Source organism: Streptomyces sp. NPDC093149, assembly GCF_044754145.1.
Classification (GTDB): domain Bacteria; phylum Actinomycetota; class Actinomycetes; order Streptomycetales; family Streptomycetaceae; genus Streptomyces.
In genome coordinates this window covers 760,071-816,605 of record NZ_JBIVON010000001.1, presented here as the reverse complement: position 1 = coordinate 816,605, position 56,535 = coordinate 760,071, and the positions used below count along the sequence as shown (strand labels likewise).

The 56,535-nt window shown below is 71.3% G+C and carries 54 protein-coding genes (2 of these 54 running past the window's edge); 32 read left to right on the top strand and 22 right to left on the bottom strand.

What is annotated here, in order from left to right; translation table 11 throughout:
* From ACIQCZ_RS03925 to ACIQCZ_RS03900, 6 genes are all read left to right on the top strand, one after another.
* A protein-coding gene (locus ACIQCZ_RS03925; protein ID WP_351080351.1) for a pyridoxal phosphate-dependent aminotransferase crosses the window boundary here: on the top strand, positions 1-427 show its 3' end. It extends 785 nt beyond the left edge of the window; only the last 427 of its 1,212 coding nucleotides appear in the window; its start codon lies off the left edge, out of view; its stop codon occupies positions 425-427.
* Between the two features lie 102 nt (positions 428-529).
* Positions 530-934: a hypothetical protein gene (locus ACIQCZ_RS03920; protein WP_402279406.1), complete on the top strand. Its 405-nt coding sequence runs from the start codon at positions 530-532 to the stop codon at positions 932-934.
* Between the two features lie 169 nt (positions 935-1,103).
* A complete protein-coding gene (locus ACIQCZ_RS03915; RefSeq protein ID WP_402279404.1) occupies positions 1,104-2,207 on the top strand; it encodes a hypothetical protein in 1,104 nt (367 codons plus the stop codon).
* Positions 2,208-2,236: 29 nt separating this feature from the next.
* Positions 2,237-3,454 (top strand): toxic anion resistance protein, encoded by a 1,218-nt coding sequence (locus ACIQCZ_RS03910; RefSeq protein WP_402279402.1) that lies wholly within the window; start codon positions 2,237-2,239, stop codon positions 3,452-3,454.
* Positions 3,451-5,082 (top strand): substrate-binding domain-containing protein, encoded by a 1,632-nt coding sequence (locus ACIQCZ_RS03905; RefSeq protein WP_402279399.1) that lies wholly within the window; start codon positions 3,451-3,453, stop codon positions 5,080-5,082. The genes ACIQCZ_RS03910 and ACIQCZ_RS03905 overlap by 4 nt, the downstream gene beginning before the upstream one ends.
* A complete protein-coding gene (locus ACIQCZ_RS03900; RefSeq protein ID WP_402279396.1) occupies positions 5,069-5,713 on the top strand; it encodes a hypothetical protein in 645 nt (214 codons plus the stop codon). The genes ACIQCZ_RS03905 and ACIQCZ_RS03900 overlap by 14 nt, the downstream gene beginning before the upstream one ends.
* A 64-nt stretch (positions 5,714-5,777) precedes the next feature.
* Here the strand turns inward: ACIQCZ_RS03900 and ACIQCZ_RS03895 are convergent, their stop codons facing one another.
* On the bottom strand, positions 5,778-6,059 hold the full coding sequence (locus tag ACIQCZ_RS03895) for a hypothetical protein (RefSeq protein WP_402279394.1): 282 nt from the start codon (positions 6,057-6,059) through the stop codon (positions 5,778-5,780).
* Between the two features lie 327 nt (positions 6,060-6,386).
* The gene (locus tag ACIQCZ_RS03890) at positions 6,387-8,222 is read right to left on the bottom strand and encodes a phosphoenolpyruvate carboxykinase (GTP) (protein WP_402279392.1); all 1,836 of its coding nucleotides are present in this window, start codon (positions 8,220-8,222) and stop codon (positions 6,387-6,389) included.
* Positions 8,223-8,434: 212 nt separating this feature from the next.
* Between ACIQCZ_RS03890 and ACIQCZ_RS03885 the strand changes: the two genes are divergently transcribed.
* The 3 genes from ACIQCZ_RS03885 to ACIQCZ_RS03875 all read left to right on the top strand — a co-directional run bounded on the left by ACIQCZ_RS03885 (position 8,435) and on the right by ACIQCZ_RS03875 (position 11,445).
* Positions 8,435-9,133 carry a hemolysin III family protein gene (locus ACIQCZ_RS03885; protein WP_402279389.1) on the top strand — a complete coding sequence of 233 codons (699 nt, stop codon included), beginning with the start codon at positions 8,435-8,437 and terminating at the stop codon, positions 9,131-9,133.
* A 150-nt stretch (positions 9,134-9,283) separates the two neighbouring features.
* Positions 9,284-10,801 (top strand): MFS transporter, encoded by a 1,518-nt coding sequence (locus ACIQCZ_RS03880; RefSeq protein ID WP_402279387.1) that lies wholly within the window; start codon positions 9,284-9,286, stop codon positions 10,799-10,801.
* An 11-nt stretch (positions 10,802-10,812) separates the two neighbouring features.
* On the top strand, positions 10,813-11,445 hold the full coding sequence (locus ACIQCZ_RS03875) for a TetR/AcrR family transcriptional regulator (protein WP_402279385.1): 633 nt from the start codon (positions 10,813-10,815) through the stop codon (positions 11,443-11,445).
* A 30-nt stretch (positions 11,446-11,475) separates the two neighbouring features.
* On the opposite strand, the gene ACIQCZ_RS03870 is transcribed toward ACIQCZ_RS03875, so the two are convergent.
* Positions 11,476-13,506 carry a thioredoxin domain-containing protein gene (locus tag ACIQCZ_RS03870; protein ID WP_402279383.1) on the bottom strand — a complete coding sequence of 677 codons (2,031 nt, stop codon included), beginning with the start codon at positions 13,504-13,506 and terminating at the stop codon, positions 11,476-11,478.
* A 125-nt stretch (positions 13,507-13,631) separates the two neighbouring features.
* On the opposite strand from ACIQCZ_RS03870, the gene ACIQCZ_RS03865 reads away from it, so the two are divergent.
* Positions 13,632-16,859 (top strand): tetratricopeptide repeat protein, encoded by a 3,228-nt coding sequence (locus ACIQCZ_RS03865; protein ID WP_402279380.1) that lies wholly within the window; start codon positions 13,632-13,634, stop codon positions 16,857-16,859.
* A gap of 122 nt (positions 16,860-16,981) precedes the next feature.
* Here ACIQCZ_RS03865 and ACIQCZ_RS03860 read toward each other — a convergent pair whose 3' ends face one another.
* Positions 16,982-17,215 (bottom strand): hypothetical protein, encoded by a 234-nt coding sequence (locus tag ACIQCZ_RS03860; RefSeq protein ID WP_402279378.1) that lies wholly within the window; start codon positions 17,213-17,215, stop codon positions 16,982-16,984.
* Position 17,216: 1 nt separating this feature from the next.
* The gene (gene mca, locus ACIQCZ_RS03855) at positions 17,217-18,098 is read right to left on the bottom strand and encodes a mycothiol conjugate amidase Mca (RefSeq protein ID WP_402279375.1); all 882 of its coding nucleotides are present in this window, start codon (positions 18,096-18,098) and stop codon (positions 17,217-17,219) included.
* Between the two features lie 151 nt (positions 18,099-18,249).
* Between mca and ACIQCZ_RS03850 the strand changes: the two genes are divergently transcribed.
* Positions 18,250-18,666: a DUF4307 domain-containing protein gene (locus tag ACIQCZ_RS03850; protein ID WP_402279373.1), complete on the top strand. Its 417-nt coding sequence runs from the start codon at positions 18,250-18,252 to the stop codon at positions 18,664-18,666.
* 205 nt (positions 18,667-18,871) lie between these two features.
* Entirely contained in the window at positions 18,872-19,369 is a 498-nt protein-coding gene (greA, locus tag ACIQCZ_RS03845; protein WP_351080379.1) for a transcription elongation factor GreA, read from the top strand.
* A gap of 153 nt (positions 19,370-19,522) precedes the next feature.
* On the opposite strand, the gene ilvA is transcribed toward greA, so the two are convergent.
* Positions 19,523-20,752 carry a threonine ammonia-lyase gene (gene ilvA / locus ACIQCZ_RS03840; protein WP_402279371.1) on the bottom strand — a complete coding sequence of 410 codons (1,230 nt, stop codon included), beginning with the start codon at positions 20,750-20,752 and terminating at the stop codon, positions 19,523-19,525.
* A gap of 156 nt (positions 20,753-20,908) precedes the next feature.
* On the opposite strand from ilvA, the gene ACIQCZ_RS03835 reads away from it, so the two are divergent.
* From ACIQCZ_RS03835 to ACIQCZ_RS03820, 4 genes are all read left to right on the top strand, one after another.
* On the top strand, positions 20,909-21,442 hold the full coding sequence (locus ACIQCZ_RS03835; RefSeq protein WP_402279369.1) for a MarR family winged helix-turn-helix transcriptional regulator: 534 nt from the start codon (positions 20,909-20,911) through the stop codon (positions 21,440-21,442).
* Positions 21,443-21,664: 222 nt separating this feature from the next.
* Positions 21,665-22,159, top strand: a complete 495-nt coding sequence (locus ACIQCZ_RS03830; RefSeq protein ID WP_402280210.1) for a sigma factor-like helix-turn-helix DNA-binding protein — start codon at positions 21,665-21,667, stop codon at positions 22,157-22,159.
* Entirely contained in the window at positions 22,156-22,404 is a 249-nt protein-coding gene (locus tag ACIQCZ_RS03825; RefSeq protein ID WP_402279367.1) for a hypothetical protein, read from the top strand. The genes ACIQCZ_RS03830 and ACIQCZ_RS03825 overlap by 4 nt, the downstream gene beginning before the upstream one ends.
* 64 nt (positions 22,405-22,468) lie before the next feature.
* Positions 22,469-22,660, top strand: a complete 192-nt coding sequence (locus tag ACIQCZ_RS03820) for a DUF1059 domain-containing protein (RefSeq protein WP_402279365.1) — start codon at positions 22,469-22,471, stop codon at positions 22,658-22,660.
* 177 nt (positions 22,661-22,837) lie between these two features.
* Here ACIQCZ_RS03820 and ACIQCZ_RS03815 read toward each other — a convergent pair whose 3' ends face one another.
* Positions 22,838-23,983, bottom strand: coding sequence for a cystathionine gamma-synthase (locus tag ACIQCZ_RS03815; protein WP_351080388.1), 1,146 nt, complete (start codon positions 23,981-23,983; stop codon positions 22,838-22,840).
* A gap of 68 nt (positions 23,984-24,051) precedes the next feature.
* Between ACIQCZ_RS03815 and ACIQCZ_RS03810 the strand changes: the two genes are divergently transcribed.
* The 4 genes from ACIQCZ_RS03810 to ACIQCZ_RS03795 all read left to right on the top strand — a co-directional run bounded on the left by ACIQCZ_RS03810 (position 24,052) and on the right by ACIQCZ_RS03795 (position 27,225).
* Positions 24,052-25,155 (top strand): hypothetical protein, encoded by a 1,104-nt coding sequence (locus ACIQCZ_RS03810; protein ID WP_402279362.1) that lies wholly within the window; start codon positions 24,052-24,054, stop codon positions 25,153-25,155.
* Between the two features lie 71 nt (positions 25,156-25,226).
* Positions 25,227-25,892: a peptide-methionine (S)-S-oxide reductase MsrA gene (gene msrA / locus ACIQCZ_RS03805; protein WP_402279360.1), complete on the top strand. Its 666-nt coding sequence runs from the start codon at positions 25,227-25,229 to the stop codon at positions 25,890-25,892.
* Positions 25,893-26,195: 303 nt separating this feature from the next.
* Positions 26,196-26,708, top strand: a complete 513-nt coding sequence (locus ACIQCZ_RS03800; protein ID WP_402279358.1) for a hypothetical protein — start codon at positions 26,196-26,198, stop codon at positions 26,706-26,708.
* 124 nt (positions 26,709-26,832) lie between these two features.
* The gene (locus ACIQCZ_RS03795) at positions 26,833-27,225 is read left to right on the top strand and encodes a YrdB family protein (protein ID WP_402279356.1); all 393 of its coding nucleotides are present in this window, start codon (positions 26,833-26,835) and stop codon (positions 27,223-27,225) included.
* Between the two features lie 8 nt (positions 27,226-27,233).
* On the opposite strand, the gene gdhA is transcribed toward ACIQCZ_RS03795, so the two are convergent.
* The 3 genes from gdhA to ACIQCZ_RS03780 form a co-directional block, all read right to left on the bottom strand.
* Positions 27,234-28,613, bottom strand: a complete 1,380-nt coding sequence (gdhA, locus tag ACIQCZ_RS03790; RefSeq protein WP_402279353.1) for an NADP-specific glutamate dehydrogenase — start codon at positions 28,611-28,613, stop codon at positions 27,234-27,236.
* Positions 28,614-28,831: 218 nt separating this feature from the next.
* Positions 28,832-29,002: a hypothetical protein gene (locus tag ACIQCZ_RS03785; protein ID WP_402279351.1), complete on the bottom strand. Its 171-nt coding sequence runs from the start codon at positions 29,000-29,002 to the stop codon at positions 28,832-28,834.
* A 300-nt stretch (positions 29,003-29,302) separates the two neighbouring features.
* Positions 29,303-29,626 carry a hypothetical protein gene (locus ACIQCZ_RS03780; protein WP_402279349.1) on the bottom strand — a complete coding sequence of 108 codons (324 nt, stop codon included), beginning with the start codon at positions 29,624-29,626 and terminating at the stop codon, positions 29,303-29,305.
* Between the two features lie 305 nt (positions 29,627-29,931).
* Here ACIQCZ_RS03780 and ACIQCZ_RS03775 point away from each other — a divergent pair, with 305 nt between their 5' ends.
* Positions 29,932-30,435 (top strand): RDD family protein, encoded by a 504-nt coding sequence (locus ACIQCZ_RS03775; RefSeq protein WP_402279347.1) that lies wholly within the window; start codon positions 29,932-29,934, stop codon positions 30,433-30,435.
* A gap of 316 nt (positions 30,436-30,751) precedes the next feature.
* Here the strand turns inward: ACIQCZ_RS03775 and ACIQCZ_RS03770 are convergent, their stop codons facing one another.
* From ACIQCZ_RS03770 to ACIQCZ_RS03755, 4 genes are all read right to left on the bottom strand, one after another.
* Positions 30,752-31,435: an ABC transporter ATP-binding protein gene (locus ACIQCZ_RS03770; RefSeq protein ID WP_376221786.1), complete on the bottom strand. Its 684-nt coding sequence runs from the start codon at positions 31,433-31,435 to the stop codon at positions 30,752-30,754.
* Between the two features lie 44 nt (positions 31,436-31,479).
* Positions 31,480-32,949, bottom strand: coding sequence for an ABC transporter permease (locus ACIQCZ_RS03765; protein WP_402279344.1), 1,470 nt, complete (start codon positions 32,947-32,949; stop codon positions 31,480-31,482).
* A 165-nt stretch (positions 32,950-33,114) separates the two neighbouring features.
* The gene (locus ACIQCZ_RS03760; protein WP_402279342.1) at positions 33,115-34,383 is read right to left on the bottom strand and encodes an Ig-like domain-containing protein; all 1,269 of its coding nucleotides are present in this window, start codon (positions 34,381-34,383) and stop codon (positions 33,115-33,117) included.
* Positions 34,384-34,674: 291 nt separating this feature from the next.
* Positions 34,675-35,070: a hypothetical protein gene (locus ACIQCZ_RS03755; protein ID WP_402279340.1), complete on the bottom strand. Its 396-nt coding sequence runs from the start codon at positions 35,068-35,070 to the stop codon at positions 34,675-34,677.
* Positions 35,071-35,178: 108 nt separating this feature from the next.
* On the opposite strand from ACIQCZ_RS03755, the gene ACIQCZ_RS03750 reads away from it, so the two are divergent.
* A complete protein-coding gene (locus ACIQCZ_RS03750) occupies positions 35,179-35,466 on the top strand; it encodes a hypothetical protein (protein WP_402279338.1) in 288 nt (95 codons plus the stop codon).
* Positions 35,467-35,523: 57 nt separating this feature from the next.
* Here the strand turns inward: ACIQCZ_RS03750 and hutH are convergent, their stop codons facing one another.
* The 5 genes from hutH to ACIQCZ_RS03725 form a co-directional block, all read right to left on the bottom strand.
* Positions 35,524-37,074, bottom strand: coding sequence for a histidine ammonia-lyase (hutH, locus tag ACIQCZ_RS03745; RefSeq protein WP_402279335.1), 1,551 nt, complete (start codon positions 37,072-37,074; stop codon positions 35,524-35,526).
* Between the two features lie 78 nt (positions 37,075-37,152).
* On the bottom strand, positions 37,153-38,313 hold the full coding sequence (locus ACIQCZ_RS03740) for a diguanylate cyclase domain-containing protein (RefSeq protein WP_402279333.1): 1,161 nt from the start codon (positions 38,311-38,313) through the stop codon (positions 37,153-37,155).
* 85 nt (positions 38,314-38,398) lie between these two features.
* Entirely contained in the window at positions 38,399-39,211 is an 813-nt protein-coding gene (locus ACIQCZ_RS03735; RefSeq protein ID WP_402279331.1) for an enoyl-CoA hydratase/isomerase family protein, read from the bottom strand.
* 272 nt (positions 39,212-39,483) lie between these two features.
* Positions 39,484-40,653: an adenylate/guanylate cyclase domain-containing protein gene (locus ACIQCZ_RS03730; RefSeq protein ID WP_402279328.1), complete on the bottom strand. Its 1,170-nt coding sequence runs from the start codon at positions 40,651-40,653 to the stop codon at positions 39,484-39,486.
* Positions 40,654-41,018: 365 nt separating this feature from the next.
* Entirely contained in the window at positions 41,019-41,924 is a 906-nt protein-coding gene (locus ACIQCZ_RS03725; RefSeq protein ID WP_402279326.1) for a biotin--[acetyl-CoA-carboxylase] ligase, read from the bottom strand.
* 134 nt (positions 41,925-42,058) lie between these two features.
* Between ACIQCZ_RS03725 and ACIQCZ_RS03720 the strand changes: the two genes are divergently transcribed.
* From ACIQCZ_RS03720 to ACIQCZ_RS03705, 4 genes are all read left to right on the top strand, one after another.
* Positions 42,059-43,651, top strand: a complete 1,593-nt coding sequence (locus ACIQCZ_RS03720) for an acyl-CoA carboxylase subunit beta (RefSeq protein WP_402279324.1) — start codon at positions 42,059-42,061, stop codon at positions 43,649-43,651.
* A 14-nt stretch (positions 43,652-43,665) separates the two neighbouring features.
* Positions 43,666-43,875 (top strand): acyl-CoA carboxylase epsilon subunit, encoded by a 210-nt coding sequence (locus tag ACIQCZ_RS03715; protein WP_365689412.1) that lies wholly within the window; start codon positions 43,666-43,668, stop codon positions 43,873-43,875.
* A 190-nt stretch (positions 43,876-44,065) separates the two neighbouring features.
* Positions 44,066-44,194, top strand: coding sequence for a morphogenic membrane protein MmpB (mmpB, locus tag ACIQCZ_RS03710; RefSeq protein WP_093900106.1), 129 nt, complete (start codon positions 44,066-44,068; stop codon positions 44,192-44,194).
* Positions 44,195-44,206: 12 nt separating this feature from the next.
* Positions 44,207-44,824, top strand: a complete 618-nt coding sequence (locus tag ACIQCZ_RS03705; RefSeq protein WP_402279321.1) for a nucleoside triphosphate pyrophosphatase — start codon at positions 44,207-44,209, stop codon at positions 44,822-44,824.
* A gap of 105 nt (positions 44,825-44,929) precedes the next feature.
* Here ACIQCZ_RS03705 and ACIQCZ_RS03700 read toward each other — a convergent pair whose 3' ends face one another.
* Positions 44,930-45,385, bottom strand: a complete 456-nt coding sequence (locus ACIQCZ_RS03700) for a hypothetical protein (protein WP_402279318.1) — start codon at positions 45,383-45,385, stop codon at positions 44,930-44,932.
* Between the two features lie 410 nt (positions 45,386-45,795).
* On the opposite strand from ACIQCZ_RS03700, the gene ACIQCZ_RS03695 reads away from it, so the two are divergent.
* Positions 45,796-47,550: an acetyl/propionyl/methylcrotonyl-CoA carboxylase subunit alpha gene (locus tag ACIQCZ_RS03695; protein ID WP_402279315.1), complete on the top strand. Its 1,755-nt coding sequence runs from the start codon at positions 45,796-45,798 to the stop codon at positions 47,548-47,550.
* A gap of 492 nt (positions 47,551-48,042) precedes the next feature.
* A complete protein-coding gene (locus ACIQCZ_RS03690; protein WP_402279312.1) occupies positions 48,043-48,642 on the top strand; it encodes a TetR/AcrR family transcriptional regulator in 600 nt (199 codons plus the stop codon).
* Between the two features lie 207 nt (positions 48,643-48,849).
* On the opposite strand, the gene ACIQCZ_RS03685 is transcribed toward ACIQCZ_RS03690, so the two are convergent.
* Both ACIQCZ_RS03685 and ACIQCZ_RS03680 read right to left on the bottom strand, forming a co-directional pair.
* Positions 48,850-49,824: a DeoR/GlpR family DNA-binding transcription regulator gene (locus ACIQCZ_RS03685; RefSeq protein ID WP_376283404.1), complete on the bottom strand. Its 975-nt coding sequence runs from the start codon at positions 49,822-49,824 to the stop codon at positions 48,850-48,852.
* A 207-nt stretch (positions 49,825-50,031) separates the two neighbouring features.
* Positions 50,032-51,471 carry an NAD(P)H-quinone dehydrogenase gene (locus ACIQCZ_RS03680; RefSeq protein WP_402280208.1) on the bottom strand — a complete coding sequence of 480 codons (1,440 nt, stop codon included), beginning with the start codon at positions 51,469-51,471 and terminating at the stop codon, positions 50,032-50,034.
* Positions 51,472-51,719: 248 nt separating this feature from the next.
* Here ACIQCZ_RS03680 and ACIQCZ_RS03675 point away from each other — a divergent pair, with 248 nt between their 5' ends.
* The 4 genes from ACIQCZ_RS03675 to ACIQCZ_RS03660 all read left to right on the top strand — a co-directional run.
* Complete coding sequence (locus tag ACIQCZ_RS03675; RefSeq protein ID WP_351082125.1) at positions 51,720-52,157, top strand: gamma-glutamylcyclotransferase; 438 nt, start codon at positions 51,720-51,722, stop codon at positions 52,155-52,157.
* Between the two features lie 111 nt (positions 52,158-52,268).
* The gene (locus ACIQCZ_RS03670) at positions 52,269-53,093 is read left to right on the top strand and encodes a purine-nucleoside phosphorylase (protein ID WP_266358490.1); all 825 of its coding nucleotides are present in this window, start codon (positions 52,269-52,271) and stop codon (positions 53,091-53,093) included.
* A gap of 176 nt (positions 53,094-53,269) precedes the next feature.
* Positions 53,270-54,910, top strand: a complete 1,641-nt coding sequence (locus ACIQCZ_RS03665; RefSeq protein ID WP_402279308.1) for a phospho-sugar mutase — start codon at positions 53,270-53,272, stop codon at positions 54,908-54,910.
* 172 nt (positions 54,911-55,082) lie between these two features.
* Positions 55,083-56,535: the 5' portion of a hypothetical protein gene (locus tag ACIQCZ_RS03660; protein ID WP_402279306.1), read on the top strand. 347 nt of this gene lie beyond the right edge of the window; 1,453 of the gene's 1,800 nt are visible here — the first part of the coding sequence; the start codon lies at positions 55,083-55,085; its stop codon lies off the right edge, out of view.

Here is a 56,535-nt window from a genome sequence, read left to right as displayed (position 1 = left end):
CATCGAGGGGCTGACGATCCTCGCCAACATGCGGCTCTGCGCCAATATGCCGTCGCAGCACGCCGTGGCCACCGCGCTCGGCGGCCGGCAGTCGATCGACGAGCTGGTGCTGCCGGGCGGCCGCATCCTGGAGCAGCGCGATGTCGCGTACGACCTGCTGACCTCCATTCCGGGTGTGACCTGCGTGAAGCCGAAGGGGGCGCTGTATCTCTTCCCGCGCCTCGACCCCAAGGTCTACAAGATCAAGGACGACCGGCAGATGGTCCTCGATCTGCTGCGGGCCGAGAAGATCATGGTCGTGCACGGCACCGGGTTCAACTGGCCGGAGCCCGATCACTTCCGCGTCGTGACGCTGCCCTCGACCGAGGATCTGACGGACGCGGTGACCCGGATCGCGCACTTCCTGGACGGGTACGGGCAGCCGTGACGGGTGGCCGGTCGTTCCCTGAGCCATCTCGGAATCGATTACGGACAACTTTAGACTGAATCCAAGCTAGGATGGTTCCACAGCAACACCAGGAGGCCATCCATGTACGAACCGATCCGCACCAAATCGGTCCACACACCGGCCGACCACGCCGACGACTTCCCGCACCGTTCCCGCGAGGAAGAGCTGGACATCCAGCTCGCCGGACACCTGGCCGCGCTTCTCGCGGTCACCGACGAGCTGGACCTCGGCGTGGCGGGCAACCGCATCGCCGAGCAGGTCGCCAGGCTGCGCGGCGCGCCGCCCGCCCGGCACGCCGGTCGAACCGATGCACCCGCGCTCACGCTCCACCGCCGTGCGCACGCCCTCGCGGGCCGGGCACTGGTGGTGGCCGCGTCCCGTGCCGACACGGCCGTCGCGATCCTCGCGGCGGAGCGCATGGACGCGCACACGGCGGCGGTCGACGCCGCCACCGCCGCCCCGTCGCGACTGGTCGGCGCCCTCTGACGGCCCCGGTTCACGGGCCGTCGAGGCGCGTGGACCGGGCGCCACCCATCCGTGCCCGGAGGCAGGACACCGGAGCGACCCGCTCCCGTCCTGCCTCCGTCGCGTACCGGGATGCTTACGGTCCGGTGCACGACACTTCACCTCCCGTCCACCCAACTCCGCCTGGAATGTGGGTTTCCGCGAGCAGGCTTCGCGTGTGAGACGCATCGTGGGAATCGTCCTGGCGGTGCTGCTGATCGGCGGAGTGGCAGTAGCCGTCGCAGTGGGCCGCGACACCGGGGACACGAGCACGGCAACGAAGACCGTGCGTGGAGTGATCGGATCGGAGAAGGCCGAGTTCTTCGACGATCCCGACGTGGTGAAGGCCCTCGCCGCCAAGGGGTTCACCGTCAAGGCGGAGACATCCGGCTCCTGGGCCATGGATCAACTCCCCCTCAAGGGATACGACTTCGCCTTTCCCGGCTCGCAGGCCCCGGCCGACGAGCTGCGGCGCAGGTTCTCCGTCGAGGGCGGGCCGCTCAGGCCGTTCTACTCGCCGCTGGTCGTCGTCGCGCACCGCGGCGCCGCTCAGGTGCTGGCGGACAACGGACTCGCGACGCTGAACGGAAAGGCCGGCGGGAAGCTGCTCATGGGCCCGTACCTCGAGGCCGCGCGGGCGGACCGGTCCTGGCAGCAGCTCAAGGGATCGGGAAAGCACGCCGAGTTGACCGGTACGGTCTTCATCACCAGCACCGATCCCGTCTCGTCCAACTCCGGCGCGCTCTACCTCGCCGCGGCGTCGTACGTCGCCGACGGCGGCCGGGTCGCCGCGGACGAGGCCGCGATCGACCGCACCGCGCCGCTGCTGAAGAAGCTGATCCAGGTGCAGGGCGCGCAGCAGACCAGCAGCGACGCCCCGTTCAGGGACTTCATCAGCGGTGTCGGCAACCCGCTGGTCCTGGTGTACGAGTCGCAGGTCGCCTCGCTGCTGATGCAGAAGCAGGAGGTCGGGGACCTGGTTCTCCTCTACCCCGACACGACCGTCTCCAGCGACCACACCCTCGTCCCGCTGACCGGCACCGGCCGGCGGCTGGGCGAGCTGCTCTCCACCGACCCGGAGCTGCGCAGGCTCGCCGTGCGGCACGGGTTCCGGCCCCAGGGTGCCGCGGCCGAGTTCACCGCCGCCACCAAGGGCCGCACCGACTACATCGACCAACAGCTGACCGGGGTCCGTCAGGCGCCCGTGCCCACCGCCACGGTGCTGCGCGCGATGGCCCGGCGGACCCGCGGCTGATGATCCACGCCTCCCGGGAGATCCCAACCATGACCCAAGAGCCGCAGCCGCCCGCCCTCACCCCGCCCGACGGGGCCGCCCCGCCGCTCGTCCTCACCCCGCCGGAGCCGGTCGCCCCGGTCCGCGCCGAGCAGGCCGCCGGTCTCGTACCGGTCGACGATTCGGTACGGGCGGAGATGACCCGCCGCGCCACCGAGTACATCGGCGGCCTCGCCGGGCTCGACGCCCGGTCGCCCGAGTTCGCCACCCGGATCGGGGAGATCACCTCGCTCGGGCAGGGCGACATCCGCGGTGCCGCCCAGCAGTCCAACCGGATGCTGGACCGCACCGTCCGCTCCCTGTCCGGTTCCGGGGAGGGGGACGCGCAGACCCGGGTCGGCGCCTCCCTCGTCGAGCTGCGTCGCACGGTCGAGGACCTCGACCCGCGCGACACCCCGGGCCGCGGCGCCCGCCGGCTCCTGGCCAGGCTCCCGGGCGGCAACAAACTCCGCGACCACGTCGCCAAGTACGCGTCCGCCCAGTCCACCCTGAACGGGATCGTGGGCTCGCTGCGCGGCGGGCAGGACGAACTGCGCCGCGACAACGCCGCCCTGCACACCGAGCGCACCCGGCTCTGGGAGACCATGGGCAAACTCCAGGAGTACGTGGTGCTCACCGAGGCACTGGACGGCGCCGTCGAGCAGCGCATCGCGGCGACCGCGGCGACCGACCCGGTGCAGGCGGACGCGCTGCGGGCCGACGTGCTCTTCCCCGTGCGGCAGAAGCACCAGGATCTGCTGACCCAGCTCGCGGTCTGCGCGCAGGGGTACCTCGCGATGGATGTCGTGCGCCGGAACAACGACGAACTCATCAGGGGCGTCGACCGGGCCGCGACCACCACCGTCTCCGCCCTGCGGATCGCCGTGATGCTGGCGTCGGCCCTGGAGAGCCAGCGCAAGGTGACCGAGCAGGTGCAGGTGCTGCGCTCCACGACGGAGGACCTGATCCGCGGGAACGCGGAGATGCTCGCCGGCCAGAGCGGCGAGATCCAGCGCATCGCCGCCGACCCGGCGGTGGGCGCGGAGACGCTGCGTACGGCGTTCCAGCAGATCTACCGGACGCTCGACGCCATCGACACGTACAAGGTGCAGGCGACCGAGTCGATGGCGGCGACCGTGGAGTCGCTCTCCATGGAACTCCGGCAGGCCGGGGCCCACTTGGAGCGCAGCCGGACCGCCGGGGCCCTTGAGGGCGGGGGTCTCGGATGACGGGCCGTCCCCGACGGCGGCCGAGACGGCTGCGGCACCGGGTCACGCGCTCGCTCGCCTCGCTGCTGGCCGTCGCCGCGCTCGTCCCGCTCGCCGCCTGCTCCGCGTCGGACGGCGGACCGTCCGGCGCCCCGACGAAGGACGACGGCGCCCCGCGCCCCGGCACGCTGCGCGTCCTCGCCTCCAGTGAACTCTCCGACATGAAACCGCTGTTGGATCAGGCCCGGAAGGCGACCGGGATCACCGTGCGGCCCACTTGGACCGGCACGCTCGACGCCGTCGAACTGCTCGGGTCCGGCAAGGCCGACGGCGCCTACGACGCGGTGTGGCTGTCGTCGAACGACTATCTGCGGCTGCGCCCGGACGCGGCCCGGCGCATCACGTCGGAGACCCCGCTGATGGCCTCGCCGGTCGCCCTCGGGGTCCGCCCGGCCGCCGTGAAGCGGCTGGGCTGGAAGCCTTCGGACGTCACCTGGTCGCAGGTGCACCGGGCGGTCGCCGAGGGCCGGCTGACCTATGGAATGACCGACCCGGTCCGTTCCAACTCCGGTTTCTCCGCGCTGGTTTCGGTCGCCTCCGGGCTCTCGGGCGCAGAGTCCGCCCTGACCGACGCCGATGTGCGCGGGGCGAGCGGGAAGCTGAAGGAGTTCTTCGCGGGGCAGCGGCTGACCTCCGGTTCCTCGGGCTGGCTGGCCACCGCGTACGCCCGGCGCGGCACGGTCGACGCACTGATCAACTACGAGTCGGTGCTGCTCTCGCTCAACCGCGACCGTCGCACCGGGCTGACCGTGATCCGTCCCCGCGACGGGGTGGTGACCGCCGACTACCCGCTCAGCACGCTGTCCGCCGCCGCACCGGAGGCGAAGGACTCGGTGCGGGCGCTGACGGCCTACTTCCGCACCCCGGCCGTTCAGCGGCAGCTGACCCGGCAGACGTTCCGCCGCCCGGTCGTGCCCTCGGTACGGCCCGCCGCACCGCTCGCCGCCGAGGCACGCCGTGAACTCCCGTTCCCCGGCTCGCGGTCGGTCGCCGACGGGCTGCTCCACTCGTACGAGAACAAGCTCCGCCGGCCCTCGCGCACCGTGTACGTCCTGGACACCTCCGGCTCGATGAAGGGGGAGCGGCTGCGGCAGCTGAAGGCGGCACTGACCGGGCTGACCGGGGACTTCCGGGAGCGGGAGGAGGTCACGCTGCTGCCGTTCGGCTCGTCCGTGAAGCAGATCCGTACGCATACGGTCGACCCGGCCGATCCGCGGCGGGGCCTGGCGGCGATCAAGGCGGACACCGCCGCGCTGACGGCGAGCGGGGAGACGGCGATCTATTCGAGTCTGCAGTCGGCCTACGAGCATCTCGGCGACGGCACAAAGTCCGCGTTCACCTCGGTGGTGCTGATGACGGACGGCGAGAACACGGCGGGCGCCACGGCCGACGGCTTCGCCTCCTACTACCGGTCGCTGCCCGCCGCGCGGCAGAACACCCCGGTCTTCCCGGTCGTCTTCGGCGACTCGGACCGCGGCGAGCTGGACCGGATCGCCACGCTGACCGGCGGCCGGCTCTTCGACGCGACGAAGGACCAGGGGCCGGGCTCCCTGGACGGGGCGTTCGAGGAGATCCGTGGCTACCAGTAGGCCGGACGGCGAGGCACGGGGCGGATCCGCGAACAGGGTCCTGGCCTACGTCGAATCACGGAAGAACCTGACCGGTAGCGCCTGCGGGATCATCGGACTCGCCCTGACCTTCACCGGGCTCGCGGGGGCGTACTGGCCGGTGGTGGTGGTCGGGCTGTACGGCGCGGGCGCGCTGATCGCACCCCCCGAGCGCCCGCCCGCCCCGGACTTCCCCGACCCTTCGTCCCGGCTGGACGCGCTGCGGGACGACTTCGGGACCCTGCGGGCGTATCTGGACGAGGTGGAGCTGCCACCGGCCGCGGCCGGCCGGCTCACCGAACTGACGGAGCTGCTGGCGGGGTTGCTGGCCCCCGGCTGGGTGTCCCAGGCGCTGGCCACCGATCCGGAGGGCGTCCACGCCCTGTCGCGCGCCGTGCACCAGGACATCCCGGAGTCGGTCGACACGTTCGTACGGACCCGCTGGTGGACGCGGATCGCGCCCGGCACGGAACCGCCGGAGCGTCATCTGGAGCGGCAGCTGGCGCTGTTGCACCGGGAGGCGGAGGCCTTGGCGACGGCGCTGCGGGAGGCGGAGACGCGACGGCAGCAGACCCACACCCGGTATCTGGAGGACCGGGGCCACAACGGGTAGCGCGATGGGGCGGCGGTCCGGGCGACGCCCCGGACCGCCGCTCAGGGAAGCGGGACGGTACTCGTCAGTTGCGGACCCGTACCGTCGCCGAGGCCGTCGACGCCAGCGAACCCACCCTCTGGCCCTGGAAGTTGTAGACGTGGACCTGGTTCGCGTGCGGGTTCCGGCGGTCGTCCGTGAGATAGACCCGCCCGTGCACCGAGTCGACGACCATCGCCGAGTACGAGGAGATCGGCAGCTTGGCCACGGTGTCACCGGGCACGGTGCCGTCGGCCGCGAGGGCGGCGGACGGAGCGAGGGCGGTGAGCCCGGCGGTGCCGAGTGTCAGTGCGGCGAGCGTCGCCACGATACGTATGCGGTGCTGATTCCTTCTCAACTGAGTCCCCCACAGGCTCGGCCGGTCTCCGGCCGACCGAGCCGGAGGCATGTGAAGGAACATCGAATCTTGTGGAGGTACCGTGCGCAAGGGCAGGGCGATGCCGGGCCGTTCTTCATGAAACCGGCAGGAAAAGGGCGGAGCGCAAGGCGGAACATGGGGAGACCCCCGGAACCGTGAGGGGATTCCGGGGGCCTTGCCGCGGCGGGCTGTCGACCCCACAGGTCAGGGCGGATGTCCGAAGACCCGGCCGCGGGGTGCGCGGGGGCGCACCCGCGCGGGGTGCGCCCGGGGGTGTCAGCCCAGGCGCTGGACCAGCGCGCGGTACTCGTCCCACAGCTCCTTCGGCGCGTGGTCACCGAAGGTGTTGAGGTGCTCGGGGATCAGCGCCGCCTCCTCGCGCCAGACCTCCTTGTCGACGTTGAGCAGGAAGTCCAGGTCCGATTCGGAGAGGTCCAGGCCCTTGGTGTCCAGGGCACCCTTGGCGGGCAGGACACCGATCGGGGTCTCGACGCCCTCGGCCCTGCCGTTCAGGCGCTCGACGATCCACTTCAGGACGCGGCTGTTCTCGCCGAAGCCGGGCCACACGAACTTGCCCGCCTCGTTCTTGCGGAACCAGTTCACGTAGTAGATCTTCGGGAGCTTCGACTGGTCCGCCTTGTCCGCGCCGACCTTGACCCAGTGGGCCATGTAGTCGCCCATGTTGTAGCCGCAGAACGGCAGCATGGCGAACGGGTCGCGGCGCAGCTCGCCGACCTTGCCCTCGGCGGCGGCGGTCTTCTCGGAGGCCACGTTGGCGCCGAGGAAGACGCCGTGCTGCCAGTTGAAGGACTCGGTGACCAGCGGCACGGCCGAGGCGCGGCGACCGCCGAAGAGGATGGCCGAGATCGGCACGCCCTTCGGGTCCTCCCACTCGGGCGCGATGATCGGGCACTGGCCGGCCGGGACGGTGAAGCGGGCGTTGGGGTGGGCGGCCGGGGTCTCGGACGCCGGCGTCCAGTCGTTGCCCTTCCAGTCGGTGAGGTGGGCCGGAGCGGTCTCCGTCATGCCCTCCCACCAGACGTCGCCGTCGTCGGTGAGCGCGACGTTGGTGAAGACGGAGTTGCCCCACATGGTCTTCATGGCGTTGGCGTTGGTGTGCTCGCCGGTACCGGGCGCGACGCCGAAGAATCCGGCCTCGGGGTTGATCGCGTAGAGGCGGCCGTCCTCGCCGAACCGCATCCAGGCGATGTCGTCACCGATGGTCTCGACGGTCCAGCCGGGGATCGTGGGCTCCAGCATGGCGAGGTTGGTCTTGCCGCAGGCGCTCGGGAACGCGGCGGCGATGTACGTCGGGGCGGCGGCCTCGTCCTTCGGCGGCGTGAGCTTGAGGATCAGCATGTGCTCGGCGAGCCAGCCCTCGTCGCGCGCCATGACGGAGGCGATGCGCAGCGCGTAGCACTTCTTGCCGAGCAGGGCGTTGCCGCCGTAGCCGGAGCCGTACGACCAGATCTCGCGGTCCTCGGGGAAGTGCGAGATGTACTTGGTGCTGTTGCACGGCCACGGAACGTCTTCCTGGCCCTCTTCCAGGGGAGCGCCCAGCGTGTGCACGGCCTTCACGAAGAAGCCGTCGGTGCCCAGCTCGTCGAGGACGGCCTGTCCCATGCGCGTCATGGTGCGCATCGAGACGGCGACGTAGGCGGAGTCGGTGATCTCGACGCCGATCGCGGAGAGCGGGGAGCCGACGGGGCCCATGCAGAACGGCACGACGTACATCGTGCGACCGCGCATGGAGCCGCGGAAGATGCCCTTCTCACCGGTGAAGACGGCCCGCATCTCGGCGGGGGCCTTCCAGTGGTTCGTCGGACCCGCGTCCTCCTCCTTCTCGGAGCAGATGAACGTGCGGTCCTCGACGCGGGCGACATCGCTCGGGTCGGACGCGGCGTAGTACGAGTTCGGGCGCTTCGTCCCGTCCAGCTTCGTGAACGTGCCCTTGGCCACGAGCTCCCCGCACAGGCGCTCGTACTCGGCCTCGGAGCCGTCGCACCAGACCACCCGGTCCGGCTGGGTGATGGCTGCGATCTCGTTCACCCAGGAGACGAGTTCCTGGTGGTCGGTGGGGGCAGTGAGGGGAGCCGCGATGTCGCGCGCCACGATCGCTCCTTGATGAGGGTGTCTGTTTGGTAGTTGCCCCGTGGGGGCTGCGACCCGGATGCTTCGACCCCTTCGAATCCCGTTGGCGCTCATCCGGTGCCGACCGCACTCATTTGATCATCCGACCGTTTCACCCATATGTCCAGGGGGCCGCACACGTGAGCATCACCACTCGCGACCGTTACCTACGGTCCCGTAGGTACGATGCGGGAATGACTGCTGCCGCCGCCGCGCCCGAGCCAGCCGGGATGGAATCAGCCGAGTCCGACACCGCCCCGCCGAAACCACGAATGCGTGGCTGGCTGCACGCCGGGATGTTCCCCGCCGTGATCGTCGCGGGGATCGCGCTGATCGCGCTGACGGACAGCGCCCGCGGCAGGATCGCCTGCGGCATCTACGTCCTGACCGCATGCCTGCTGTTCGGCGTGAGCGCCCTCTACCACCGCGGCACCTGGGGTCCGCGCGGCGAGGCGGTGCTCCGCCGGCTCGACCACGCCAACATCTTCCTGATCATCGCGGGCACCTATACCCCACTGACCCTTCTCCTGCTCCCCGAGGCGACCGGGACGCCGCTCCTGTGGGCGGTCTGGGCGGCGGCGGCCGCGGGCATCGCCTTCCGGGTGTTCTGGGTCGGCGCGCCGCGCTGGCTCTATACGCCCTGCTACATAGCGATGGGCTGGGCCGCGGTCTTCGTCCTGCCGGACTTCATGCGGACCGGCGGGATCGCGGTGCTGGTGCTGGTCGTCGTCGGCGGACTGCTCTACAGCGCGGGCGGCGTCATCTACGGCATCAAACGGCCCAATCCGTCACCGCGATGGTTCGGCTTCCACGAGGTCTTCCACTCCCTGACCCTGGCGGCCTTCGTCGTGCATTACGTCGGCATCTCACTGGTGGCCTACAACCACAGCTGAGCACCCCCTCCCCCCCCTCCCCCGCAATGGCCGTGGCCCGAAAGCCGCGGCCATTCGCCATGTCAGGACCCCGACGCAGGCCATATATTGACACCAGAAATCTTTTGAGAGTTACTGTCACTTGACACCGACTCCCGAAGGAGCATTCCCATGAACCGACGCTGGTGGGCCCTGGGCGCGCTGGTCGCGAGCATGCTCGTCCTCGGATTCGACATGACGATCCTCAACGTGGCGCTGCCGACCATGGCCGGACAGCTCGGCGCCACCACCGGCGAGCAGCAGTGGATGGCCGACGCCTATGTCGTCGTCTTCGCCGCGCTGATGCTCCCCGCCGGACTGCTCGGGGACCGGTTCGGCCGTCGCCGGATGCTCATCACCGGCCTCGGCATCTTTCTGATCGGCTCGCTCATCGGCTCGCTGGCCGACGTCGTACCGGCCGTCGTGACCGCCCGCTGTGTCATGGGCATCGGTGCGGCGCTCGTCATGCCGCTCGCGTTGGCCGTGCTGCCGTCGCTGTTCGGCGCGCCCGAGGACCGGGTCAAGGCCATCGGCATCGTCTCGGCCGCCTCCGCGCTGGGGCTGCCGCTCGGCCCGATCCTCGGCGGCTGGCTGCTGGACCACTTCTGGTGGGGCTCGATCTTCCTGATCAACATCCCGATGGTGGCGATCGGCATCGCTGCCTGCGTGTTCCTGCTCCCGGAGACCAGCGACCCGGCTTCCCCGAAGGTCGATGCCCTCTCCACCGCCCTGACCGCGACCGGTCTCGGCACGCTGATCTACGCCATCATCGAGGCGCCCGGGCGCGGCTGGGGCGACCCGCTGGTGCTCGGCATGCTGGCCGCCGGTGTCGCATTGATCGCCGCGCTCGTCGTACGGGAACGCGGCGTCGGGCGCCCGATGCTCGACATGTCCCTGCTGCGGCAGTGGCCGTTCCTGCTGAGCACGCTCGCCGCGACTCTGGTGATGTTCGTGATGTCGGGGCTGCTGTTCATCCTGCCCGGCTACCTCCAGGCGGTCCTGGGCCACGACGCCTTCGGCACGGGGGTGCGGATGCTGCCGATGATGGGCGGGCTGATCGTCGCCGCGAAGGCGGGCGCCCCCGTCACCCAGCGGTTCGGGGCGCGCGCCACGGTGACCGCGGGCCTGGCCGTGCTCGCCTTCGCCGCGTTCCTCGGCAGCCGTACGACGGTCGACAGCGGCTACGGCTTCACGGCACTGTGGCTCTCCGTCGCGGGGGTCGGCTTCGGCTTCGCCGTCGTCCCCGCGATGGACGCCGCGCTGGCCGCCCTGCCCGCGGACCGTGCGGGCAGCGGGTCGGGGCTGCTGATGACCGTACGGCAGACGGGCAGCGCCCTCGGGATCGCGTTGCTCGGCAGCCTGCTCGCCGGCGCGTACACCGGCCGGCTCGACACCACCGGCGTACCCGCCACCGCGGCCGACACGGCCGGGGACTCGGTCGTCGCCGCCCATGCCGTCGCGGCGAAGCTCGGCGCGCAGCGGCTGGCCGACTCCGCGGACGCCGCGTATCTGCACGGCATGAGCGTGGTGCTGCTCGTCGTCGCTGTCACGTCCCTGGTGTCGTCGCTGCTGGTCGGAGCGTTCCTGACGAACCTTCCCGACAAGTCCCGGGAGGGGACGGACGTGGCCCCCGCGCCCGTCGATGCCTGACAATGGCGACCATGGCCGCCACCTCTCGTACCTCTTCCGTTTCCGCCCCCGGGACGCCTCCCGCGATGGGGCTGCGCGAGCGGAAGAAGCTCAGGACCAGGATCGCGATCCGCCGGGCGACGTACCGGCTGATCTCCGAGCAGGGGTACGACGCGACGACGATCGAGCAGATCGCCGAGGCGGCCGAGGTGTCACCGAGCACCGTCTTCCGGTACTTCGCGACCAAGGAGGACATCGTCCTCACCGACGAGTACGACCCGATCATGGAGGCCGAGCTGCGCAACCGGCCGGCCGACGAACCCCCGCTGGAGTCGCTGCGGTTCATCACGACCGAGGCGCTGACGGCGTTCCTCGCGAGCGAGGAGGAGGAACTGCGGCAGCGCACCCGGCTGATGGTGGAGGTCCCCGCCATCCGGGCGCGGATGACGGAGACCATGTCGGACACGGCGAAGGTGCTGGCGCAGGCGCTCGCCGACCGTAGCGGCCGCAGCCCCGACGACCTGGAGGTCAGGGTGTTCATCGCGGCGGTGCTGGGGGCGCTGCGCGAGGCGACGCTTTACTGGGGCGAGCACGGCCAGGAGGGCGACCTGATCACGGTGGTCAACCGGGCACTGGACACGCTCGAAGGCGGTCTGACGCTCTGACCGGGGCTTCACCCCCGGTCGGATCCGCCCTCAGTCCTCCGCCGGGCTCGCCCCGAGGCTCCGCGCCAGCTCCCGCGGGTCCGTCGTCGGGGCGTCGCAGACGAAGTGCCTGCACACGTACGCCGTCGGTGCCCCGCCCACCAGCGGCCGGTCCGCCAGCAGCGGGAACTCCGCCCCCGCCGTCTCTCCCGCCGCCACCACCGCGCCGGGCGCCCGCCCCAGCAGCGCCGTACGGTGCAGCTCACCGCCGACCGGCCCGGCGACCGCGACCTCGCGCGGCCCGTCGAGCAGCGCCTCGGCGACCGCGAGCCCCCAGCCGATGAAACGGGGAACGCGCGGACCGAGCGCCTTCACGACGCCCAACGCCCCTTCCGCGGCGGCACGGTGGGCCTCCGAGCCGGTGTGCGCGGCGTACGAGAGCAGCGCACCGGCCGCCGCCGTCCAGCCCGCCGGGGTCGCGCTGTCGGTGGGGTCTTGCGGGCGGCGGATCAGCTGCTCGGCGTCGTCCGCCGTGTCGTAGAGCTGCCCGCCCTCGCCGGTGAAGTGCTGGAGCACGATGTCCAGCAGGAACCCGGCGAACTCCAGCCAGACGCCCTCGCCGGTGACCGCGGCCAGGGCGAGAAAGCCCTCCGCGACATCGCCGTAGTCCTCCAGGACCCCGGCGTGCCCGCCGGACCGCCCGTCCTTCGAGGTCCGGGACAGCCGGGCGACGTCGCCCATGTGGACCCGGACCAGCAGATCCGCCGCCTCGGTGGCACGTTCGACCAGATCGGGGCGGTCGAAGTACGCCCCCGTCTCGGCGAGCGCGGCGATCGCCAGACCGTTCCAGGCGGCGACCACCTTGTCGTCCCGCCCGGGGCGGGGACGCAGCTCACGGGCGGCGAGCAGCTTGGCCCGCACCTCGGCGGCCCGGTCCGCGTCGGCCGCGGCGCCGGTCCGTGCGAGCCGGAGGACCGAGGCGCCCTCCTCGAACGTGCCCTCCTGCGTGACACCGAAGTACTCGGCGGCGAAGGCCGCGTCCTGTTCGCCCAGGACCTCCCTCAACTGCTCGGGCGTCCACACGTAGTACGCGCCCTCGACGTGCCGGCCGGCTCCGTCCTCGCTGTCGGCGTCGAGCGCGGAGGCGAAACCGCCCTCCGCCGTGCGCAGCTCGCGCACCATGAAGTCGGCGGTCTCCAGGGCGACCCGGCGGGCGAGTTCCGAGCCCGTCGACCGCCACAGGTGTGCGTAGACACGGCAGAGCAGCGCATTGTCGTAAAGCATCTTCTCGAAGTGCGGAACGACCCATTCCCGGTCCACCGAGTAACGGGCGAAGCCGCCGCCGAGCTGGTCGTACATCCCTCCCATGGCCATCGCCGCGCAGGTGTCGGCGGCCATGTCGAGGGCGCCCGCCGCCCCGGTGCGGGCATGGTGGCGCAGCAGGAACTCGATGATCATGGACGGCGGGAACTTGGGCGCACCGCCGAACCCGCCGTGCTTCTCGTCGTACTCCCGGGTGAGCCCGAGGAGCGCCTGCGCCAGCTCCGGTTCGCCCGGCAGTCCTTCGCCGCCGTGGGCGAGGGAGCGCTGGGTCAGGTCGTGGACGATGCGTCCGGCGACCTCGGTGACCTCGTCGGGGCGCTCGGTCCAGGCCGTGGCGACGCCTTCGAGCACCTGGTGGAAGGAGGGCATGCCGTGGCGCGGCTCGGGCGGGAAGTACGTACCGAAGTAGAAGGGTTCCGCGTCGGCGGTCAAAAAGACGGTCATCGGCCAGCCGCCCTGCCCGGTCGCCGCCTGCACAGCCTCCATGTACACCGCGTCGACGTCGGGCCGCTCCTCGCGATCGACCTTCACCGGCACGAAGTGTTCGTTCAGATAGGCCGCGACCCGGTCGTCCTCGAACGATTCGTGCGCCATCACGTGGCACCAGTGGCACGCCGAGTATCCGACCGACAGCAGGACGGGCACATCGCGCCGCCGCGCCTCCTCGAACGCCTCGGGCGACCAGGGCCACCAGTCGACGGGATTGTCGGCATGCTGGAGGAGGTACGGGGAAGTCTCACGGTCCAGGCGATTCGGCATACCCACATCCTCTCTCAGGCCCGATGGATCGCCTCACTCTCTCGCGCTGACGCGCCGTACGCAGGAGACTGGGCGGCGCTGCCGGCCGAGGCAGCTGCCATCGTCGTATCCGGAGGGGGACGCACATGCGGGACAGCCATCGGGCGGAAGCCGAACGGCTGTTGGTACGCGCCGTTGAGGAAGAGGTACGGCGATCGGGCGGGCGGGCGGACGCCGCAACGCTGATGTCGCGCGGACGGGCCGCGCTCGATTCCCTGGCGGCGGGCGCGGACGACGAGTACACCGCGTATCTGCGGGCGCTGGACGCGGCGGAGGCCGGACAGCAGCCGCTGTCACGGCGGTTCAGCCGGGCGGCCCTGGGAACTCCGCTGCTGGTCACCGGAGTTGCCGCGGTCGCCGCCGTCGGCGCGGACGTCGCGTTCGGTACGGCGACGGGGCCGGCCCTCGGCGCGGGCGCCGTCGTCGCGGTCGCGGGGGCCACGGCGACGGTCGCCAAGGTCACCGCCTCGCACTGGCCCGCCGCCCATCGGCGGGCGGGTGCGCTCGGGCAGCCCGGTGGCGCCGAACAGCTGCGGCTGCAGTGGCTGGCGGCGCTGGAGGTGCGGGGCATCCGCCCGTTCCTCGACCAGCAGCGGATGCTCAACCCCTCGTCCCGCACACCGGCGAAGAAGGTCCCCGCGCAGTCACGGACCGCCCCGCAGCTGCGGGGCGGGGACCGCAGCGCCGCGGCCCGCATGCGCGCGCTCCTGGAGCAGTCGTTCGGCCATCTGCCCGCGGCGGAGGGACCGTTCGCCGGGCGGCGGACCGAGCTGGCGCAGATCGCGCAGTGGGTGCGCGAGGCCCGCGCGTCGACGGAGACCAAACCGACGGTCGTGGTCCTGCACGGTGCGCCCGGCGCCGGACGCACCACGCTCGCGGTACGGGCGGCGCACAGCCTGAAGGACCAGTTCCGGGGCGCCTGCGTGGTGGACCTGCGCGGCGACGTGGCCGGGGAGGCGCCGCTGCCCACCCGGGACGCACTGCTCCATCTGCTGAACCGGCTGGGCGCGCCCCGCGAGCAGTTGCTGTTCCGTGAGAGGGCCTCCGCCGAGCAGCAGGTGCGGCGGCTGAGCGAGCTGTACCACCAGCACCTGACCGGCACCCCGGTGACGATCGTCCTCGACGACGCCGGCGACGCGGCCCAGGTCCGCACCCTGGTCCCCGAGCGTTCCGACAGCCTTGTCCTCGTCACCTCGCGCGAACCCCTGGAGCTGCCCGCCGACATCCCGGCCCGGGTCCATCAGCTGCCGGTCGGCGCGCTGGACGCGGCGGGCGCGGAGGAACTGCTGCGCGAGGCGGCCGAGGCGGAGGAGGCGGGCCCGTACGACTCCCGGTCGACGGACACCGTCGCCGAGCTGTGCGGCGGGCTGCCGCTGGCGCTGCGCATTGCGGGCTCCTCGCTCGGGCCGCGCAGCCGCAGCGCCCTCGCCGACGATCTCGCCGCGTACGGGCCGGTCGCGCCGGTCGAGCGCGCGCTGTGGCTGCGCTACACCGACCAGTCCGAACAGGCACGACGGCTGCTGCGCCGGCTCGCGCTGGCCGGGCGGGCGAGCCTCGGCGCCGCGGCGGCGGCCGCGCTGCTCTCGACCGACGAGCAGGAGGCCGAGCGGCTGCTGACGGACCTGGCCGGAGCCGGTCTCCTGGACCATGTACGGGGCTCGCGCTACCGGCTGCACGATCTCGTACGGGGCTTCGCCCTGGCCCGGCTGCGGGACGAGGAGGCGGCGGCGGACCGGACCGCGGCCCAGGAGCGGCTGATCCGGAACTACGCGGACCTGGCCGGTGCCGTGATCCGCATGGTGGACGGCAAGATGTCGACCCGGGCCGGACAGTTCGGCTCGCACGGGTTCGGTTCGCTGGACTCGGCGCTGCGCTGGCTGGACGACGAGTCGAGCTTCATCACCTCGGCGCTGCGGCACGCGGAGGGCGTCGACCAGGCGGCCGTACTGGATCTGCTGGGCGCGCTCTGCGACTACTGCCTGCTGCGCGGCGACCTCTACCGGCTGGGCGAGATCAGCGAGCTGACGCAGGCCGTGGACAAGGGGCTGCTGGAGCGGTCCGTGCAGTGGCGCACCGGCATCGCGGCCCGTCAGCTCGGCGAGCTGGACAAGGCGCGCACCACGCTGTCGTCGGTGGTCGGGCTGTACCGCGAGGCGCAGAACGAGGCGGGCACGGCGCTGGCGCTCTGCTCGCTCGGCATCACCCTGCACCACCAGGGCAATCTGACCGAGGCGGCGGCCCGGCTGCGGGAGGCGATCGAGCTCCAGTCCTCCGACGAGCAGGCCGCGGACCGGGCCTGGTCGCTGCATGCCCTGGCCGCCGTCGAACGTGACCGGGCCCATCTGGCGCAGGCGCTGACCCTCCTGGACTCCGCGCTGATCCTGCACCGGGAGGGCGAGTCGCTGCACGGCGAGGCCTGGACGCAGTTCCAGCTGGGCCAGACCCTGCTGCGGATGGGCGACGTGGGCCGGGCGAAGGATGCCCTGCGCACGGCCCTGGATCTGTACAGCCGCACCCGTGACGAGCGCGGCGAGGCCTGGGCGCTGACGCAGCTGGCCCGAGCCCGGCTGCTCGACGGCGACGCGGGCACGGCGGCCGAGGAGCTCCACCTGGCCCTGGCCCGCCACCGCGACAACGAGGACGCGCGCGGTGAGGCGTGGACGCTGTACTACCTGGGCCAGGCCCTGGAGGAGAACGGCGACACCGACCAGGCGGTGCGGCAGCTGGAGCGGGCGCGCACGATGTTCTCCCGGATGCGGGACGTGTACGGGCTGGCGTGCGCCCGGCACCACTCGGGCCGGGTCACTCGCGACCAGCGCGCCGCCCAGACCGGGAACCTGCGCAACTCCGGCTTCGCCCGTCAGCTCCTGATGGACGCCCGCGCGGACTTCCGGCGCATCGGCGTCGCGCACGGCGAGGCGTGGACCTGTCTGGAGCTGGCCCTGATCGACGCGGGCAACAACCGCGCCCCGCAGGCGCTGGAGCTGTGCGGCGAGGCGGCGGAGCTGTTCGACTCCTACGGCGACACGCGGGGCGCGGACTGGGCCCGCTTCCTGCGCTGCACGCTGCTGCCCTACGCGTCACCGGGGGGCAGCGAGGTGGGCGCGGTGGTGGCCCAGCAGGAACTGGCCGACCTGCTCCGGGCCGGTCACCCGACGCGCGACGGGAAGCTGGAGGACTGCGCGGAGGCGTTCACCGTGGTGCTGAACCGCGGCGTGGACCTGGAGGACGGCTGGCAGGCGTGGCGCCTGGGCATGACGCCGACGCGCCATGCCCGGGAGGTCATGGGCGTGGCGGTTCCGCCGAGGGCGTGACGGCACACCGGGCGCCGCCCCGTCCTCAGCCCCTCCGGTGACCGTCCGGGAACCGGGCGCCACCGGGGGCCGGCGACCGCCCCGGGCGAGGGCGGCCACCGGGCCCCGCAGGCGCCGGGCGCCTACTTCCGCTTCGCGGAACCGGCTCCCACGGCGGCGTCGGGCACCGCATCCGGATCCGGGGCCTCCACGAAGTCGACCTTGCCCATGTGCCGGTTCATGGACTTCATCAGCAGCCACACGCCGCCGGCGAGCGCCGCGAAGACGATGAAGCCGAGAACGCCGGGAGTCACCTTGTTGTCGTCGACCTCCTTGGCGAGAGGGACGAGATGGGTCAGTGCCTGGGTCGCGTACATATCAGGCATTGTCGCGGATGCCCGCGAAGAGGTCGCTCTCGGGGAGGGAGGTATCGACGAGAGACTTCGCCAGCTCGTACTCCTCGGTCGGCCAGACCTCCTTCTGGATCTCCATCGGAACGCGGAACCAGCCGCCGTCGGGGTCGATCTGCGTCGCGTGCGCGATCAGCGCCTTGTCGCGGATCTCGAAGAAGTCCGCACACGGAACGTGCGTGGTCAGCGTGCGCTCGTCGCGCTCGAACTCCTTCCAGCGCTTCAGCCATTCGCCGTACGGGGACTCCAGGCCACGGGCGAGCAGTGCCTCGTGGAGCGCCACCGTGCGCGGCCGGTTGAAGCCCTGGTTGTAGTAGAGCTTCTGCGGCTGCCAGGCCGGGCCGAACTCCGACTCGGGGAAGGTCTCGGTGTCCGCCGCGCCGTCGAACGCGATCATCGAGATCTTGTGGGTCATGATGTGGTCGGGGTGCGGGTACCCGCCGTTCTCGTCGTACGTCGTGACGACGTGCGGCCGGTGGGCGCGGATGCTGCGGACGAGACGCCCCGCCGCCTTCTCCTCGTCCTCCAGCGCGAAGCAGCCCTCGGGCAGCGGCGGCAGCGGGTCGCCCTCGGGCAGACCCGAGTCGACGAAGCCGAGCCACTCCTGTCCGACACCCAGGATCTCCCGGGCCTCGTCCATCTCCTTCCTGCGCACCTCGTGGATGTTCTCCTCGATGTAGGCGTCGCCCTGGAGCTTCGGGTTGAGGATGGAGCCGCGCTCGCCGCCCGTGCAGGTCACGACCAGCACGTCCACCCCCTCGGACACATACTTGGCCATCGTGGCCGCGCCCTTGCTCGACTCGTCGTCGGGGTGGGCGTGAACGGCCATCAGTCGCAGCTGCTCAGTCAAGACTCGATCCTCAGTGATTGGTCGCCATTGAGTGGTACGTCGCGAAGCGACGCCGGAGTGGGGTGGCGGTCGATAGGCGGGAGGCAGGCTTCTATAGTGACCGAACCGGGGGGCGGAAAATTCCTCGATCCCCGGTACGGAAGGAACGATCATGACCGCGGTGCGAGAAGCGCTTCCGGAGAACCGCTACGGCCGGTCCGCCGATCAGCGCGCGGACCGCAAGCTCAAGATCATCGGTTCGGTGCTGGGTGTCGCTCTCCTCGGCGTGATCGGCTGGATCGGCTACGACTACGTCGGCGGCCAGGGCCTCAGCGCCGAGGTGATCAAGTTCAAGGTCGTCTCGGACCAGCGGGTCGATGTGCACCTGGAGGTGCGCAAGGGCAAGGACACCAAGGGCTACTGCACCCTCCGCTCGCAGCACGAGGACGGCAGCGAAGTGGCCCGCAAGGACTTCCGCTTCGACGACCCCACGGATCGTATCGACCGTGTCCTGTCGCTCCGTACGACATCCAGGGCGACCAGTGTCGAGCTGCTGGGATGCACCGACGACGGCGGGGCCGCGCACTGACGGCGGCGGGGCGGCGCGCCGACCGCCGCACGCCGGAACCGAATCGCTGTTGATGCCGCTGACCTGCGCAAACGCAGTATCGGCGGTTAACCTTCTCCCCCTTTTCCTGGGGAATTGTTAGGCTCGTGGTTTCGCCCACCCGTAGGGGCACATGCTTACGGGTAGGGCGATGCTTTGTATTCCCAGTACCGACGAGGAGCACCCTGTGACCCAGACCAGCGAAAACGTCACCTGGCTCACGCAGGAGGCGTACAACCAGCTCAAGGCCGAGCTGGAGTACCTGTCTGGTCCCGCGCGCACGGAAATCTCCGTAAAGATCGCGGCGGCCCGTGAGGAGGGTGACCTCCGGGAGAATGGCGGGTACCACGCGGCCAAGGAGGAGCAGGGCAAGATGGAGCTGCGGGTGCGCCAGCTCACCCAGCTCCTGGAGCACGCGAAGGTCGGCGAGGCGCCTGCCGACGACGGCGTGGTCGAGCCCGGCATGGTTGTGACGATCGCCTTCGACGACGACCCGGACGACACGATGACCTTCCTGCTCGCCTCCCGCGAGTACGCGAGCTCGAACATCGAGACGTTCTCCCCGCAGTCGCCGCTCGGCACCGGCGTGAACGGCAAGAAGATGGGTGAGAACGCCGAGTACGAGCTGCCGAACGGCAAGACCGCCACCGTGAAGATCCTCGCGGCGAAGCCCTACACGGGCTGACACCGCACCCCACCGACGCGGGGGAGCCCCCGGCCCGACGGCGAATTCGTCGGGCCGGGGGCTCCCCCGCGTGTGCGGCATCCCACACACGCGTGTGCGGCGCCGCGCCCGCGACGGCCGGGCGGCAACTTCGCCCCGACGCGGTGGACGGCCTCAGCTCATCACCAGATAACCCGCGTCCCGCAGCGCCGCCGAGACCTCCTCGCAGTGCTCCGGCCCCTTCGTCTCCAGCTGCAGCTCCACCTCCACCTCGGTGAGCCCGAGCCGGGGATCGGTCCGCACATGGCCGATGTCGAGCACATTGGCGTCGACCACCGAGAGCACGCCCAGCAGTGTGGCCAGCGAGCCCGGACGGTCGGTCAACCGCAGCCGCAGGCTCAGATAGCGGCCGGCGGCGACCATGCCGTGGGTCAGGATCCGCTGCATCAGCAACGGATCCACATTGCCGCCCGACAGGAGCGCGACCACCGGCCCGCGGAATGACTTCGGGTCGCTCAGCAGCGCCGCCACCGGGCTCGCGCCGGCCGGTTCCACCACCAGCTTCGCCCGCTCCAGACAGAGCAGCAGCGCACTCGACAACTCGTCCTCGGAGACCGTACGGACCTCGTCGACCAGCTCCCGGACCAGCTCGAACGGCACATCGCCCGGACGCCCCACCTTGATGCCGTCCGCCATCGTCTGCAGTGGGCCGATCGACACCGGGTGTCCCGCGGCGAGCGACGGCGGATAGCAGGCCGCACCAGCCGCCTGCACGCCGACGATCCGCACGTCCGGCCGGAGCGCCTTGACCGCCACCGCGATCCCCGCGGCGAGCCCCCCGCCGCCGATCCCGACGACGACGGTGCGCACCTCGGGACACTGTTCGAGGATCTCCAGGCCGACCGTGCCCTGCCCGGCGATGATGTCGGGGTGGTCGAAGGGATGGATGAAGACCGCGCCGGTCTCGTGCGCGTACTCCTGGGCGGCGGCCAGCGTCTCGTCGACGACATGGCCGTGCAGCCGGACCTGCGCCCCGTACTGGCGGGTGGCGGCCACCTTCGGCAGCGGCGCCCCGACCGGCATGAAGACCGTCGACCGCACGCCGAGCAGCGCGGAGGCCAGCGCGACCCCCTGCGCATGGTTCCCGGCGCTCGCGGCGACGACCCCGGCCGCCCGCTCCACCGGTGACAGACCGGCGATCCGCACGTACGCGCCACGCAGTTTGAACGAACCGGTCCGTTGCAGGTTCTCGCACTTGAAGTGGACCGGCGCGCCCACGAGCTCCGTGAGATGGCGGCTGCCTTCCATGGCGGTCACCCGGGCCACACCGGAGAGCATCTTCTGCGCCCCGAGGATGTCGTCGAGGATCAGCGGAGGAAAGTGGCCGGACGCGCGGAAGTTCATACCGTAAGTCTTGCAGCTCGGCAGGGCTTCGAACGCCTCTTACGGTCCCGTCCTGCGCCGTTGTCCACAGGTTTGTGCAGCGCTGGTACGCGTTGCCCCGTGGCCGCGTACTCTGTCCCCCACCCATCCGAAACCGCACGAAGAGAGCCCCCGGCCATGCCCCCTCAGGACATGACGACAGCTGCGTCTCCTTCCGGGGGCGCCACCCCCGCATCCACGGATTCCGACCACGTGCTCGACGCGCTGCAGCACCAGGTCGCGGTATTCGCCCGCCGCGCCGAGCAGACCCGCCTCGGCGGCGTCGGCCAGGTGCGCAATTCGATGGACCGGGCCGCCTATCTGCTGCTCAACCGGCTGGACCGGGAGGGCCCGATGGGCGTCAAGGCACTGGCCGCGGGCATGGGGATCGATTCCTCGACCGTGACCCGCCAGGTCGCACCCCTCGTCGACACCGGCCTGGTCAAGCGGACCTCGCACCCGGAGGACGGCCGGGCCGTCGTGCTCCAGCTGTCACCGCGCGGCCAGGCCCGGCTGGACGAGGTCCGCAGCTCCCGGCGCGAGCTCATGACACAGGTGACGGACGACTGGACCGCCGAGGAGCGCGAGACGTTCTGCGCGCTGCTCACCCGGTTCAACGCCGCGCTGGCCGCCCGGCAGGCCACGCACCAGGCGCCCCCGGCCGGCCAGTGATGTGACCGGATAGGTTCACCGGCTCGCGACGCCCGGCAAACCTATCCGGCCGCGGCGCTGGGGTCCTCCGTTCGGATCAGTCCGGATCAGCGAGTGGGGTCCGGCCGACCCGGACAGGAGGCCCTGGTTCCCGCCCGGCGGACGCGCGGCACCCGAGGCCGCACGGTCCACTGGACGCACGCCTCTTGACCGCAAGCCCCCGCAACGGCTCGGATGAGCACTGTGCGAGAGCGCCAAGCGGGCCGGGAGCGGCGCCGGACCCAGGAGTACGAGGCCTTCGTGGCGGGCGCGGCCGGCCGACTGCTGCACACGGCCACGCTGCTCACCACCGAGCCCCTGCTGCCGCCCGGCGCGAACCCGCGGGCGCAGCGGATGCTCACGGCCGCACTGGCCCGCACCTACGCGCAGTGGGGGCGGCTGCGGGGCGAGGACCCCTACGACCGCACCCGGCGGGAGCTGGCCGTGCGGTTCGCCCACGAGGTCTGGCGGCACCACCGGCCGCGCGGCGGACCACTGGACCGGCTGACGCCGCAGGAGCGCCTCGTTCTCGTGCTGCGGCTGTACGAGGGGGTCGCGGAGGAGCAGGCCGCGGCCCTGCTGGGGCTTCCGGTGGAGCGGGTCCGGGCGATCTGCAACCGCTCGGTGGCCACGATGCTCGGCACCCGTCGGCCCACGGCCCGGTGGGGGCCGCAACGGCCCGTGGAGGCGACGCCGTGAGCCGGGGCGGCAACCGTGAGAACGAGGTCCGACGCATGCTGGACGGCCCGCATCCACAGGTGCCCACCGACCTGGCACGGCGGGCCGCCGAGCGCGGCGCCCGACTGCTGCGCCGACGGCGCCTGGCCCGCAGGCTGGCGCTGCTGGTGGCATTCGCCGCGGTGGTCGCCTTCACGGTGTGGGCGGTGCGGGTGCAGCCGTGGCAGGTGCCGCCCACCAAGACGACGCCGCTGGACGGCTGGTGAGGGCCGGATCGGGGCGAACTATCCTGGAACAGGGCGACAGTGGCAACCGGCCGAGGAGGCTGCGATGACCAGGAAAGTCGCCGACTGCCGCAAGTATCCGAGCGTCACGAACTGCTCGCTCACCATCTCGGGCGAGGAGGAGGAAGTCGTACGGGCAGCGGCCGAGCACGCGGTCTCCGTCCACGAGCACACCGACGGCCCGGAACTGCGCGAACAGATCCGGGCATCGCTGGACGACGAGAAGGCCGACGTCTGAGAGCCTGTCGGGTGACCTCGGAATCGGATGGCGGGCGCGGTCCGAAGCGTGCGTGCCAGGGCGTGGCCGCCCGGTCGGATGTCGCCCGGCAGGCTCCGAGCGGGACCGGGCGGGCCCGATTCCTCGAACCCGCCCGGTCGTCCGTGGTCGCCCCGCCACCGGGCGGGACCCAGGACCCTAACCGAGCGCCTGGGTCAGATCCGCGATCAGGTCGTCGGCGGACTCGATGCCGACGGACAGCCGGACGAGGTCGGCCGGCACCTCCAGCGGGGAACCGGCCGCCGAGGCGTGCGTCATGCGGCCCGGATGCTCCACGAGGGACTCGACACCGCCCAGCGACTCACCGAGGGTGAACAGCTTGGCCCGGTTGCAGACGTGGACGGCGGCCTCCTCGCCGCCCACGACACGGAAGGACACCATGCCGCCGAAGGCCTTCATCTGCTTGGCGGCGACCTCGTGGCCGGGGTGCTCGGGGAGTCCCGGGTAGAGGACCTGGGTGACCTTGGGGTGCCGGGTCAACAGATCGGCGATCTTGGTGGCGTTCTCGCTGTGCCGGTCCATGCGGACCGCGAGGGTCTTGATGCCGCGCAGCACCAGCCACGCGTCGAACGGTCCGGCGACCGCGCCCATCGCGTTCTGGTGGTAGGCCAACTCCTCTGCCAGTTCAGGGTCGTTGACGATCAGCGCGCCGCCGACGACGTCCGAGTGACCGCCCATGTACTTCGTGGTGGAGTGGACCACCACATCGGCGCCCAGGGCGAGCGGCTGCTGGAGGTAGGGGCTGGCGAAGGTGTTGTCGACGACCAGTCGCGCGCCGGCCGCGCGGGCCACACCGGCGATCGCGGCGATGTCGGTGATGCCGAGCAGCGGGTTGGACGGGGTCTCCACCCAGATCGCCTTGGTGCGCGGGGTGATCGCCGCCCGTACCGCCGCCACGTCCGACGTGTCGGCGACGGAGAACTCCACGCCCCACCGCGAGACGACCTTCGCGAACAACCGGAACGTGCCGCCGTAGGCGTCGTTCGGGATGACCACGTGGTCGCCGGGGGTGAGCAGCGTACGGAGCAGGCAGTCCTCGGCGGCGAGGCCGGAGGCGAAGGCGAGTCCGCGGCGGCCGCCCTCCAGGGCCGCGAGATTGTCCTCCAGGGCGGTACGGGTCGGATTGGCGCTGCGGCTGTACTCGTAGCCGCCGCGCAGTCCGCCCACGCCGTCCTGCTTGTACGTGGACACCTGGTAGATGGGCGGAACAACGGCGCCGGTGAGGGGATCGGCGGTGTTTCCCGCGTGGATCGCGAGAGTCTCGAAGCTGTGCTGGTCGCTCATGGGGCCCGAGCGTAGTTCGTCGCGAGGGCGCCCACCGGGCTACCGGGCCGTCCGGTGACAATGGGGGCATGGAGATTCTCTGGTTCCTGATCGCGCTGTGCATGCTCGCCGCGGTCATCGGCCCGTTCGTGTTGCGCCGCCGCGGCGGTATCCGGCAGGTCGCGCCCGGTTCGCCGGACGCCGCCGACCCGGACACCTACGGCTTCGCGCGCGAGGAGGAACTGGACGTCCGGCTGCCGGGCCCGGACCAGGATCTCCTCGATGTGCTCGATGTCGTGCAGCGCTCCCAGGACTGGCGGGCGGCTTCGCAGCTGCTGGCCGGCACGCCCAAGGAGGGCGAGGTGCGGTGGCAGCGGGTGCAGGCGTTCGCCGGCGCCGCCTCGCTGGAACTGGCGCAGCAGCCCGGTGTGGGCGGCGCGTGGCTGCGGAAGTGGCGGGCCGAGGCGCCGAAGGACGCGGGCGGCGCGGCGGTGCACGCCGAGTTCCTGGTGCAGCAGGCATGGCGCTCGTCGACGGCGGGGACGGACGACTTCCGGATCATCCTGGAGGAGGCCCGTACGGTCTGCGGCGAGGCGGCACTGCTGGCGCCGGGTGACCCGGTCCCGTACCTCGTCGAACTGGCCGTCGGCCGCGGACTCGGTTACTCCCACGAGGAGTTCGACCGGCTCTGGGCGAAGATCATCGACCGGGCCCCGGCCCACATGGGCGCCCATATCGCCGCGCTGCACTACTGGTGCGAGAAGTGGCACGGATCGCGCGAGGAGGCCGACCGCTTCGCCACCACGGCCGCCGCCCGCGCCCCGCATGGCTCACTGCTGGCCGCGTTGCCGCTGTTCGCGGTGTACGAGCATCTGCCCGAGGTCAATCTCGTGCAGGGTTTCTACCGGAGCGCGGTGGTGACCAAGGCGGTCGAAGGCGCCCTGTTCGCGGTGCACGCGGCCCGTCCGGACGATCCGATGCTCGCCCATGTCCGGCACCTGCTGATCCTCTTCCTCGTCCGGATGGAGCGCTGGTCGGAGGCGATGAACCAGCTCGTCCACGTCGACGGTCACGTGGGCGCGCTGCCGTGGACCCAGAACCCCGATCCGGCCGCCGCGTACGCGGTCTACCGGGCGCTGGCGGTGGCCGGCTACGAGGCGAACGGCGGCAGCCCGGCGACGCTGCCCCGGTAGCCGCGTGCGGAATCCATGACGTCTCGGGTGCGTTGTAGCAGGGGCAAACGAACCCCAGGAGGAGCCCCCGCATGTTCCTGCAACGCCGTACCCCCCAGCTCCCCACCCCCGAGGAGGCCCTGAAGGGCCGTCCCACCCCCGAATTCACCGTCCCGTCCCGCCACACGGTCCTGGGCAACCCGCTGCTGGGCCCGTACCCGGAGGGTCTGGAGGTCGCGGACTTCGCGCTGGGCTGTTTCTGGGGCGCCGAGCGCAAGTTCTGGCAGACGGACGGCGTCTGGACGACGCTCGTCGGCTACCAGGGCGGCTACACGGAGAACCCCGCGTACGAAGAGGTCTGCTCGGGTCTGACCGGCCACACGGAAGCCGTCCGCGTCGTCTTCGACCCGAAGACCGTCTCGTACGCCGAGCTGCTGAAGCTGTTCTGGGAGTCCCACGACCCGACGCAGGGATTCCGCCAGGGCAACGACGTGGGCACGCAGTACCGCTCGGCGATCTACACCCACTCCCCCGAGCAGGCAGCAGCCGTGGCGGCCTCCCGCGAGGCGTACCAGAAGGTTCTCACGGGCTCCGGCTACGGCGAGATCACCACGGAGATCCTCCCGGCCGAGGGCCGCACGTTCTGGCCTGCGGAGGCATATCACCAGCAGTACCTCGACAAGAATCCGGCGGGGTACTGCGGGATCGGCGGGACGGGCGTCTCCTGCCCGATCGGGGTGGCACCGGCCGAGGGGTGAGCGTCGGGCTCGTACGACTCTCATCGGTGAGCATCGGCTCGTACGACACTCGCCGGTGAGCGTCGGGCTCGTACGACCCTCATCGGTGAGCGTCGGGCTCGTACGACCCTCCACAACGACTTGTCTCAACGCCACGGGATGCTCGACGCCGTACCGCCCGTCCGCTGCCGGGCCGATGGACCACGGACGGTGTTCGACCTTTGCTGACCGCGGCTGCGACGGTCAGCACAAGGAGAACGCCCACGCCGCTTGAGCACCGACGTCAACTCACTTCACTGCGTGGACAGTCGGTAGTCTTCACGCGTGATCACTAACGGTGCCTTCCGCTTCGTCACCGCAACGCTGTTGGTTCTGACGGGCACCGCAGGATGCGCCGAGTCCACGGGCCGCGCACCTGAAGGTGCCTCGACAGCGGCCTCCGCGCCCGCCTCGGGATCCGCGACCGCCGCGACGAGTACGCCGGCCGTCGCGGTGGCGGCAACCACCGCGCGGGATGCGGCACGACAATTCGCGCAGGCTCTGGCACGAGGAGATACGGCATTGGCCTGCGGGCTGGCCGATGCCCGGCTGCGTTCCTATGCGAGCACCGTCGCAGGGTCGTGCTCCGAGGCACTCACCGAGCTTGCAACCGATGACCGATATGTCTTCACCCAGACCGCCTGCGTGAATTCGCCGAACAACTACGAGGCCGGTGGCGACCCCCAGGACACCCCGGATTCCGTCCGTGTCGACATCGATTGCGCCGAGGGTTACACCTGGCTCCGCGTCGACCGGGTGGGTTCCATCTGGCGGGTCACGGAGTTCAACGCTCCCTGACGACTGTCAGCACAGTGATCTGATCCGTGGCCGTGGTCGTGGCCGCGGTCCGCATGGAGCGTGACGGCTCCACGGCGCGGAAGGCCGCGGCACCGCCGCCGTCCCGGCCGGGCGGCCCTGGTTCATGGCCGCTGACGTCGTGGCGTTCGTCGTCGAGTCGGCCGCGCCGGCCGCCCTGGCCCGGCGGGGATTCAGCACCGGGGACGGCGTGGCTGCGCGGCTGCTGCTGGGGATAACACCGGCCGCGGCCGTCGTGCCCCGGGGGATGTTCGCCGCCCCTCGCGCCCGCTTCCGGCCGCCTCTCGCGGGGGTTCTGCTGGTCGAGGCAGTGGTGCTCGGCGGTGGTGTGTGCGCCGTCCACGCGGTGGGACATCCGGTGGGGGGCGGTGTTCTTCGGGGTCGTGGTGGTCGTGAACACGGGCCTGACGGAGACCTTTCGGCGCTACGCGCTGCCGGCCGTCCGACACCGCTCGGCCCGGCCGTGGAGGACGGCCGGGCCGGGCGGTCGTTCAAGTGACCGACGGATCAGATGAGACCCTGCGCGAGCATCGCGTCCGCCACGAGTTCGAAGCCGGCGATGTTGGCGCCGACCACGTAGTTGCCGGGGCTGCCGTAGCGCTCCGCCGTGGTGTAGCAGGAGTCGTGGATGTGGCGCATGATCTCCGCGAGGCGCTCCTCGGTGTGGGAGAACGTCCAGGAGTCGCGTGAGGCGTTCTGCTGCATCTCCAGGGCGCTGGTGGCGACGCCGCCCGCGTTGGCCGCCTTGCCGGGGGCGAAGGCGACGCCCGCTTCCTGGAGGACGCGTACGGCCTCCGGTGTGGTGGGCATGTTGGCGCCCTCGGCGACGGCCTTCACACCGTTGCGCACGAGGGCCAGCGCGTCGGCCTCGTGGAGTTCGTTCTGGGTGGCGCAGGGCAGGGCCACGTCGCACGGGACGTTCCAGACGCCGGTGCCGGCGACGTACTTGACGTGCTCGCCGCGCCGCTCCGCGTACTCGGAGATCCGGCCGCGGCTGGCCTCCTTGATCTCCTTGAGCAGGGCGAGGTCGATGCCCTTCTCGTCCACGACGTAGCCGTTGGAGTCGGAGCAGGTCACCACCGTCGCGCCGAGCTGCTGGGCCTTCTCGATCGCGTAGATCGCGACATTGCCCGAGCCCGAGACGGCGATGCGCTGCCCGTCGAGGGACTCGCCCCGGCTGCGGAGCATCTCGGCGGTGAAGAGGACGCAGCCGTACCCGGTCGCCTCGGTGCGCGCCTGGGCGCCGCCCCAGCCCAGGCCCTTCCCGGTGAGGACTCCGGACTCGTAACGGTTGGTGATCCGCTTGTACTGGCCGAACAGGTAGCCGATCTCCCGGCCGCCGACGCCGATGTCACCGGCGGGGACGTCGGTGTACTCCCCGAGGTGCCGGTGCAGCTCGGTCATGAACGACTGGCAGAACCGCATGATCTCGGCGTCGGAACGGCCCTTCGGGTCGAAGTCGGCGCCGCCCTTGCCGCCGCCGATGGGCATGCCGGTGAGCGCGTTCTTGAAGATCTGCTCGAAGCCGAGGAACTTCACGATGCCGAGGTTGACCGAGGGGTGGAAGCGCAGGCCGCCCTTGTAGGGGCCGAGCGAGCTGCTGAACTCGACGCGGAAGCCGCGGTTCACATGGATGTCGCCGGAGTCGTCGGACCACGGCACGCGGAAGATGAGCTGGCGCTCCGGCTCGCAGACGCGCTCGATGATCCGGGCGTCCACGAACTCGGGCCGCTGTGCGAGGACCGGGCCGAGGGTCTCCAGGACCTCTCGTACCGCCTGGTGGAATTCCTTCTCGCCCTGGTTCCGGCGGAGTATCTCCGCGTACAGCGGCTCGATGACACGGCTCTCGGTGGCGTGCGAGGTCGTGGAGTCAGGGGTGACCGGCATCTGATCAAGACCTTCCGTGGGTCGGCAGTGCGCGCGAAGGTGCCCCCGTCCCGAGGGGCACCAGCGGTCCCCCTCCCCATTGAGGGCGTCGCCCGGTATCGCGCGCTCTGCGGCTCACGAAAGCGACGTACAGAACCGTTGTGGCATACCGATTGTCCCAGTGACCCGGAAAGATGCGCCACGGTATCCGCATAGTGGGCCCCCGGCCGTGTCCGGACTCACGCGTCGGCCGGGCGGCGCAGCATCCACAGGCCCGCCCCTGACGCGAGGGCGACCACCCCGGAGACGACGCTCAGCGCGATCTGCAGGCCGCCCTCGCCCACGAGGAAGTTCAGGCAGACGTTCGCGGCGATCGCCGCGCAGAACACGATCCAGAGCAGTGCTTTCATGGTGATCCTCCGTGGTCGGGGTGGTGTCTCGTGATGGCTCCATTCTTTTGGCGCACGCCCGTCGCCACGAGGGACCGGCCTCCCGGAACCGTGGTGTAGCCAGCTGCACCGCGGCCCGGGGCCCCGGAGCCCGCTCGCCCGGACCGGCCGCCCGCGTGGGCAGCGGCGCTCCCGGCCGCCGTCCGAGAGCGCGGGCGGTCCGCGCGCTCACCTCGGCTGCCGGCGCCGGCAGCGGGTGCCCGCGCACCGGCTCAGCACTTTCCCTGCCGGGGAATTCGGTACGAGGAGTCGATCCGGTACTCACCGGCCGCCGGCACCTTCAGCCGGGTCCACTCGCCCGCCCGCTCCACGCAGCCGGTGTCGGCCCGGAGCCAGGGGGGAGCAGGCGACGCACAGGATCACCGATCCGGGCGCGCGGGTCCGTACGACGAGTCCGGCGCCGTCGCCACGGACGACGGACGAGCAGGCGCCCGACACCATGGGCGTCACGTCCTCGACCCGGTGGACGCGCCAATGGGGGTCCCGCCACACGGGCCTCAGCCGGCCCGGCTCGTCGCGCACGAGCGCGGCCGCGTCCTTCGCGGCCCGGTCCGGGATGCCCTCCGGCAGCACGACGTATCCCACCGCCCGACGGTGAAGCCAGCTGCGGACGAGCGCCCTCGGCCCCCATGTGTCCACGTAGCAGAATCCTTCATTCCGCTGCACCCGCACCCCGGATCCGACGGGGCGGAACACCCGCCCCTGTGCGGGCAGGGACGTGAGTGCGCATCCGGGGCACGCGGGAACGCGTGATCGGACATGATGCCGTCATGACGACGCCAGGGGGGCGCAGACGTACCCCGAGCTGTTCCCGGCCGACGACTGCACCGGCCGGCCGCCCACCGCTGGAGCACGGGCACCCACGGCCTGCGGGACCGTACGGGCGCCCGGTGCTGCCGCCCGTCCCCGGGCAGCGCGCCGCGCCGCGCGTCCCGCCGCGGGTGGGCGACACGCGGCGCTATCTCGCCATCGGCCTCGACGGCTACCTCTGTCTGGTCAGCGGCGGCTTACTCGCCCGGCCGTACGTCGTCACGGCCGGCATCGCCGAGGCCGTCGGTCTGCTCCTCGGCCCGACGCTCGCGTTCTCGTTCCTCAATCACGTGGTCCTCACCGCGCTCGCCGGAGGCGGCGCGGGCAAGCTGATCATGGGGATACGGGTGATCGGACTGCCCGACGCCGGACGCCCGGGGCCCGGCCGGCTGCTGCGGCGCTGGCTGTACGGACTGGGCCGGCTGCCGTTGCAACCGTGGTACGCGCTGCGCGCGTTCCTCACGGGCCCCGGTCCCCTTCCGCTCAGCGCCCTCTGGAGCAGCGGGCACACCGATCCGACGGGACTGCGCCAGGTCCGCCGCAGCGACCTCGTCGCCCACCGGAACGCCGCCGCCCACCGGTGAGCCCGGCCGGAACCGCCGCCGCCCACCGCTGAAGCCGAACCGGCCAGAACCCATGGCCGGTCAAGGACCCAGACCTCACCGGACCGGCCCGGCCGGCCCCCGCAACTCCCCTCTCGGAGCCTGTCGGGTGGCCTCCGACCGGGCAGTCACGCCCCGGCACGCACGCTTCCCGCGTCGTCGTCGGTCGCCGACGCTCCTTCCCCGAGCTCTCAGCCGCGTTCGGGCAGGGCAGACCCCGTCCGACTCCCTCCTCCGCCTCGAAACCGCACGCACCGGACCGCACCCGCCATCCGGTCCGAGGCCACCCGACAGGCTCTCAGGCCGCCGCGTTCTCCGTGATGGTGACCTTGCCCTTGCGGATGGTCGCCAGCCGTGGCGCCCGCCGGGCGATGGCGCTGTCGTGCGTGACCATGATGAAGGTCAGTCCGTGCTCCTTCCACATGGTCTCCAGCACCTCCATGACCTCGTCGCGCATCGACTCGTCGAGGTTGCCGGTGGGTTCGTCGGCGAGCAGCACCTTCGGCCTCTTCACCAGCGCTCGGGCGATCGCCACCCGCTGCTGCTGGCCCCCGGACATCTCACCGGGCAGATGTCCGAGCCGTTCACCGAGTCCGACCGAGTCCAGTGCCTCGGCGGCCCGCCTGCGCCGCTCGGACGCCTTGCCGCCCAGCGGTACGAGTGCGGTCTCGACGTTCTCCTGGGCGGTGAGCGTCGGGATGAGGTTGAAGCTCTGGAAGACGAAGCCGATGTTCTGCGCGCGCACCTTGGTGAGCTTGGCCTCGCCGAGCTTCGCGAGGTCCACACCGTCGAGTTCGACGCTGCCGCTCGTGGGGCGGTCGAGACCGCCGAGCATCTGCAGCAGCGTGGACTTGCCGCCGCCGGTGGGGCCCTGGATGACCAGCCGTCCGCCGTCCTCGATGGTCAGGTCCACACCGGCGAGCGCGTGGACGGTGGTCTTGCCGCGCGTATAGCGCTTGGTGACGTCTCTGAGCGTGTACATGGGTCAACTCCTGCTGGAACAAAGGGGGGTGGGACGTCGGGGGGCTATTCGACGCGGCGCAGGGCGTCGGCGGGGCGCAGTCGGGAGGCCCGCCAGCCGCCGAACGCACCCGCGATCAGCCCGCCCGCCACGGCCAGTACGACGGCGATCAGGATGATGGAGAACGAGACGGGCGCGGTCAGCGCGACGTCGAGCGTCTTGGCCGCGCCGCGACCGCCCGGACCGCCCATGAACCGGCCGCCCATGCCGCCGCCCATGCCGCCGCCGGAGGAGCCGAGCTGTGCGGTGAGGGTGGGGCTGATGGCGGTCACGACGTACGCGCCGGCGAGCCCGACGGCGATGCCGAGCACCCCGCCCAGCAGTCCGTTGACGAGGGCCTCGCCGACGACCTGGCGGGTGACCCGGCCGCTCTTCCAGCCGAGCGCCTTCAGGGTGCCGAACTCCCGTACCCGGCGGCTGACCGCCGAGGAGGTGAGCAGTCCGGACACCAGGAAGGCGGCGGCCAGAACCGCGATCGACAACCACTTGCCGACGCCGGCGGCCAGGTCGGACGCGGTGGAGAGGGAGCCGGAAACGGTGTCGGCGAGATCGGCGGAGGTGGTGACGGTCGTGTCCGGGACGTTCTTCTGGATGGTGGACTTGACCTGGTCGATCTGCTGCGAGTCCGCGGCCTTCACATAGACCGTGGTGACCTTGTTCTTCGAGTCGGCGAGGGTCTGCGCCTGCTTCAGCGGGATGTAGAGGTTGGCGGCCGCGTCACCGCTGTCGGCGGCCGAGACCCCGACGATCGTGAACTTGGTCCCGTGGATGGTCACGGTCTTGCCGACGTCGAGCTTCTTCTCCTTGGCGTACGCGGAGTCGACGACGGCGACCTTCGCGTCGGTCTCGGACGTCTTGAACGTACGGCCCTTGGTGATCTTCGAGGAGGTCAGCGGGCCGAGGGCCTGCTTCGTGACGTCGGTGCCGTACACGGAATAGGAGTTGACGTCGAAGGAGGCACCGCCGCCCCTGACCTCGCCCTGCGGCTGCGTGCTGCCGCCCTGCCCACCGGGACCGCCCCGGTCGTCCTGGCCTCCCGTGCCGCCCTGCTGCTTGAACTCGCCGCGCCTGAACTGGCCGTCGACCTTCATGACGTTCAGGCTGAGTCCGCCGACGGCGTCCGCGACACCGTTCTGTGCGCCGATCGCGTCGACGGTGGAGGAGGCCAGCGTCTGGAAGCCCTGTACCAGGACCCGGTCGCTGCTCTGTGTCGAGTCGTCGTCGTTGCCCTTGGCGTCGAACTCGAACTTCGGGCGTCCGCTGCTCGAACCGGGAGCGACGGCGGCCTTGGTGACCGTCATGTCCGTGCCGAGGCCGTACAGCGATTGCAGGACCTTGTCCTGGGCCTTGCTCATGCCGGAGGAGACCGAGCTGACGACGATGACCAGCGCGATGCCCAGGGCGAGTCCCGAGGCGACGACCAGCGCCGCCTTTCTGCGGCGGCGCAGCTCGCGCCGGAGGTAGGTGAAGAACATGGCGCGAAGCTACGAGCCGGTCGTGATGGTGGGTTAAGGCCACGATGAGAGCCGGATGAGAACACCTGCGTACGCCGAAGGCGGCGGCGCCGCGGATCCGAGGGGATCCGGGTGCCGCCGCCTCCGTACGGGGTTCGGGACTGCGGGTGGGGCGGTGCGTGCGGGTCAGGCCTGGGAGCCCGCCGTCCACTCCGCCCAGCTCATGTTCCAGCCGTTGAGACCGTTGTCCGGGGTGATGTTGCGGTCCGGGGAGTTCTTGACGATGACCACGTCGCCGACGAGGGAGTTGTCGTAGAACCACGCGGCGGGCTGGCTGGCGTCGTTCGCGCCCTTCACGTCGGCGAGACCGACACAGCCGTGGCTGGTGTTGGCGCTGCCGAAGATCGAGCGCGCACCCCAGTAGTTGCCGTGGATGAAGGTGCCCGAGGTGGAGAGCCGCATGGCGTGCGGCACGTCCTTGATGTCGTACTCGCCCTTGCCGTCGCCGTCGGTGAAGCCGACCGTCGCGCCGTTCATCCGGGTCTCCTTGAACTTCTCGGAGATCACCATCTGCCCGTTGTACGTGGGGTTGGCGGAGGAGCCGGAGGAGATCGGGATGGTCTTGATCGTCTTGCCGTCCCGGGTGACGGTCATCATCTTCGTGTTGGCGTCGACCGTCGAGACCTGGTTGCGGCCGACCTTGAAGGTGACCGTCTTCTGCTGCACACCGAAGACGCCGTCCGCGCCCTCGACACCGTCCAGCGCCAGCTTCAGCGTGACGGTGGAGCCGCCCTGCCAGTAGTTCTCGGGGCGCAGGTCGAGGCGCTGTGCGTTGAACCAGTGTCCGACGACCTGCTGGCCGCTGCTGGACGTCACGGTGATCCCGGCCTGGACGGCCTTCTTGTCCGTGATCGGCTTGTTGAAGTTGATCGAGACCGGCATGCCGACGCCGACCGTGGAGCCGTCCTCGGGGGTGAAGTTGCCTATGAAGCTGTTGGCGGGCGAGACGGTGGTGAACGAGGAGTTCTCGTGCGCCTCGCGGCCCTTGGAGTCCTTGGCCGTCGCGCTGATCTTGTACGTGGTCGAGCGCTCCAGCTGGACGTCCGGCTTCCAGCTCTTGCCGTCGGCGGCGAGCGTGCCCTTGACGGCCGCACCGGCCTGCGTGGTCATGGCGACCTGGGACAGCGTGCCCTTGGCGACGGTGACCTTCGCGTCGTTGTTGATGCTCGCGTTGGTCGCGCCGTTCTTCGGCGAGATGGCTATCTGCGCCTCGGACGCGTCCTGGGCGGCCGCCTTGTCGACCTCGGCCGCCTGCGACTTCTTCGAGCTCTCGGAGCTGCTGCCGCTCGCGTCGCCGTCGTTGCAGGCCGTGAGCACCAGAACGCCGCCGAGCAGTGCGGACGCGGCCATCAGGCCCCTGCGCCGCTTGCTTCCCGTCATCACACGCTTCTCCATCGTTGCCGAATCCCCAAAAACCCCGAGCGGAGCCGCCGTCGCCCGGCGAAACCCGTCAGTGTTCCTAGAACCCATGGAAAGGGCCCTTCGTTCCACATCCAAGAGAGATGTGGGGAACAACACTCACCGACGCATCCGTGGCGGCGGTGGTTCCCGCTTCCGATCACGTATGTGCGAGACCGGTCCGCGCGACGGCCCCGGCCCACGGAAAGCGGGCCGGGGCCGGTGTTTCACACCTGCCGGACCCGTTGCTCCGTGCCGCCGCTCACGCCGTTGTGTCCGCCGTCGTTCTCACCCATTGTGCGGGACGCCGTCGTCCGCCTCGTCGACGTCGTCGGTCTCGTCGTCCTCTTCGCCGCCCTCCTCGTCCTCGTCGAGGTCCCAGGCGTCCGGGTCGTCCGGGTCGTAGTCGACGGTCTCGCTGCTCCAGGACGCCTGGGCGAGTTCGACCCCCGGCACCTCGCTGACCAGGTCGAACGGATCGACGAGGGAGGCGAGGGCCTCCGCGCCGTCCTCCCGTACGGCCTCCTCGGCCCGTACGCGCTCCTCGGCGGCCTCGCCGCCGGGCTCCCCGTACTCGGCGGCGATGGACTCCAGTGCGGTGCCGCTGAGGGCGTCGGGGTCCGTGATCTCCAACACCATTTCGACGCGAAGTCGAACAAATCGTGATGTCTCAGAAGTGCTCATGCGCCGGAGCGTAAGCTCCCCGCCCCCGCGACTTTCCCACGACCCGCTGCTTTCACTAGCATCGGCGCACAGGCCTAACTCACGGCTGTGACAAGGGGGATCGATTCCGTGGCCGCTGCTCGCCGCCCGCTCCTGACCGCCACCGCCGCGGGCACGTTGCTGGCCGCCCTGTGGTTCGTCCCGTCCGCCAACGCGACGGACGAATCGGCCGGCGCTCCGGGCGCCCGGAGCCGACAGGCGACCGCCGCCGAGGACACCGCGACGGGCCCGAGGCTCGCCGACACCGGCGCCGGGGTCGACACCACCCCGTATCTGATCGGCGGCACGGCGTTCCTGGGCATCGGCGCGGCGTTCGTCACCTACTCGGTCCGCCGCGCCGACACCCTGTCCGCCTGAACGGGCCAGGATCTTCAGCGCTCTTCCAGGCCGTTCCTCCGGGCCGGCGGTGCTCTTCTAGGCCAGCGGTCCGGTCACCGGCTCTACCGCCGCGACCAGCTTTCCGGCACGGACGAACGCGTCCGCCGCGGCCAGGTCCGGCGACAGGAAGCGGTCCGGCCCCGGCCCCTGGACACCCGCCGCGCGCAACGCCTCGATGGCCGCCTGCGAGGCCGGGGCGGGCGTGAGGCCCTGCGCGGCGCGCAGTTCGATGGCACGGGTCGCCGCGTACAGCTCCACGGCGACGATCCGGGCGAGGTCGTCGACGGCGGTACGGAGCTTGCGCGCCGCCGACCAGCCCATGGAGACGTGGTCCTCCTGCATCGCGGAGGACGGGATCGAGTCGGCCGAGGCGGGGACGGCGAGCCGCTTCATCTCGCTGACCAGGGCGGCCTGGGTGTACTGGGCGATCATCAGGCCCGAGTCCACCCCGGCGTCGTCGGCGAGGAACGGCGGCAGTCCGTGCGAACGGTTCTTGTCCAGCAGCCGGTCGGTGCGGCGCTCGGTGATCGAACCGAGGTCGGCCGCGACGATCGCCAGGAAGTCGAGGACGTACGCGACGGGGGCGCCGTGGAAGTTGCCGTTGGACTCGACCCGGCCGTCGGGGAGCACGACGGGGTTGTCGACGGCGGAGGCCAGTTCGCGGTCGGCGACGATCCCGGCGTGGTCGAGGGTGTCACGTCCGGCGCCGTTGACCTGGGGGGCGCAGCGCACGGAGTAGGCGTCCTGGACGCGGGGCGCGTCGTCCTGATGGTGGCCCGTGAGGCCGGAACCGGCGAGCACCCGCAGCATGTTGTCGGCGCTGACGCCCTGGCCCGGGTGCGGGCGGATGGCGTGCAGTTCGGGGGCGAGGACCTTGTCCGTGCCGAGCAGCGCCTCCAGGGAGAGGGCGGCGGTGATGTCGGCCGAGGTGTAGAGGTTCTTCAGGTCGGCGAGGGCCATGACGAGCATGCCCAGCATGCCGTCGGTGCCGTTGAGGAGGGCGAGGCCCTCCTTCTCGCGCAGCTCGACCGGGGCGATGCCATGGGCGGCGAGCAACTCACCAGCGGGGCGCACGGTGCCGTCCGGACCCTCCGCGTCGCCCTCGCCCATCAACGTCAGCGCGCAGTGGGAGAGCGGGGCCAGGTCGCCGGAGCAGCCGAGCGAGCCGTACTCGTGGACGACGGGGGTGATGCCCGCGTTGAGGACGTCGGCCATGGTCTGCGCGACCTCGGGGCGCACGCCGGTGTGCCCGGAGGCGACCGTCTTCAGCCGCAGGAACATCAGAGCGCGGACGACCTCGCGCTCGACCCGCGGGCCCATGCCGGCGGCGTGCGAGCGGACGATGTTGCGCTGGAGCTGTGCGCGGAGCTCATGGCTGATGTGCCGGCTGGCCAGAGCCCCGAAGCCGGTGGAGACGCCGTAGACCGGCTCCGGCTTGGCGGCGAGCGCGTCCACGATCTCGCGGGCTGCGGCGAGCGCGCCCACGGCGTCCGCGGAGAGCTCGACGCGGGCGTTGCCGCGGGCCACGGCGATGACGTCCTGGGCGGTGGTACCGGACGTCCCCACCACGACTGTATGCATATCCATATTCAGAAGCGTACGGATTGAATCCCTTCATGTCACTAGTGGTCGCACGGTTGACCCCTTACTCATCCGGTCACACGGTCAGGGGCGGTTGCCGCGCAGGTGACGGCGGTCGTGCGGGGACCTGGGCGGCGCGTCGGCCAGCCGGATCACCTCCCCGTCGCGCCCCGCCACCACCGGCTCCGTGGAACGGGCCGCCTTCGCCCGGTACTGGGCCGCGTCCGCCAGCCGGAAGAGCCGTCGCGCCGACACCACGGGGCCGATCGGATCACCGGTCGACGCGATCCCGCACGCCACCCCGTCGCCGAGCTCCAACTCGGCCGCCCGTTCGCAGAGTTCGGCGGCCACCCGGATCACCTCGTCCACTTCGGGGCCCACCGCGAGCAGACAGAACTCATCGCCGCCGAGCCGGGCCGCGAGCGCACCGGGCAGCATGGCGCCGCAGCGGGACAGCACCGAGCCGAAACGTTCCAGCAGGCGGTCCCCGACGGCATGGCCATGGGTGTCGTTGACCCGCTTCAGCCCATTGAGGTCGCAGACGACCAGACTGACCACCGCCCCGTCCGCCCGGTGCCGCTCCACCGCCTCGTCGAGCCGCACATCGACGGCACGGCGGTTGGCCAGCCCGGTCAGCGGATCGGTGAAGGCGAGCTTGCGGACCTCTTCGAGCCGTTCGGTCTGGGAGATCCCCGCGGCGACGACCGCGGCCAGCACGGTCGCGAAGTCCGCGTCCTCCCGGCCGAACACCGGCTGCCCCACCGGGCGGGCCACATACAGCTCACCCCAGGCCCGCCCGTGCAGCACGATCGGCGCGACCACGCAGCAACCGCGCCCGCGTCGGCGCAGGGCCGCCACCCGCTGTTGGCAGTACCCGCGCCCGTACCCCCGCACCCCCACGCACGGCGTCCCGCCCACCGGGCCGTCGGCGGTCTCGACCCAGGCGTCCGGCTCACCGCCACCGGCCCACCGCTCGTGCAGGAACTCGGTGATCTCCGGGAACCGGTGCACCGGATACGTCTCCTCCTCGGGGAACTCCTCCTCCCCCTCGGCCCGTTCGCCCGCGTTCACCAGAACACGCAGCCGCCCGCGCCCCCGCTCCCAGACGGAGAGCGCGGCGAAGCTGCCGCCCAACGCCTCGCACGCCCCGAGCGCAGCCGCTCGCCACGACCCCCGCGGGGTGTGTGCCGCCGCCATCGTCTGCGCGAGCGAAACCACGGCCCGCAGCCGCACATCATCACCCATCGCTACAGCTTATGTAGTTTTGTGGTGATTTGATCAGTTTGCGACCCCGATAAGGTTCACTGCGTGTCTCTTTGAACACACAACGTCACTCGCCGGGCCAGTTCGGCTTCCTCTTCTCGTTGAACGCGGCCACTCCCTCGGCCCGGTCGCCGGAGAAGGCCACCGACCGCCAGGCGGCGTCCTCGACTTCGAGACCGGCCCGCAGATCGAGGCCGTGCCCCAGGCGCAGCGCCCGCTTGGCGGCCCGCAGCCCCACCGGGGAGTTGGCGGCGATCCGCCCCGCGAGCGCCAGTGCGGTCTCCCGGTCCCGTCCCGCTTCCACCAGTTCGTCGACCAGCCCCGTCTCACGCGCCTCGGCCGCCTCCACCCGCCGCGCCGTGAAGACCAGCTCGGCGGCGGCTGCCGCACCGATCCGGCGCGGCAGCAACTGCGTGCCGCCGCCGCCCGGGATGACACCGACCGACACCTCGGGCAGCCCCACCACGGCCGTGCGGTCGGCGACGATCAGGTCGCAGGACAGGGCCAGCTCGAATCCGCCGCCGAGCGCGAAGCCGTGCACGGCCGCGATGGCCGGCATCGGCAGTTCCAGTACGCCGGTGTACGCGGCGCGGGCCGTCGGACGCTGACGCAGCAGCTCGGCGTCGGTGAACGAGTTGCGCTCCTTCAGGTCCGCGCCCACGCAGAAGGCCCGTTCATGGCTGGAGGTGAGGACGGTGACCCGTACGCGCGGGTCGGCGGCGAGCGCGGCGCAGGCCGCGGCGATCGAGCGGGCCATGTCCGTGGACACCGCGTTCATCGCTCCCGGCCGGTCGAGGACCAGCTCGGCGACGTGTTCCTGCCCCTCGTGGACCCGTACGACGACGAATTCCCCGAACCGCTGCTCGGACGTGACGGTCATGACTGGCACCCCTCCGGTTAACGATCGTTACCGGAGGGATCCTATGGGGCTCCCCGGACAGCGGTCCGGGCGCGTGCGGGCCCGGGGCCTGTCGTTCGGATCACAGCGCTGAGGGCTGTCCCGTGATCCCTGGTGGAGCAGCGCGCGGCGTCGGATGCGGTGCATCGCAAGGTGGAGGGACGTCCGCATACCGGATGCATGTGGACGTTCCGACAACGCGGCGAGGTGCCATAGCTGTCGTCGTGCGCCCGCCAGGGGTTACGGGACAGCCCTCAGGACGTGCCCCGGCGTGCCAGCAGCCAGGGCTCCACCACGCCGAGGCCGCGTACCGGGCGCTGCCACATCGGCTGCAGCCCGTAGCGGTACTTGGGCAGGGACGGCTCCGTGCCGTCCCTGCGCTCCTTCTCGGCCGCCGCGGCCTCCTCCGCCGCCCGCGCCTCGGAGGCCGGCGCGTCGCCGGTACGGGTCAGCTCCTCCGCGAACGCCCCGTCCACCAGCACGGCGTCCTTCGGGGCTATCGAGGTCAGCCGGCTCGCGAGGTTCACCGTCGTACCGAAGACATCGCCCATTCGGGTGGTGACCGTGCCGAACGCGATGCCGACCCGCAGCGCCGGCATGGTCTCGTCCTGGGTCATCGCCTCGATCAGGCGCAGCGCGATCTCGGCCGCGGTGCCCGCGTCGTCGGCGGCGAAGAGGACCTCGTCGCCGAGGGTCTTGATGAGCCGGCCGCCGTGGGCGGCGACCAGGTCGGCCGAGGTGGTCTCGAACGCCTCGACCAGCTCACCGAGCTCCTCCTCCTCCAGCCGCCGGGTCAGCCGGGTGAATCCGACGAGGTCGGCGAAGCCGACGGCCAGGCGCCGGTCGACCATCTCCTCGTCGTCGGCGGCCTGCACGACCCTGCCGGTGGCGGCGGCGAGCTGGCGCCGCCACACGTACACCAGGAACTCCTCCAGCTCCGGCAGGAGCAGCTCCACCAGCGGGTACGTGACCTCGGTGCGCGTCATTCCGGGCTCGGGCGGTTCGGTCAGCCCCTCCAGGAAGGAATCGATCTGCCATTCCGCCAGCCGGGCGGTGGTCTGCCCGGTGGACCGGGCCACCTGGATGGCCATCGGCTCGCTGAGCAGCCCCGCCTCGACGAGGCCCGCGAGCCGGCGCAGCGCCAGCACATCGGCCTCGGTGAGCGCCCTGGCCTGCCCGATGTCGGCGAAGCCCATGGCCCGCCAGAACCGGGAGGCCAGGTCCATCGAGACACCGGCGGTACGGGCCGCCTGGAACGGCGTGTAGCGACGGTCGGCGCCCAGGATCAGCTGTTCCAGCCGGATCGCGAGGGGGTCGTCGGTCGGTTCCGCCGTATGGTCGACTTCGTGATGCGGTGTCGGGTGGACCGAGGGTTCCGACGGGGGCTCCGCGCCCGCACCGGAGGTCGTGTCGTCGACGGTCACCAGCCGCCTCCTGCCCGTTCCCTGCGCACTGCCCTGCCGATCTGTCGGTGGATCGCCTCAACGATACGGCAGGTGTGCCGTGGCTCACGTCCCTGAGCCTTCCTGGAATGTTCCCGGGTGGACCGGGGGCGTGGGTGGTCACGGCCGGTGGATGGCTTCCAGAAGGACATGGTTCTCAAGCCCCGGGCACGCGTTCGGGCGGGCCGTGGGGCTCGGCGGGACAGGCACCACCGGGCTGAGGCAGACGCGACGCAGGCCTCTTCGCGACGGCCCGCCCCCGCCTCGCCCTCAGAGCCTGTGAGGTGACCTTCGATCGGAGAGCGGACGCGGCGTGGCCGCCCGATCAGAGGCCACCCGACAGGCTCTCAGACCAGGCCGCCGCCGACGCCCCGCAGGTGCACGATGTCGCCCGCCGACACGGGCTCCTGGAGACCGTCGTCGGTGGACAGGATCAGGCGGCCGTCGCCGTCGATCGCCACGGCCTCGCCGGTGAGCGTGCGGTCGCCGGGCAGCTGGGCCCGTACCCTGCGGCCGAGGGTCGCGCAGCCCGCCGCGTACGCCTCCTGCAGTCCGCTCGCCGCCGCGTCGCCCTCCGCCGCGCGCCACTGGCCGTACCAGTGCTCCAGGGAGCGCAGTACGCCGCGCAGCAGCGTCTCCCGGTCGGTGGAGACCGCCCCGGCCAGGGCCAGCGAGCCGGCCGTGGCGGAGGGGAGTTCGTCGGCGCGCAGGGACACGTTGAGGCCGATGCCGATGACGACGCCGTCCCCGGCGCGCTCGGCCAGGATGCCGCCCGCCTTGCGCTCCTCGCCCAGCGGGGTCCGACCCGCACGGAGCCTCTCGGAGCTCTCGGGGACCGTCACGAGAAGATCGTTCGGCCACTTCAGGGCCGTGTCGACGCCCGCCGCGCGGGCCAGGCCCGCAGCCGTCGCGACGCCGGTGAGCAACGGCAGCCAGCCCCACCGCCGGACGGGGACGTCGCCGGGCGTCAGGAAGACGGAGAGGAACAGGCCCGAACGGGCCGGGGCCGTCCAGGTGCGGTCGAGGCGCCCGCGGCCCGCGGTCTGCTCCTCGGCGACCAGCACGGCGCCTTCTACGAGGCCCGACGCCGCGCGTGCGGCGAGGTCGGAGTTGGTGGACCCGGTGGTCTCCACGACGTCGAGCGAGGTCCACAGGCCGCCCGGCCGCAGCAGCCCGCGGCGCAGCGCGGGGACGTTGAGGGGCGGTCGGTCCAGGTCCGACCAGCGGCTGTGAGGCGCATCCGAAGGTGTCATGCAAGCCAGACTAGGTGTGGTAAACGACGCACTGCCGAACCGTATCGGCGCCGATACCCTACGGATCAGTAGGTGTTCAGTACCTGATCAGCAGCACAGTCGTCCCCCGTGACCAGGCAGGGAGCCGCCACCCGATGTCCGAGCCGGAAGAGATCGACATCCACACCACCGCGGGCAAGATCGCGGACCTGCAGCACCGAATCGACGAAGCGACGCACGCGGGCTCCGCGCGCGCGGTCGAGAAGCAGCACGCGAAGGGCAAGCTGACCGCCCGCGAACGGATCGGCCTGCTGCTCGACGAGGGTTCCTTCGTGGAGCTGGACGAGTTCGCCCGGCACCGCTCCACCGACTTCGGCCTGGAGGAGAACCGCCCGTACGGCGATGGCGTGGTGACCGGCTACGGCACGGTCGACGGGCGTCCGGTAGCTGTCTTCTCGCAGGACTTCACCGTGTTCGGCGGCGCGCTGGGCGAGGTCTTCGGCCAGAAGATCATGAAGGTGATGGACTTCGCGCTGAAGACGGGCTGTCCGGTCGTCGGCATCAACGACTCCGGTGGCGCCCGCATCCAGGAGGGCGTCATGGCCCTCGGCATGTACGGCGAGATCTTCCGCCGCAACACCCACGCCTCCGGCGTGATCCCGCAGATCAGCCTGATCGTCGGGCCGTGCGCGGGCGGTGCGGTCTACTCCCCCGCGATCACCGACTTCACCGTCATGGTCGACCAGACCTCGCACATGTTCATCACCGGCCCCGACGTCATCAAGACCGTCACCGGCGAGGACGTCGGTTTCGAGGAACTCGGCGGCGCCCGCACCCACAACACCACCTCCGGGGTGGCGCATCACATGGCGGGCGACGAGAAGGACGCCATCGAGTACGTCAAGTCGCTGCTGTCGTACCTCCCTTCGAACAACCTCTCCGAAGCGCCGGCCTTCCCGGAGGAGGCGGACCTCGCCACGACCGACGAGGACCGCGAGCTCGACACCCTCATCCCGGACTCCGCGAACCAGCCGTACGACATGCACTCGGCCATCGAGCACGTGCTGGACGACGGCGAGTTCCTGGAGACCCAGGCCCTGTTCGCCCCGAACATCCTCACCGGCTTCGGGCGCGTCGAGGGCTATCCGGTCGGCATCGTCGCCAACCAGCCGATGCAGTTCGCCGGCTGCCTGGACATCAACGCGAGCGAGAAGGCGGCGCGGTTCGTCCGCACCTGCGACGCCTTCAACGTGCCCGTCCTGACCTTCGTCGACGTCCCCGGCTTCCTGCCCGGCGTCGACCAGGAGTACGGCGGCATCATCCGCCGCGGCGCCAAGCTGATCTACGCGTACGCGGAGGCGACCGTCCCGCTGATCACGGTGATCACCCGCAAGGCGTTCGGCGGCGCGTACGACGTCATGGGCTCCAAGCACCTGGGCGCCGACATCAACCTCGCCTGGCCGACCGCGCAGATCGCCGTGATGGGGGCGCAGGGCGCGGTGAACATCCTGCACCGCCGCACCATCGCCGCCGTCACTGACCCCGACGAGGCGGACGCCACCCGTGCCAAGCTGATCGCCGACTACGAGGACACGCTGCTCAACCCGTACGTGGCGGCCGAACGCGGCTACGTCGACGCGGTGATCATGCCGTCCACCACCCGCGCCCACATCGTCAAGGCGCTGCGCCAGCTGCGCACCAAGCGGGAGTCGCTGCCCCCGAAGAAGCACGGCAACATCCCCCTCTAGAAAGGGCCCTGACCATGATCAAGGTCGTACGGGGCAACCCGACCCCGGAGGAGCTGGCTGCCGCGCTGGCGGTGGTCCGGGCACGCGCCGCGGCGCCGCTGTCCGAGGTGCCGCCCGGCGCTCCGGCGCTGTCCGGTCAGTGGTCCGACCCGGGGCGCATCGCCCGGCGCGAACGCCATCTGCCGGGGCCGCGCGCCTGGGCGCGGACGTACTGGCCCGGGTAGTCGCGGGACGACGGCCCCGTCCCGCTGACCCGCACACCGGGCCGTCCCCCGTCCGCACGTGTTCTCCGAGGTCCGGGCCCTTTCGGGTCCGGACCTCGGTGCGTACGGGCACGATCTGGCCCGTACGCACCAGGGCGCCTGAGTACCCGTACTCAGGCGCGGAGTCCGGCCCCGCAGCAGGATCGGTCCCATGCTGTGGTCCGACCCGGAGAACAAGCCGCCGAAGGAACTGCGCGACGCCCAGGACATGATGCGGCGCGCGGGGCTGGTGCTCGCGCTCGCGATGGTGGTCGCGATGTTCGTGCTCGGGACACGGTGAGGGGCTTCTACGATGGCGCGTATGACTGATCAGCGCCGTCTCGTGCTCGCCTCCGCCTCCCCCGCCCGTCTCGGCCTTCTGCGGCAGGCCGGATTCGCACCCGAGGTGATCGTCAGCGGGGTGGACGAGGACGCGCTGAGCGCCCCGACACCGGCCGAGCTGGCGCTCGTGCTCGCCGAGGCCAAGGCCGCCGCGGTGGCCGGCCGGCCCGAGGCGGCGGGCGCCCTGATCATCGGGTGCGACTCGGTGCTCGAACTCGACGGCGAGGCGCTCGGCAAGCCGGCCGACGGCGAAGAAGCCATCGCCCGCTGGAAGTCCATGCGCGGCCGGGCCGGAGTGCTGCGGACCGGCCACAGCGTGATCGACACCGCGACCGGACGCACGGCCTCGGCGACCGCGTCCACGACCGTCCGCTTCGGCGAACCGACGGACGCCGAGATCGCCGCCTACGTGGCCACGGGAGAGCCGCTCCACGTCGCGGGCGCCTTCACGCTGGACGGCCGTTCGGCACCGTTCGTCGACTCCATCGAGGGCGACCACGGCAATGTCATCGGACTCTCGCTGCCGCTGCTGCGCCGGCTGCTGGGCGAGCTGGGGATCTCCGTCACCGAGCTGTGGGTCCGCGGCTGAGAGCCTGCCGGGTGACCACGTCGCCGAGCCGTCCGGTTCGGCCGTCCGGGTGGGACCGACCGAGCCGGACCCTCGGGGCCGGGCCGTCCGGTTCGGCCGTTCGGGTCAGACGGGAGCCGGAGCGTTCGGCTCGGCGTCCTCGGCGGTCCGGCCGCTCCCGGATTCGGGGCCGTACGCCACCAGCGCCAGCACGATCAGCCCGAGCACCACCATCAGGGACGCGAACGCGGCCCAGCCGACCAGCCCCACCGTCAGCGCGCCCAGCACCCCGTGCACCACGGCGCAGGTGATGAGGGCGATGCGGCCGATGCGGCCGGGAGCCCGGTCGCGGATGCCGGTCAGCAGGAGGACCAGCCCGCACAGCAGCAGGTACAGCCCGAAGACACCGCCCATCGCCCAGGCGCCGTCGACCATGGCGGAGGGTTCCAGCCCGGCCAGCGACATGTCCTGGTTCCCGACGACCGTCGCCAGGATGCCGCCCACGACCACGATGCCCACGGCCTCCGCGCACAGCACGATCGCCGCCACGAACGCCACCGGTCTGCGCACCACGGCGCTCACCCCCTGTTACCTGCAGTACGTGCGATAGCGCGGACCCTACTAACGGGTAACGCCCGGGACAAGGGCCCGGGCATCCTTCGCTTCCGCCCCGCACGACTGACACGCACCCGTGCGCTTCCCCTGCGCCCCCTCGTCGTGACCGCCGCGCGACGGGCAAAGAATCGTTCGCCCATTAGTGGGGACTCGACAAAGAAACGCCGGACGGGGCTGCTTGCATGAACAGAGACCTGGACCACACCTCGTGGCTACTGTGCGGTCATGGATCGGGGCGTACCGTGGTGCCACAAGGGATTTCGCGACTTGAGCAAGCCTCGAATCACACTCCGTGTGGGCAAGCTCACCAATGGGGACGGGTCGTAGGGCCGTGTCGGTAGTCCCTAAACTCAGCTTGTTTCAAGGAGGGAGCCATCGTGCGCAAGGTGCTCATCGCCAACCGTGGCGAAATTGCTGTCCGTGTTGCTCGGGCATGCCGGGATGCCGGGATCGGGAGCGTGGCCGTCTACGCCGACCCGGACCGCGACGCTCTGCATGTACGCGCGGCCGACGAGGCATTCGCCCTGGGCGGTGACACCCCGGCCGCCAGCTATCTGGACATCGCCAAGGTGCTCCAGGCTGCCAAGGACTCCGGGGCGGACGCGATCCACCCGGGCTACGGCTTCCTGTCGGAGAACGCCGAGTTCGCCCAGGCCGTGCTGGACGCGGGGCTGACCTGGATCGGCCCGCCGCCGCAGGCGATCCGGGACCTCGGCGACAAGGTCGCCGCCCGGCACATCGCCCAGCGTGCCGGTGCCCCGCTGGTGGCCGGCACCCCCGACCCGGTCTCGGGCTCCGCCGAGGTCGTGGCCTTCGCGAAGGAGCACGGGCTGCCGATCGCGATCAAGGCCGCCTTCGGTGGTGGCGGTCGCGGTCTGAAGGTGGCGCGCACGCTGGAGGAGATCCCGGAGCTGTACGACTCCGCGGTCCGTGAGGCCGTGGCGGCGTTCGGCCGTGGCGAGTGCTTCGTGGAGCGCTACCTCGACAAGCCGCGCCACGTCGAGACGCAGTGCCTGGCCGACACCCACGGCAACGTCGTGGTCGTCTCCACCCGTGACTGCTCGCTCCAGCGCCGCCACCAGAAGCTGGTCGAGGAGGCCCCCGCGCCGTTCCTCTCGAAGGCACAGAACGCGGAGCTGTACGCGGCGTCGAAGGCCATCCTCAAGGAGGCCGGATACGTCGGTGCGGGCACCGTGGAGTTCCTCGTCGGCACGGACGGCACCATCTCGTTCCTGGAGGTCAACACCCGGCTCCAGGTCGAGCACCCGGTCACCGAGGAGGTCACCGGCCTCGACCTCGTCCGCGAGATGTTCCGCATCGCCGACGGCGAGGAGCTCGGCTACGACGACCCGGCCGTGCGCGGGCACTCCTTCGAGTTCCGGATCAACGGCGAGGACCCGGGCCGCGGCTTCCTGCCCGCCCCGGGCACCGTCACCGTCTTCTCCCCGCCGACCGGCCCCGGTGTCCGCCTCGACGCGGGCGTGGAGTCCGGTTCCGTCATCGGGCCCGCCTGGGACTCGCTCCTGGCGAAGCTCGTCGTGACCGGCGCGACCCGTGAGCAGGCGCTGCAGCGGGCTGCGCGTGCGCTGGCCGAGTTCAATGTCGAGGGCATGGCCACCGCCATTCCGTTCCACCGCGCCGTCGTGGCCGACCCGGCGTTCACCAGTGACCCGTTCCGGGTCCACACCCGGTGGATCGAGACCGAGTTCGTCAACGACATCAAGCCCTTCACCGCCGCCACCGATGTGGAGGCGGAGGAGGAGGCCGGCCGCGAGACCGTCGTCGTCGAGGTCGGCGGCAAGCGTCTTGAGGTCTCGCTGCCCTCGTCGCTGGGGATGAGCCTGGCCCGTACCGGACTCGCGGCGGGCGCCAAGCCCAAGCGCCGGGCGGCGAAGAAGTCCGGTTCCGCGGCCTCCGGCGACACGCTGGCGTCCCCGATGCAGGGCACCATCGTCAAGGTGGCCGTCGAGGAGGGCCAGGTGGTCCAGGAGGGCGATCTGGTCGTCGTCCTGGAGGCCATGAAGATGGAGCAGCCGCTCAACGCACACCGCGCCGGCACCATCAAGGGACTCGTCGCCGAGGTCGGCAGCTCGATCTCGTCCGGCGCCGTGATCTGCGAGATCAAGGACTGAGCGACGAGGTCGGCCCGTCGTCGCACCGGGGCCCCTGCGGAGTCGTACTCCGCAGGGGCCCCGGCCGTTCGGCACCGACGTCGTATCACTCCTCCGCAAAGAACACGGCGGAGAACTCGGCGGAGGACTCGGCGGTGGACTCGGCAGACGGCGCAGCGCGCGCCCTCGCGGCGAGCAGTGGGATCGGGGTCGGGGGCAGTGCCGGAAAGCCGGCCCCGGGCGTGCGGAAACTCCCTTGCGGCCTCCCCCACGACAGGGAGCGGGCTCCCGAAGCCCTGCGGCTCCGCTTGCGGCGTTGTCGTCAGTCGACGACGCTCCTTCCCCAAGCTCTCAGCTGCGTTCGAGCAGGGGAGGCCCCATCCGATTCCTTCCTCCGCCTTGCAATCGAAGCCGCATGACGCCGCTCCCCGATCCACTCCCTGTCGTGGGGGAGGCCGCAAGGACGCTCAATGGCATCCTGGACCCCGGGGCGGAAAAAGGGAGGACTGCGCAATGGCGATGAGCACGGCACAGACATCGGCCCGGCCCATGCGCGCCGACGCGCGCCGCAATTACGACCGGCTGCTGGGCGAGGCCCGCATCGCCTTCGCGGAACACGGCACCGATGCGTCCCTGGAGGACATCGCGCGACGCGCGGGCGTGGGGATCGGCACGCTGTACCGGCACTTCCCGAACCGGCACGCGCTGATGAACGCCGTCTTCCAGGAGGCGCTGACCTCCCTGATCAACCGTTCCCGGGAGCTCGCGGGGGCCCGGCAGCCGTGCCGGGGCCTGGTGGAGTGGCTGGGCGCGATCATCACCCACGCGGGCGAGTACCGCGGGCTCGCCCAGGCGCTCATGTCGACGTCACGGGACGAGACTTCTGCGCTGTCGCAGTGCAATGTGCCGCTGCGCGAGGCGGGGGCGGTGCTGCTGGAGCGGGCTCAGGCGAGCGGGGCCGTACGGGCGGATGTATCCATAGACGACCTGATGCAGCTGACGAACGCGATCGCGCTGGCCGCCGAACAGTCGCCGGACGACCCGGAGTTGGCGAGCCGACTGCTGATGCTGACCTTGCAGGGGCTGAAGGGGCCGAACGCGGAGGCGAATTGAGCAGGCGGGACGGATGGCCACGGGGTCGCGGGGCCGCGGTGCCGGGTCCGTCCCTCCGCCCGTCTCCGCCGTGACCGGTGGCGCCTCCCCCGGCTCCCCGCCCGCTCCGGCTCCCCCGGTCGTCGATCACCTCACCGGAACGGCTTGATTCCGCCGGGCGCGGCGCGGAACGCGCCCGCCGCGGGCGAACCGCACCCGCACCGCCCGCTACCGGCGTCGCAGATCCGCCACTCTCGCCCGGTCCCCCTGGCTCTGCTCCGCCAGGCCGGCCGCGCTGCGCAATGGCTGCGGTCCGGGCCCGCCGGGGCCGCCTGCGCGCGTACGGCGCTGACCGGGCAGCGGCATGTCGCGGCGGGCCTGGCGGCCCGGGGGAACGGCCTCGGCCGGTGCGGGGCCGCTGCCCGCGCCGGCCACCGCGATCTGCACCCCTTGATCCGCCAGGGCCTGCAGTTCGGTGGCGGCACGGTCGTCGTGGCCGGGCGGCTCGTCGGTCACCAGGCGGGTGATCAGATCCGTCGGCACCGTCTGGAACATGGTGTCGGAGCCGAGTTTGGTGTGGTCCGCCAGGACCACCACCTCCGCCGCCGCCTGCACCAGGGCCCGGTCCACGCTCGCCGAGAGCATGTTGGACGTGGAGAGGCCGCGCTCCGCCGTGAGCCCGCTCCCGGAGAGGAACGCGCGCGAGACCCGCAGCCCCTGGAGGGACTGCTCGGCACCACTGCCCACCAGGGCGTAGTTGGAACCGCGCAGCGTTCCGCCGGTCATCACCACTTCCACCCGGTTGGCATGGGCCAACGCCTGGGCGACCAGCAGGGAGTTGGTGACGACGGTCAGACCGGGGATCCGCGCGAGCCGGCGGGCCAGCTCCTGCGTGGTCGTACCGGCACCGACGACGATGGCCTCGCCCTCTTCGACGAGACCGGCGGCCAGGTCGGCGATGGCCGTCTTCTCCGCGGTCGCGAGATGGGATTTCTGCGGAAAGCCGGACTCCCGCGTAAAACCGCCCGGCAAAACCGCACCGCCGTGCCGGCGGTCGAGGAGTCCTTCTGCCTCCAGTGCCCGCACGTCCCGCCGTACGGTCACTTCGGAGGTCTGGACGACGCGGGCGAGCTCACGGAGCGATACCGCCCCGTTGGCACGCACCATTTCGAGGATCAATTGACGACGTTCTGCAGCGAACACGAAACTGACAGTAACGTGACCGCCCGAGTGTTTTCAGCAGTTTGCGCCGAATAAGAGAAGTTGTGCGTAGAAGGGGCCGCCAAGTGGTAAGGGCGACCCCCTTGTTGTTCCGCACTGATCACCCGGCGGTCACCCGGACACCCGACGCGCCAGGAGTTGCACGAGGGTTGCCGGGGATTGCCGGGGGTTGCCGGGCTCCGAAGCCTCTCAGGCCTCGCCCGCGAGCTTGCGGGTGTGCAACTGGCGGGCCACTTCCGCGATCGATCCCGACAGGGACGGGTACACGGTGAAGGCGTTCGCGATCTGTTCGACCGTCAAATTGTTGTCGACCGCGATCGAGATCGGGTGAATCAGCTCGCTCGCCCGCGGTGCGACGACACAGCCGCCGACCACGATCCCGGTGCCCGGCCGGCAGAAGATCTTGACGAAGCCGTCGCGTATGCCCTGCATCTTGGCGCGCGGGTTGCGCAGCAGCGGCAGCTTGACCACCCGGGCGTCTATCCGGCCCGCGTCGACATCGGCCTGGGTGTAGCCGACGGTGGCGATCTCGGGGTCGGTGAAGACGTTCGAGGAGACCGTCTTCAGATTCAGCGGTGCCACCGCGTCACCCAGGAAGTGGTACATCGCTATCCGGCCCTGCATGGCCGCGACCGAGGCGAGGGCGAAGATCCCGGTGACGTCACCGGCCGCGTAGACGCCGGGGGCGCTGGTGCGGGAGACCTTGTCGGTCCAGATGTGGCCGGACTCCTTGAGCCGGACCCCGGCCTCCTCCAGGCCCATGCCCGCGCTGTTCGGGATCGCGCCGACCGCCATCAGGCAGTGCGAACCGGAGATGACCCGGCCGTCGGCGAGGGTGACCTCGACCCGGTCGCCGACCCGCTTGGCCGCCTGGGCACGGGAGCGGGCCATGACGTTCATGCCGCGGCGACGGAAGACGTCCTCCAGCACGGCGGCCGCGTCCGGGTCCTCGCCCGGCAGCACCCGGTCGCGGGACGAGACGAGGGTGACGCGCGAGCCGAGCGCCTGGTAGGCGCCCGCGAACTCGGCACCCGTCACACCGGAGCCGACCACGATGAGCTCCTCGGGGAGCTCGTCGAGGTCGTATACCTGGGTCCAGTTCAGGATGCGCTCACCGTCGGGAAGCGCATCCGGAATCTCCCGGGGGTGGCCACCGGTCGCGATCAGCACGGCGTCGGCGGTGAGGGTCTCCTCCGTGCCGTCGGCGGCGGTCACGACGACCTGGCGGGAGCCGTCGGCGGCCTGGAGGCCGTCGAGGCGGCCCCGGCCCCGCATCACGCGCGCCCCCGCACGGGTGACGGAGGCGGTGATGTCGTGGGACTGGGCGAGCGCCAGGCGCTTCACCCGTCGGTTGACCTTGCCGAGGTCGACGCCGACGACGCGGGCCGCCTGCTCGACGTGCGGGGTGTCGTCCGCGACGATGATGCCCAACTCCTCGTACGAAGAGTCGAACGTCGTCATCACCTCGGCCGTCGCGATCAGGGTCTTCGAGGGCACGCAGTCGGTGAGCACGGACGCGCCGCCGAGGCCGTCGCAGTCGACGACGGTCACCTCCGCGCCGAGCTGGGCGCCCACCAACGCCGCCTCGTACCCGCCGGGTCCGCCGCCGATGATCACGATCCGGGTCACGAAAAGTCCGCCTCGCATGTGTCATCCCGCGGCCGTCCGCTGCCCCGGCCGGGGGTCCGGGGGGTCGCCCCGGGGAATGCAGTACGTACTTCATTGTCCCGCACGCGCCAAGGTGCTTCGCCCCGGGGCCCTCCATACGTGCACCAGGACATGCGCGACGGGGGTCCGGAACAGGAAACGGAACCCCGTACGGGGTCTTCCTCACAGGAATCGACGTTCTCCCCACCACCTCCCGTACCCTCGAACCCATGTCGCTCTACGCCGCGTACGCCGGCAACCTCGACGCGCGGCTGATGACGCGCCGCGCACCGCATTCCCCGCTGCGCGGCACCGGCTGGCTCAACGGCTGGCGGCTGACCTTCGGCGGGGAGCAGATGGGCTGGGAAGGCGCGCTCGCCACGGTCGTGGAGGCCCCCCGTTCCCAGGTCTTCGTGGCGCTGTACGACATCGCGCCGATGGACGAGGACTCCATGGACCGGTGGGAGGGCGTCGGTCTGGACATCTACCGGCGGATGCGGGTGCGCGTGCACACCCTGGACGGCGAGGAGCCGGCCTGGATGTATGTGCTGAACGGGTACGAGGGCGGGCTGCCGTCCGCCCGCTATCTGGGCGAGATCGCGGATGCCGCGGAGTCCGCGGGCGCGCCGCACGACTATGTGATGGAACTGCGCAAGCGACCCTGCTGACGCCGCCGACCCGGCGGACCAGCGCTTTTGTGTGAATGTACGAGGAAGCGGATGCAGTCTCTGCGCAAGAACATCTACGCGCGTAGGGAATCACCGGTTACCCTCATCCGCGTGAACGCATCAGTTATTCCGGACAACATCCAGGGCGACCCGTACGCCGCCGCCGCCGACGCCGCCGCCCGCCTGCGCGAGCTGACCGGCGCCGAGACCCACGACGTCGCGCTCGTGATGGGTTCCGGCTGGGCACCAGCGGGCGATGCGCTCGGCACCCCGGAGGCCGAGTTCCCGGTGACCGACCTGCCCGGCTTCCCGGCGCCCGCCGTGCAGGGGCACGGCGGCACGATCCGCTCGTACCGGATCGGCGAGAAGCGTGCCCTGGTCTTCCTCGGCCGGACGCACTTCTACGAGGGCCGCGGCGTCGCCGCCGTCGCCCACGGGGTGCGTACCGCCGTCGCCGCGGGCTGCAAGACCGTCGTCCTGACGAACGGCTGCGGCGGTCTGCGCGAGGGCATGCGCCCCGGCCAGCCGGTCCTGATCAGCGACCACATCAACCTGACCGCGGCGTCCCCCATCATCGGTGCCAACTTCGTCGACCTGACCGATCTGTACTCGCCGCGGCTGCGCGCGCTGTGCAAGGAGGTCGACGAGACCCTCGAAGAGGGTGTCTACGTGCAGTTCCCCGGCCCGCACTACGAGACCCCGGCCGAGATCAACATGGTCCGCGTCATGGGCGGCGACCTGGTCGGCATGTCCACCGTGCTGGAGGCGATCGCCGCACGGGAGGCGGGGGCCGAGGTGCTGGGCATCTCCCTGGTCACCAACCTGGCGGCGGGACTGAGCGGCGAGCCGCTCAACCATGAAGAGGTGCTGCAGGCCGGGCGCGACTCGGCCACGCGGATGGGGGCGTTGCTGGCACGGGTGCTCGAACGGATCTGAGCGGATCCGGCGGCGCCGGGGACGGGGTGCGATGCGGGTGCGGTGCGCCCGCGGCGGACCCGTCCCCGCCCGCCCCGTCCCGTGACCGGGGGCGCCGCCCCGGACGCCCGCTCCTCGAACGACGGAAGGGCTCGACCGTGACGAGCCCCGTCCCATCCCGCAGAAAGGCGGACACCGTGCAGCAGGACCTCATCGCGCAGGCCAGGACATGGCTGGCGGAGGACCCCGATCCCGAGACCCGCGACGAGCTCGCCAAGCTCATCGCCGCCGAGGACCTCGACGAGCTCGCCGCACGGTTCGCCGGCACGCTGCAGTTCGGCACGGCCGGACTCCGCGGCGAGCTGGGCGCCGGGCCGATGCGGATGAACCGCGCGGTCGTCATCCGTGCCGCGGCCGGGCTCGCCTCCTATCTCAAGGACGAGGGGGAGACCGGCGGACTGGTCGTCATCGGATACGACGCCCGCTACAAGTCGGCCGACTTCGCCCGCGACACCGCGGCCGTGATGACCGGCGCGGGCCTGCGCGCGGCGGTGCTCCCCCGTCCGCTGCCCACGCCCGTGCTGGCGTACGCCGTACGGCACCTGGGCGCCGTCGCGGGCGTCGAGGTGACCGCCAGCCACAATCCGCCCCGCGACAACGGCTACAAGGTCTATCTCGGCGACGGCTCGCAGATCGTCCCCCCGGCGGACGGCCGGATCGCCGCCGCCATCGCCGCGGTCGGCCCGCTCGACGGCGTGCCCCGTCCCGACGACGGCTGGGAGGTCCTCGGCGAAGAGGTCCTGGACGCCTACCTGGCCCGTACGGACACCGTGCTCGCCGCCGGATCGCCGCGTACCGCCCGCGTCGTGTACACGGCGATGCACGGAGTCGGTACGTCCGTGCTGACGGCCGCCTTCGACCGCGCCGGATTCCCCGCCCCGGTGCTCGTCGCCGAGCAGGCCGAGCCCGACCCCGCGTTCCCCACCGTCGCCTTCCCCAACCCGGAGGAGCCCGGCGCGATGGACCTCGCCTTCGCCACCGCGCGCCGTACGGACCCCGACATCGTCATCGCCAACGACCCGGACGCCGACCGCTGCGCCGTCGCCGTCCCGGACCCGGACGCCGACGGTGGCTGGCGGATGCTCCGCGGCGACGAGGTCGGAGCGCTGCTCGCCGCCCATCTGGTGGACCGCGGCGCGACCGGTGTCCTCGCCGAGTCGATCGTGTCCTCCTCGCTGCTCGGCCGGATCGCCCGGAAGGCGGGCCTCGGGTACGAGGAGACGCTCACCGGCTTCAAGTGGATCGCCCGCGTGGACGGTCTGCGGTACGGGTACGAGGAGGCGCTCGGCTACTGCGTCGACCCGGACGGCGTGCGCGACAAGGACGGCATCACGGCCGCGCTGCTCGTCGCCGAGCTCGCCTCCGTGCTCAAGGAGCGGGGACGTACGCTCCTCGATCTCCTCGACGACCTCGCGGTCGCCCACGGGCTGCACGCCACCGACCAGTTGTCGGTCCGGGTGGAGGACCTGTCGGTCATCGCGGACGCCATGCGGCGGCTGCGCGAACAGCCCCCGGCCGCGCTCGCCGGACTCGCCGTCACCTCGGCCGAGGATCTGTCCCTGGGCACCGAGCAGCTGCCGCCCACCGACGGGCTGCGCTACCGGCTCCAGGGCGCCCGGGTGATCGTCCGCCCGAGTGGTACCGAGCCGAAGCTCAAGTGCTATCTGGAGGTCGTGGTGCCGGTCGGTTCGGCGGCAGAGCTGCCCGCGGCCCGTGCGAAGGGTGCTCAGCTGCTCGCCGGGATCAAGCGGGACCTGGCGGCGGCAGCCGGGATCTGACACCGCGTCACCTCGTCGTCCGGGCCCGGGACCTGCCCGAGGTTCCGGGCCCAGCCGGCCCATGGGTCCCGAACTGGGTCCTGTGGCCCTCTCCGGACCGCTTCTTCCGCTTCTACGCTGCCCCCGGCAGACGGGGGTCGGTCGAGCGGGTCGCGCAGGGGGGCTCACAGGCATGCGGACGAAGAGCGGGCATCGAAGAAGGACGGACCGGGGGCAGACCGGCGTCGAATACCTCGGTCTCATCACCCTGGTGACGCTGCTGGTCGGCGCCATCGCGACCACGACCGTCTCGACCGGGCTGAACGACGGCTTCGCGACAGCCCTGTGCCGGCTGGTGCAGGTCGCCGGCGGCGGTGGTTCCTGCGACTCTGACAACGTTGCCGTCGACGGACAGGAGACGCCCGGTCCGCAGGATCCGGGGGCGCCGGAGCCCGAACCCGGGGAACCGATCACCGCTCCGGCTCCGTCGGCGTCACCCGCTCCGGACGAATCGGACGAGAAGGATCCGTTCCAGCCCGCCCGGTGCCTGCTGGCCGTGGACGACACCAAGGACACCGTCGTCGTCCAGATCCTGTTCATCAAGATCAGCCATTCCGAGCAGGTCAAGCTCTCGCAGTGGTCCGACGGCTCGGTCACCCTGGAGCGGATGAGCACCACCGGTGGCGGCGTCTCCGGCTCGATCGGTGCGAGCATTCCCGGCCTGAAGAAGTGGGGCGGTGGCGCTTCGCTCAGCGGAAGCTACATACGCGGCAGCGGCAGCGGCGGGCAGTGGATGTTCAACGCCCACAGGACGGATGACCCGAACGCCGACCTCGCGGCCAACCTCGACGAGGCGAAGCAGTTCTCCGAGTACCTCAAGAAGGCGGAGAAATGCCGTGACAAGACCGGCCCCCGCGCCTCCGAACTGGGCATGATCTGCAGCTACTGGGCCGACAAGGACAAGCCCGACGTGGATCCGGAGCGCGCTCCGGACATCGACATCACCAAGACCACCACCGAGGCCTCGGGCAGCGTCGGCTTCGGCGGCAAGTACGCGAAGAACGACAAGGAGGTCGCCGCCCTGCGGCAGACCATCGCCCACGAGGTGACGAGGAACAACCCGGGCGTCAAGGGCGAGGCCCTCGACAAGCTCATCAAGAACGCCCAGTCCAACAGCATCATCAAGGACGTGCCGGAGACCAGGAGCGTGGGCAACGTCTCCGCCGAGGGCGTGTCGGGCGCGCTCAGCAACGATGTGGTCGTCATGCGCCACAAGACCGGCCCGGACACCGGCAGGATCACCTTCGTCTACACCTTCTCGCTCAACGGCTCGGTCGGTCCCGGCGGCCAGGCGAGCGGATCGCGGATGCAGCAGGTCGCCGTCACCTACGACGCCGAGGCGTACGACCGCGAGGAGAAGGCGGGCGAGGCGCACCACCCGCAGAAGATGAAGATCACCACGAGCCAGGAGAGCGGCGGCAACGAGGGGGTGTCCGTCGGCGGAGGCGCCAACGCGGGCCCGGTGACCATCGACATCGGCGGAGGCGGCGGCGAAACGGAGTCGGATCTGCACACCGAGGTCGCCGAACTGGACCTCTCCGACGAGAAGGACAGCACCACGGCCGAGGACTGGCTGCGCGGACGCG

Bases quoted from the DNA above. Each gene is read 5' to 3' on its own strand.
- ACIQCZ_RS03920 (WP_402279406.1), top strand. From the start codon at position 530: ATGTACGAACCGATCCGCACCAAATCGGTCCACACACCGGCCGACCAC.
- ACIQCZ_RS03910 (WP_402279402.1), top strand. From the start codon at position 2,237: ATGACCCAAGAGCCGCAGCCGCCCGCCCTCACCCCGCCCGACGGGGCC.
- ACIQCZ_RS03905 (WP_402279399.1), top strand. From the start codon at position 3,451: ATGACGGGCCGTCCCCGACGGCGGCCGAGACGGCTGCGGCACCGGGTC.
- ACIQCZ_RS03885 (WP_402279389.1), top strand. From the start codon at position 8,435: ATGACTGCTGCCGCCGCCGCGCCCGAGCCAGCCGGGATGGAATCAGCC.
- ACIQCZ_RS03880 (WP_402279387.1), top strand. From the start codon at position 9,284: ATGAACCGACGCTGGTGGGCCCTGGGCGCGCTGGTCGCGAGCATGCTC.
- ACIQCZ_RS03875 (WP_402279385.1), top strand. From the start codon at position 10,813: ATGGCCGCCACCTCTCGTACCTCTTCCGTTTCCGCCCCCGGGACGCCT.
- ACIQCZ_RS03870 (WP_402279383.1), bottom strand. From the start codon at position 13,506: ATGCCGAATCGCCTGGACCGTGAGACTTCCCCGTACCTCCTCCAGCAT.
- ACIQCZ_RS03865 (WP_402279380.1), top strand. From the start codon at position 13,632: ATGCGGGACAGCCATCGGGCGGAAGCCGAACGGCTGTTGGTACGCGCC.
- ACIQCZ_RS03860 (WP_402279378.1), bottom strand. From the start codon at position 17,215: ATGTACGCGACCCAGGCACTGACCCATCTCGTCCCTCTCGCCAAGGAG.
- ACIQCZ_RS03850 (WP_402279373.1), top strand. From the start codon at position 18,250: ATGACCGCGGTGCGAGAAGCGCTTCCGGAGAACCGCTACGGCCGGTCC.
- ilvA (WP_402279371.1), bottom strand. From the start codon at position 20,752: ATGAACTTCCGCGCGTCCGGCCACTTTCCTCCGCTGATCCTCGACGAC.
- ACIQCZ_RS03835 (WP_402279369.1), top strand. From the start codon at position 20,909: ATGCCCCCTCAGGACATGACGACAGCTGCGTCTCCTTCCGGGGGCGCC.
- ACIQCZ_RS03820 (WP_402279365.1), top strand. From the start codon at position 22,469: ATGACCAGGAAAGTCGCCGACTGCCGCAAGTATCCGAGCGTCACGAAC.
- ACIQCZ_RS03815 (WP_351080388.1), bottom strand. From the start codon at position 23,983: ATGAGCGACCAGCACAGCTTCGAGACTCTCGCGATCCACGCGGGAAAC.
- ACIQCZ_RS03810 (WP_402279362.1), top strand. From the start codon at position 24,052: ATGGAGATTCTCTGGTTCCTGATCGCGCTGTGCATGCTCGCCGCGGTC.
- msrA (WP_402279360.1), top strand. From the start codon at position 25,227: ATGTTCCTGCAACGCCGTACCCCCCAGCTCCCCACCCCCGAGGAGGCC.
- ACIQCZ_RS03795 (WP_402279356.1), top strand. From the start codon at position 26,833: ATGGCCGCTGACGTCGTGGCGTTCGTCGTCGAGTCGGCCGCGCCGGCC.
- gdhA (WP_402279353.1), bottom strand. From the start codon at position 28,613: ATGCCGGTCACCCCTGACTCCACGACCTCGCACGCCACCGAGAGCCGT.
- ACIQCZ_RS03785 (WP_402279351.1), bottom strand. From the start codon at position 29,002: ATGAAAGCACTGCTCTGGATCGTGTTCTGCGCGGCGATCGCCGCGAAC.
- ACIQCZ_RS03770 (WP_376221786.1), bottom strand. From the start codon at position 31,435: ATGTACACGCTCAGAGACGTCACCAAGCGCTATACGCGCGGCAAGACC.
- ACIQCZ_RS03765 (WP_402279344.1), bottom strand. From the start codon at position 32,949: ATGTTCTTCACCTACCTCCGGCGCGAGCTGCGCCGCCGCAGAAAGGCG.
- ACIQCZ_RS03760 (WP_402279342.1), bottom strand. From the start codon at position 34,383: ATGGAGAAGCGTGTGATGACGGGAAGCAAGCGGCGCAGGGGCCTGATG.
- ACIQCZ_RS03755 (WP_402279340.1), bottom strand. From the start codon at position 35,070: ATGAGCACTTCTGAGACATCACGATTTGTTCGACTTCGCGTCGAAATG.
- hutH (WP_402279335.1), bottom strand. From the start codon at position 37,074: ATGGATATGCATACAGTCGTGGTGGGGACGTCCGGTACCACCGCCCAG.
- ACIQCZ_RS03740 (WP_402279333.1), bottom strand. From the start codon at position 38,313: ATGGGTGATGATGTGCGGCTGCGGGCCGTGGTTTCGCTCGCGCAGACG.
- ACIQCZ_RS03735 (WP_402279331.1), bottom strand. From the start codon at position 39,211: ATGACCGTCACGTCCGAGCAGCGGTTCGGGGAATTCGTCGTCGTACGG.
- ACIQCZ_RS03725 (WP_402279326.1), bottom strand. From the start codon at position 41,924: ATGACACCTTCGGATGCGCCTCACAGCCGCTGGTCGGACCTGGACCGA.
- ACIQCZ_RS03720 (WP_402279324.1), top strand. From the start codon at position 42,059: ATGTCCGAGCCGGAAGAGATCGACATCCACACCACCGCGGGCAAGATC.
- ACIQCZ_RS03715 (WP_365689412.1), top strand. From the start codon at position 43,666: ATGATCAAGGTCGTACGGGGCAACCCGACCCCGGAGGAGCTGGCTGCC.
- mmpB (WP_093900106.1), top strand. From the start codon at position 44,066: ATGCTGTGGTCCGACCCGGAGAACAAGCCGCCGAAGGAACTGCGCGAC.
- ACIQCZ_RS03705 (WP_402279321.1), top strand. From the start codon at position 44,207: ATGGCGCGTATGACTGATCAGCGCCGTCTCGTGCTCGCCTCCGCCTCC.
- ACIQCZ_RS03690 (WP_402279312.1), top strand. From the start codon at position 48,043: ATGGCGATGAGCACGGCACAGACATCGGCCCGGCCCATGCGCGCCGAC.
- ACIQCZ_RS03675 (WP_351082125.1), top strand. From the start codon at position 51,720: ATGTCGCTCTACGCCGCGTACGCCGGCAACCTCGACGCGCGGCTGATG.